Below are 57,128 nucleotides of genomic sequence, written 5' to 3' on the forward strand. Positions count from 1 at the left end.
CTCGGCCGAGTCGGCCGGCGCCGCGTTCAGGGCGCCCAACAGGTCGCCCGGCGCGGAGGCCAGCAGACCCGTCAGGAACCCGGCGTTCGGGTCGGCCGCGTCCACCAGCGGTACGGGCAGGGCCAGCGCGGTGTCGCGCGCGTCGAGGGGCGTCGCTCTCGCGGAGGCCGGCTCCAGGGGCAGGAGTGCGGGCGCGGCCCCGGCCCCGGTCCAAGCCGCGGCCCCCGCGCCCTGGACCGCAGCGGGCGGCGCGGGTCGCGGACCCGGCACCGGCGCACCGGTCACGTGCGTGGCGGTGGTTCCGAGCGCGGCCACCCCCGCCCCGGCCGGCGGTACCGGGCCGGCGCCGCCCGGCGCGCTGCCGGAGCCCGCGTTCGGCGGGGTGCCAATGATGGGTGCCCGGCCCGGCGAGCCGGGCGCCCCGACGGCGTTCCCCGCGGGCAGGGCGGTGCCGCCGGGCGCGTGCGCTCCGGCCGCGGACCGGCCGCGGCCGGCGAGCCGGAACAACCCGCCGCCGCCGCGCCGCGGGGCGATCGGCCGGTAGCCCAGCCGGGAGACGGCGGTGTCGGCCGCGTCGGCGAACAGCTGGGTGTCCGGAACCCGCAGCTCCGGGCCGAAGAGGGTAGACAGCTGCGGCCGCGGCCGTCCCGTCTGCAGGGCGACCACCTCCCGCAGCACGCCCGTCAGCTGGTCCGCCATCTCCTGCGCGGACGAGAACCGCCGCCCCGGGTCCGGGTCGGTGGCCCGGACCAGCAGCCGGTAGAAGGACTCGTACCGCCGGAACACCTCGATGTGCTCCGGATCCGGCAGCGAATCCACGAACACATTGGTGTAGCCCTGGAAGTCGAAGGTCAGCACGGCCAGTGTCCGCGCCACCGTGTAGAGGTCGGAGGCGACCGAGGGGCCCAGCTCCGCGACCTCGGGGGCCTGGTAGCCCACCGTGCCGTAGATGGCCGACTCGGCGTCGTCCATCCGCCGTACCGCGCCCATGTCGATCAGCTTCAGCTGGTCCTGCTGCTGGATCGCGTTGTCGACCTTGAAGTCGCAGTACAGGAGGTTCCTGCTGTGCAGGTGGCCGAGCGCCTCCAGCGCCTCGATGCCGTAGGCGCACGCCTGCTCCACCGGCAGCGGGTCGCGCCGCCCGTCCGGCCGGCGCCGCTCGTTCGCGATCTCCTTCAGCGACTTGCCGCCGACGTACTCCATGACGATGTACCCGTCCAGCGAACCGGTCCGCTGGTCCAGGTGCTCCACGAAGTTGTAGATCCGCACGATGTTGGAGTGCTCGATCTCCGCGAGGAAGCGCCGCTCCGAGATCGCGGCCTCCATCGCGTCCTGGTCACCGGTGTCCAGCAGGCCCTTGAGCACCACCCACCGGTCCGCGACCGCCCGGTCCACCGCCAGGTACACCCAGCCGAGGCCGCCGTGCGCGAGGCAGCCCGCCACCTCGTACTGGCCGCGCACCACATCACCGGAGCGCAGCTTGGGCACGAAGGAGTACGGGTGCCCGCACTTGGTGCAGAACCCTTCCGTCCGGCCCGGACGGTCGCCCCGGGCGCGACCCACCGGGGCCCCGCAGTCCGAGCGCGAGCAGAACCGCTTGCGCTCCGGCACCTCCGGGTTCTCCAGGACCGCGGTCGAAGGATTCGGACGCGGCACCTCCGGCACGTTGACCAGTCCGGCGCCCAGCCGGCTGCGGCCCGAGGCGGCCGAGCCCGAACTGCGCACCGACACCGAACGGGTGGACGTGGTCCCCGACACCGAGCGCGACAGCCGCCCGGACACCGAGCGGTGCGAGGAGGAGGACCGGGAGGAGCGCGCCGAGGCCGATGACCGCGCCGAGCCGTGGGAGCCCTGCGAGCCCATCGAGCCGCGGGTGCCGCCGGAGCCCAGGGAGCCCCGGGCCGCGCTCGTCATCCCCGTCGGCGGCGACACGAGTTCGTCCGCGCCCGCCGCGATCGAACCGATCGGGGCCAGCCCGCACGTGTCGCAGTAGACCTCGCCGCCGCCCATGTCCTCGTACGTTCCGGGGCAGCCGGGACGAACGCACACGGTTCCGATCAGGCTCATGCGTCTTCCTCCCCCGGCCCCGCGGGCCGCTGTTCCTGGTGTCGCCCTTGCTCGGGCCGGTCCTGGGGCGGCGCCAACGACTCCGCCGTCGCCTGTTGATAGCGCAGGACGGCCTGCTCGGCGGCCCGCAGGTCGCAGGGCGCACTCCACAACATCCGCCGGGCGGCGTCGTACCGCTCGATCAGCAGGCGGTCCTCCGCCATTCCGTGGCGGGCCACCTTCGCCTTGTACGCGTCGAGCCGCCCGCGCAGCTCGGCCCGCACGGCCAGGGGCGCCGTCACGGCGGTCAACGATTCACGGGCCCGCCGGAGTTCCTCATCGGCGCGCTCCTCCAGCGATTCCAGCAGGGGTGAGAGCCGGTGCCAGCGGGCCTGGCGCCGGTGCTCGGCCGCCGCCGCGAGCTGTTCTTGGAGCACCGTGGGCGGGCCGCTCACCGCGGGCACCTCGGACGCGGCGATCTTCGCCAGTACCTCGCCGCGCGCGGTCCGCGCCTCCGCCAGGGTCCGGTCGGCCCGTGAGAGCACGTCCCGCAGGGCGATCAGCCGCTGCTCGGCGTCCTGCCGTACGTCCAGCACCGCCTCGATCTCACGGCGTACGTCCTCCAGTGCGAGCGCGGCCCGGTCGTAGCGGCCGGTGTCCGGACGGCCGCCGCCGGGCGCGGAGCTGCCCGTCGCCGGCAGCCAGAAGGCCAGCGGGTCCGCGATCACCCGGGTGCGCAGCTCCGTCAGCTCGGCGGTGATGTCCTCCAGGTCGTCGCCGGAGGGGTGCTCGCCCGGCCGCACGCCCACCGAGTGGGCCAGCGAGCGGGTGCGGTGCAGCTCGGCGGCGAGCAGGTCGATCCGGGCGGGCAGCGCCGACCAGACGGCGTCGGCGGCGACCACCACGTCCAGCGAGCGCGCGTACAGGCCGTTCATCCGGGCCACCAGCTCGGCGAGCGAGAGCCGCTCCGCCAGCGCGACGCCCTCGGCGGCGGCCCCGGCGATCAGCACTCCGGGCCCGCGCAGCCGCTCGGTCAGCTCGATCAGGTCCTCGCGGTTCGGCCAGCGGCGCCGCTCCCGTACCTCCCGGGCGGCGGTCAGGGCCCCGCTGTAGGCGTCGAAGTACGTCCACAGCCGGGTGATGTCCGCGTCGGCGGTCGTCCACCGCTCCTTGGTGGTCCCGCTCAGCGCGGCGCCCTCCAGCAGCCGGCGTCCGGCGTGGTCCTGGAGGGCGAGCAGCGAGGTCTCGACGGCCTCGTGCTCGGCGCCCAACCGGGCCAGGGCGCGGTCGACGTCGTCCCGGTCCATCACTGCAGACCCCACCTCCACCGACTGTGCCTCCGCTTCCGCCGCCGCCTCCGTGTCCGTCCTCGTATCCTGCCCCGCGCCCGGTCCCGTGCCCGAAACCGTCACGGGGCTCAGCCGTCCCGGTACTTGGGTGCGGGGGGCGCCGTCACACCGGGCAGCACGGGCTGCAGGTGCTTGAGGTACGCCTTCATCCACGGGCTGTCACCGCCGCCCGCACGGTAGTTCTCCAGCACCCTGTTGACCCGGCGGACCAGGTCCGGGGCGTCCTTGTTCATCGCCACCCCGTAGAACTCACGGGTGAAGGGTGAACCCACCAGCTGCACCGACGGGTCCTGGGCGGCCTGACCGGCCGCGAGGGCGTTGTCCGTGATGATGCCGTCGACCTCGCCCAGCTGCAGCCGGACCAGGCAGTCCAGCTGGTTGGCGACGGTGACCGGCACCGAGCCGTACGACTGGGCCTTCAGGGCGGCCTCCGCCGTGGAACCGGCCGCGAAACAGATCCGCCGGTCCTTCAGCGAGGTGTCGTACCCGGTGATCGGCGAACCCTTGGGCGCCAGCACCTGCTGCCCGGCCTCGAAGTAGGCCGTCGAGAAGGCGACGTCCTCCAGCCGCTTGCAGTTGATGGTCATGGTCCGTACGACGATGTCGACGCGCCCCTCCTGGAGGGCGGGGATGCGCTGACTGGTGGGGATGGCCCGGTAGATGACCGCGTTCTCGTCGCCCAGGATGTCCTTGGCGATGGCCTTCACCAGATCGATGTCGAAGCCGTCGAGGCGGCTGCCCTCGGCGGTCTGGTTGCGGTAGCCCCAGCGGAAGCTGTTCTGGTCCACTCCGGCGACGAGCTTGCCGGCCGCCTTGATCCGCGCGATGGCCGCCCCGTCCACGTCGGAGGGGCGCAGGCTGGCCTCGGGGTCCTGGCAGGTGTCGGCGAGGGCCCAGGGCGCGGCCGGGGCCGCCGCCATCGAGGCGGGCCTGTGGAGGGGACGGCCGGTGTCGGGCGTCGCATGGGCCAACGGCAGCAGGACGACTGCGGCGGTCGTCGCGCAGGCGATCGCCATCGCGCTCACCCCGCCCCAGCCGCGCAGCCGGCCGGCGGCGCGGCGCAGGCCCGACGCCGCGCCGGCGGTCGCCGCCCGCCCGGCCCGGCCCGCCCGGCTCTCCCGGGCCTCGTGGTTCCGGTGCTTCCCGTGCTTCCCGTGGTTCTCGTGACCTTCGGCGGCCCGCTCCGCTCGTATCCGCATCGCGCTCACCTGTACTCCGAGAGCCGGCGCCCGATGCCGAGCAGGGCTGCTGCCGCACCGACGACCACCAGGGCCGCGGCGCCCGTCACCAGTCCGCCCAGCGCGCCGATCCCGTCCTGGGCGGCCCGGGTGAACTCCCGCTGCTCGTGGGCGACGGCCTGTTCCAGCGAGGCGTCCACCGTGTCGAAGGCGGCGCCGCTGCTCTCCTTGTGCTTCTCGTCCCCCACGACCTGGGGCAGAGCGGCCTCGTAGTCCCCCTTCAAGTCCGCCTCCCGGGCCGCCGTGTGCCGCTGCTTCCACTGCTTCACGCCGTCCTCGGCCCGGCTGACGGGGTCCCGGCCGGCCGCGTCGTCGGCGAGCCGCAGCGCGGTCGCCAGCCCGGCGTCCAACTGCTTCATGTTGTTCGTGAAGTCCACGTCGTACTTGTCGGACTTCTTGTCCTCGGCCAGTACGGCGCCCCGCGCGATCAGGGTCAGGTTCTCACCGGCCCGTGCCTGGAGGGAGGCGATCCGCGCGTCGTTGAGCACCTTCATCGACTCCTGCCCGTCCGCCCGGGCCTCGCTCAACGAGGACCGTGCCACCGTGTGTCCCACGACGAGCCACAGCAGGACCACCACCGACGCGGCCGTCGCGGCCACCAGTCCGTGGTTGAGGACCCGGTTCGTGTGCCGGTAGTTGCGCCGCTGCGCCCAGACCAGGGCGGCGACCGCGAGCAGGCCCAGACCGATCGAGGCCAGCGGCCAGGACCGGGCGTCGTCGTGGTCGGTGTAGAGCCGCTTGGTCTCCGACTCGTACAGCCGCTGGGCGGCGGGCAGCAGCTGGGTGGTCATCTGCTCGTTGGCGTAACGGAGGTAGGCCCCGCCCAGCGGCAGGCCCTGCCGGTTGGTGGCCCGGGCCTGCTCGATCAGGCCGGTGTAGCGCGGGAGCTGCTCGCTCAGCAGGGTGATCTGCCGGCGGGAGTCCTCGTTGCCGCCGGTGTTGGCGGCCGCGCTCACCAGCAGCTTGGAGGCGTTGGCGATGTCCTTCTCGTACCGCTGGCGGACCTCGCGCGGTTCCTGGGCCCCCAGCAGGAACCCGCTGGAGGAGGTCGTGTCGGCGTCCGCCAGGGAGCGGTAGATGCTCGCCGCGTCCGCGCTCAGCGGCTGGCTGCGGCCCACCACGTCGTCGGCTGCCGCGGCCCGGTCGGAGATCTCCCAGACGCTCACGGTGCCGAACAGCATGATCAGGGCGGCCAGTACCGCGCCGATGATCCGCAGCCGGCCCGGCTCGGTGGTCGCCGCCTCGCGCAGCCGCTCCACGCCCTCCGCCCAGGCGGTCCGCCCGGGCGGACCGTCGGGCGGCGCGGCCGTCGGCCCGACCGGCGGCACGGAAGCACCGCCCCCGGGTGCGGGCGCGCGTGATGTGATCGCCACCGTGACCTCCCCCTCGGTCCTGTCGTCCTCCAGCCGACGCTGGGAGGTACCCCCTGCGCAGCAGTATGGCCGTAGTGCCGGTCGACCACAGCACCCGGTGCTGGATCCAGGGCGATCCGTCCCTGAGGGCCCCCTTCGTCGCCCCTTCACCGTCAATACGTCCGTATGGGCGCCACGGTTCCAGACCGGACGGTTTCCGGGGCGGGTTCACCTGAAATGGGTACGGAGTTTTTCATAGGCCTCGGGCGGTGCGCCGAGCGCGTCCAGGCCCAGCAGCCCGGCACCGAGCACCGGCGGCGCCGTGATCACGCGGATCCGGGCGCGCGGGGCCCGTTCGGCGAGGCCCGCCGCGATCCGGTCGTTGAGCTGCGGGTGTCCGGCGGCCAGCACACTGCCACCCAGCACCACCGGTACCTCCTGCTCCAGCAGGCCCAGGCGCCCCAGCGCCACCGATGCCATGGCCACCACCTCGTCCGCCTGCCGGTGCACCAGCGACAGCGCCACCGGGTCCCCGGCGGCCGCCACCGCGAACAGCACCGGTGTCAGCTCGTGCCGCCGCGCGTGCTCCACCCGGCCCAGGTGCATCGCCTCGATCAGCGAGGCCATCGACGGGTGGCCGAAGTGCGCGGGCAGCGCCCGGGCCAGCTCCGTCGGCCCGCCCCGCCCGTCCTCGGCCCGGGCCGCGAACCAGAGCGCCTCCTCGGCCAGTCCGCCCCCACCGCCCCAGTCTCCGGAGATCCGTCCGATCGCGGGGAAGCGGGCGGTCCGCCCGTCCGGGGTCATCCCGACGCAGTTGATGCCCGCCCCGCACACCACCGCGACCCCGCACGGGTCGGCGCCCGTCGGCAGCCCGGAGCGCAGCAGCGCGAAGGTGTCGTTGTGCACCGCCGTCGCGCGGCCCCAACCGCGGCGCTCGATCTCCCGCGCCAGCTCCTGCTCCTCCACCGGGAAGTCGGCGTTGGCCAGGCACGCCGACACCCGCTCGGCCCACGGCCCGGCCGCGGGGCCGGCGCGCAGCCCGGCGTCGGCCATCGCCCCGGCCAGCACGTCGACGGCCGCGGCCACCCCCGTGCGCGGCGGCTGGAAGCCCCCGGCCTGGCCGGAGCACAACACCGAGCCGTCCGGGGCGAGGAGCGCCACGTCCGTCTTGCTGTTGCCCGCGTCCATCGCCAGCACCGAGGGGAGGGTCACGCCCATGGCAGGTGCTCCTTGTTGTGCGCGAGGAGCCGGTCGGTCAGCCCTTCGGCCAGGTCGAACTGTCCGATGAGGGGGTGTGCCAGCAGTGCCTTGAAGACCCGCTCGCGCCCGCCGCGCAGGGCCGCGTCCAGCGCGAGGTCCTCGTACGCGCTCACGTGCGAGATCAGCCCGGAGAACAGCGGGTCCAACCGGGGCACCGCGAGCGGGACGGGGCCGGATCCGTCGACGCGGGCCTGCACCTCGATCACCGCGTCGTCCGGCAGGAAGGGCAGCGTGCCGTTGTTGGACGTGTTGACCACCTGTACGGCCGGCCCGCCGTCGCCCAGCAGGGAGGCGGCCAGGTCCACGGCGGCCTCGGAGTAGAAGGCGCCGCCCCGTTTCGCCAGCAGCGCCGGCTTCTCGTCGAGCGCGGGATCCCCGTACAGGGCGAGCAGTTCGCGTTCCATCGCCGCGACCTCGGCCGCCCGCGAGGGCTTGGTCCCGAGCTCCCGGACCACCTCGTCGTGGGCGTAGAAGTAGCGCAAGTAGTACGAGGGCACGACGCCGAGCCGGTCCAGCACCGCCCGGGGCAGCCGCAGGTCCCCGGCGACGGCCCCGCCGTGCGCGGCGAGCAGGGTCGCCAACAGGTCCTCGCCGTCCGGGCCGCCCCGGCGCACGCCGAGCTCCCAGGTGAGGTGGTTGAGGCCCACGTGGTCCAGGTGGATGTCGGCCGGCGCCAGGTCCAGCAGCGCCGCGAACTTCCGCTGGAGGCCGATGGCGACGTTGCACAGACCGACGGCCTTGTGCCCGGCCCGCAGGAGGGCCCGGGTGACGATCCCCACCGGGTTGGTGAAGTCGATGATCCACGCGTCCGGGTTGGTCCGCCGGACCCGCTCGGCGATGTCGAGGACCACCGGGACCGTGCGCAGCGCCTTGGCGAGCCCGCCCGCGCCCGTGGTCTCCTGACCGACGCAGCCGCACTCCAGCGGCCAGGTCTCGTCCTGCAGCCGGGCGGCCTGCCCGCCGATGCGCAGCTGGAGCAGGACCGCGTCGGCCCCCGAGATGCCCGCGTCGAGGTCGGAGGTGGTGGTGATGCGTCCGGGGTGGCCCTGCCGGGCGAAGATCCGCCAGGCCAGGCCGCCGATCAGCTCCAGCCGTTCGGCGGCCGGGTCGATCAGTACGAGCTCGCTGACGGGCAGGGTGTCGCGCAGCCGCGCGAAGCCGTCGACCAGTTCGGGGGTGTAGGTGGAACCGCCGCCCACCACTGCGAGTTTCATCGTCAGCCTTTCACGCCGGTCAGGGTGACTCCCTCGACGAACGCCTTCTGGGCGAAGAAGAAGAGGACGATCACCGGGGCCATGACCAGTACGGTCGCGGCCATCGTCAGGTTCCAGTTGGTGTGGTGCGCCCCCTTGAAGGACTCCAGTCCGTAGCTGAGGGTCCAGGCGGCCGGGTTGTCGGAGGCGTAGATCTGCGGGCCGAAGTAGTCGTTCCAGGCACAGAAGAACTGGAAGAGCGCGACGGCGGCGATCCCGGGCCGGGCCATCGGCAGGACGACGCGCAGCAGGGTGCGCACCTCGCCGCAGCCGTCGACGCGGGCCGCGTCCAGGTACTCGTCGGGGATGGTCAGCAGGAACTGGCGGAGCAGGAAGATGGAGAAGGCGTCGCCGAAGGCCATCGGGACGATCAGCGGCCACAGGGTGCCCGACAGGTCGAGCTGCTTCGCCCAGAAGAGGTACATGGGGATGACCACCACCTGCGGCGGCAGCATCATCATGGCGATCACGAGGAGCAGCGCGAGTCGCCGCCCGCGGAAGCGGAACTTGGCGAGCGCGTACGCGACGGGCACGGAGGAGACCACGGTCAACAGGGTGCCGAGTCCGGCGTACAGGAGCGTGTTGCGCCACCAGGTCAGGAAGCCCGGGGTGTGCCACACCTTCGCGTAGTTGCCCCATTCCCAGGTGTCGGGCCACAGGTCGCGGGTCAGGGCCTGCCGGTCGCCCATCAGGGAGGTGAGGAGGAGGAAGACGAAGGGGAGGACGAAGAAGAGGGCGGCGGCCACGCCGAGCGAGTGCACCCCGACCCAGTGCAGTACCGCCTTGGAGGATCTCCGTCCGGTGTGCGCGCTGCTCATTCACCTGCTCCGATCAGACCGCCACGGCGCCGCATCAGGAGCGCGGTGAAGGCCATGGAGAGGGCGAACAGGACGAGCGCGACGACGCACGCGGTGCCGTAGTCGAAGCGCTGGAACCCGAGGTTGTAGACGAGCTGGGGCAGCGTCAGGGTGGACTTGTCGGGATAGCCCGGCTCGAACTGTTGGCCCGAGCCGCCGATCACCCCGGCCGCGACCTTCCCCGCCACCAGCGGCTGGGCGTAGTACTGCATGGCCTGGATCACCCCGGTGACCACGGCGAACATGATGATCGGCGAGATGTTGGGCAGGGTGATGTGCCGGAACCGCGCCCACGCGCCGGCCCCGTCCAGCTCCGCGGCCTCGTACTGCTCCTTGGGTACGTCGAGCAGCGCGGCCATGAAGATGACCATCAGGTCGCCGACCCCCCACAGGGCGAGGGCGGTCAGGGCCGGCTTGGACCAGTCGGCGTCGGTGAACCAGCCGGGGGTGGGCAGTCCCACCGCGTCCAGCAGGGTGTTGACGGGGCCGGTGCCGGGGTTGAGCAGGAAGACGAAGGCCAGGGTCGCGGCGACCGGCGGGGCCAGGTAGGGCAGGTAGAACAGGGTCCGGAAGATTCCGACCCCCGTCTTGATCTTCGTGATGAGCAGGCCGATGCCGAGGCCGAAGGCGACCCGGCAGGTCACCATCACCAGGACCAGCCACAGCGTGTTGCGCATGGCCGGCCAGAAGAGCGGATAGTCCGTGAAGACGTAGCTCCAGTTGTCGAGGCCGTTGAAGGCGGGCTGACGGAAGCCGTCGTACCGCGTGAAGGAGAAGTACACGGTGGACAGCAGCGGGTAGAGGAAGAAGACGGCGAAGCCGATCAGCCAGGGGGACAGGAAGGCCGTGGTCCGCAGGGCGGAGCGCCGCCGCTTCGCGCGCAGGGGGTGGGCGCCGGTCATCGGGCTACTTCGCCTTCGCGATGTCCGTGTCGATCTGCTGGTCGGTCTTGGCGAGACCGGCCGGTACGTCGCCGACGTCGCCCTTCTCGACGGCGTACGCGAAGTCCGTGAAGGTCAGCTGGTAGGTGCCGCCGTCGGCCTTGGCCGGGGTGGTGCTGGACTTCGGGTGCCGGGCGATGTCGAGGAAGGTCTTGAACTCCGGGGTCACCTGCAGGTCCGGGGAGTCCAGGGCGCCGAACGTGGACGGGATGTTGTGGATGGCGTTGGCGAAGGCCACCACCGCCCCGGTGTCGGTCGTCATGTACTTGACCAGCTCCCAGGCGGCGTTCTGCTTCTTGCTGCCCGCGGCGATGCCCATGATCGTGCCGGAGAGGTAGCCCTTGCCGTAGTCGTCGGCCTGCTCGTCGGGCACGGGCAGCGGCGCGGTGCCGATCTCGAAGGAGACGCCGGCCTCCTTCGCCATCGGGGCCCGCCACTCGCCGTCGATCTGCATGACCACCCGGCCGGTGTGGAAGGGGTGTTCGGCGCTCCACTCGTCCCCGAAGGTGTTGCGGAACCGCTCCAGCTTCTCGTAGCCGCCGAGCTTCGCCACCAGGTCCTTCTGCGCGGTCAGCATCTTCGCGAAGGCCGGGTCCGCGGCCAGAGCGGACTTGCCGTCGGGGGTGAAATAGGTGGGGCTCCACTGGGCGGCGAGCCGCATGGGGGTGGTCTCGTAGCCGTGGAAGGTGGGCATCAGGCCGACCTGCTCGTACGAGTCGCCCTGGGGTTTGGTGAGTTTCTGCGCGACCTCGGCGAACTGGCTCCAGGTCTTGGGGGGTTCGGTGATGCCGGCGGCCGCGAAGGCGGTCTTGTTGTAGACGAGCCCGTACGCGTCGTGCAGCAGCGGCAGCGTGCACTGGTTGCCTTCGAACTGGGTGTACTCCAGCAGGGTTTTGGGGAAGACCTTCGTCTTGTCCACGCCGGACTTCGCGAGGAAGGGGTTCAGGTCGGCGAAGGCGTGGGAGTTGCAGAACGTGCCCACGCTGTCGGTGGTGAAGGAGGAGACCACGTCGGGGGCCTTGTCCCCGCCCGCCCGCAGCGCCTGGTTGACCTTGTCGTCGGTCATGTTGCCGGTGACCTTGACCTTGATGTTCGGGTGCGCCTTCTCGAACCGGGCGATGTTCTCCTCGATCGCCTTGGTCTCGCTCGGCGCGGACCAGCCGTGCCAGAAGTTGAGGGTGACGTCCGCCTTCGGGTCGTCGGAGGCGGTGTCCGCGCCCTGGCCCGTACAGGCCGTGGCGAGGGCGGATATCGCCGCGAGGACGGCGGTCGCGGTGGTCAGACGTCCGGTTCTGGGCATGGCGGGGCTCGCTCTCTGCAGGAGGAACTTCCGTGGGGGGTGCCGGGTGGGGGTGGCGGTGGCGGTGAGCCGTGCGGGGGTGCCGGGGTGAGGGGTATGCGGTGCGGGGGGTGCCGGGGTGAGGGGTGCGCGGTGCGGGGGAGGGCGCGGACGGCAGGCGGCGGGCGGGTTCAGCCCGAGGTGTCGAACACTTCGTCCCGGGTGGCGGCCAGCGCGCTCTCCAGCGCGCCGTGCAGGACGGGCTGCTCCCGCACCTCGCCGGGGACCAGTCGGGGCCGGGAGGGGGCCAGCTCGGCGAGTTCGGCCTCCAGCAGCGCGCGCAGCGGCTCGCCCCCCGCACTGATCGCCGCCCCGGACAGGACCACGATCTCCGGGTCCAGCACGGCGACGACCGAGGCGAGACCGGTGGCCAGTGCGGTGGCGTACGCCTGGAGGAACGTCAGCTGCGCTCCCTCGGGGGCGGCGGCGGCCCGTGCGAGCAGGGCGACGGCGGCGGCGACCTCCGGTCCGTGCGCGGCCCCGGGGGCGTTGGGTGCCCCGGGGGCGTCCGGCGGCTCCACGCCCAGTTCCGCGGCGAGTCGGGGGAGTCCCTCCACACCGGCCAGCTCCTGGTACCCGCCGGAGTTGGCCCGGGTGACCTGCCGGGCCAGGGGGCGGCCCGGTACCGGCAGGAAGCCCACCTCGCCGGCGCCGCCGGTCCAGCCCCGGTGCAACCGGCCGCCCAGTACCAGTGCGGCGCCGAGACCCTCCTCGTTCCACAGCAGGACGAAGTCCTCGTGGCCGCGGGCGGCCCCGAGCCGCTGCTCGGCGACGGCGGCGAGATTGACGTCGTTCTCGTACTCGACGGGCATCGGCAGCGCCGCCGCCAGCTCCTCCAGGAGGGTGGGGGAGTGCCAGCCGGGGAGGTGGCTGGCGTAGCGCAGGCGGCCGGTCTGGGGGTCGAAGGCGCCCGGCGTGCCGATGACCACCCGGTGCAGGTCGGTGCGGTGCAGTCCGGCGGCCTTGACGGCCCCGCCGAGGGCCTCGGTCACCTGGGCGACGGCCTCCGCGCCCTCGGTGTAGGGGACCTCGTGGGTGGCGACCACCGTGCCGGTGAGGTCGGCGACGGCCGCCAGGACCCGCTCCGGTGTGACGTCGAGGCCGCCGACGTGGGCGGCGCGCGGATTGATCGCGTAGAGCTGGGCGCTCGGGCCGGGGCGTCCGCCGTCCGTGCCGGTGGCCACGACGAGCCCGACCGCTTCGAGGCGGGCGAGCAACTGCGAGGCGGTGGGCTTGGACAGTCCGGTCAGGTGTCCGATGCGGGTCCGGGACAGCGGGCCGTGCGTCAGCAGGAGTTCGAGTGCGGCCCGGTCGTTCATGGCGCGCAACAGGCTGGGCGTTCCGGGCGTGGCGGCGGGCATCGAGCGGCTCTCCCTCACCGAGGCGATCTGTTAGGTAAGTTTCCTATCACCTGTTGAAGTGTGTCAATGCCGCTGCCCCGCAGGCCGTGTCATTTCACGGATGACCTGCGGGGCAGCGGGGCGAGCGGGGCTCGTGCGACGTGTGGCTACGCGGCTACGCGGTCACTTGGTGATCCGCGGGCCGGCCGGCGGCGGGATCGGGGCCGTGGCCAGCGACTGCGGGGAGGCCGGGTTCGCGAGGGCGGACGGCGCGGCGACCGAGGCCGACGGGTCCGCCGGGGCCTCCTCGTCCTCGTCGGGCGCCGGCATGCCGCCGATGATCCGGATGCCCGCGGCGTCGAAGGCCTCCTTGATCCGCCAGCGCAGCTCCCGCTCCACCGCGAACTGCTGGCCGGGCATGGTCTTGGCCGACACCTTCACGGTCATCGAGGCGAGCAGCACCTCGTCCAGGCCCAGCACCTCCACCGGACCCCACAGGCGCTCGTCCCACGGGGACTCCTTGGCCATGGCGTCCGCGACCTCCTTGACCACCTCGCGGATCCGGGACAGGTTCTCCGAAGGCTTGACCTGGACGTCCACGCCCGCGGTCGCCCAGCCCTGGCTGAGGTTGCCGATCCGCTTGATCTCGCCGTTGCGCACGTACCAGATCTCGCCGTTGTCCCCGCGGAGCTTGGTCACGCGCAGTCCGACCTCGATGACCTCGCCCGAGGCCACGCCCGCGTCGATCTTGTCGCCGACGCCGTACTGGTCCTCCATGATCATGAAGACGCCGGACAGGAAGTCCGTCACCAGGTTCCGGGCACCGAAACCGATCGCCACACCGGCCACACCGGCACTCGCGAGCAGCGGGGCCAGGTCGATCTTCAGGGCGGCCAGCACCATCAGTGCGGCCGTACCGAGGATCAGGAACGAGGCCACCGAGCGGAGCACCGAGCCGATCGCCTCCGAACGCTGGCGCCGACGCTCCGCATTGACCAGCAGTCCGCCCAGGGCGGTGCCCTCCACCGCCTCGGCGCTGGTGTTCATCCGGGTTATCAGCTTGGTCAGCGCCTTGCGGACCGCCGAGCGGATCACCGCCGCTATCACGACGATCAGCAGGATCCGCAGGCCGATGCTCAGCCAGGTGGCCCAGTTCTGCTCGATGAAGCTGGCGGCCTCGGTGACGCTCTCCTGCGCCTCCTTGACCGATGCGGGCGCGTCCGGAACGTCGGCTGCCAACGGCAGCAGAGCGGCGGGCCAGGGCACGACGGGAACCTCCAGGTGTAGCGGTCTGCCCGCGGAACCGGGGGGAGCCCCCGGACGGATCCGGGGACATGCGGGACAGACCAACCACACTAACGGGGCAATCCCTTCACCTTGGTGCCGTGTTCGAGGGAGAGACCAGACTCACCTGGGGATGACTGACTGTGGTTGAAAACACCTCGGACCCGTTACGGGCGAGTGGTGGCGTTTCGACCAGCCGTAAGGAGAGACTGGAGAACAGATCGTCCCGGCGCGAGCCACGCGCCGCCGGCGTACAAGGAGGCAGTCCGTGCCGCACGTCCTGGTCCTCAACGCGTCGTACGAGCCCCTCGGCGTCGTACCGCTCCGCCGCGCGCTCGTCCTCGTCCTGGAGAACAAAGCGGTCTCCCTGGAGGAATCCGGCGCCTATCTGCACAGCGCGACAAGGGTCGTCCCCGCGCCCAGCGTGGTACGGCTCAAGCGCTTCGTGCGGGTCCCCTACCGGGGGCCCGTTCCACTCACCCGGCGCGCACTGTTCGCGCGGGACGGCGGTCGCTGCATGTACTGCGGCGCCGTCGCCACCAGCGTCGACCACGTCATTCCGCGCAGCCGGGGCGGACAGCACGTCTGGGACAACGTCGTCGCGGCGTGCCGGCGCTGCAACCACGTCAAGGCCGACCGGCACCTGCTGGAACTCGGCTGGCGGCTGCGCCACCAGCCGGCCCCGCCGTCCGGGCTGGCGTGGCGGATCATCGGCACGGGGCACCGGGATCCTCGGTGGATGCCGTACCTCCAGCCGTACGGGGCCGAGGACGCGCTGGAGCGGATCGGGGTCGCGGCCGGTTAGCTCCGCAGGGCCGCCGGTTCCGTGTCGGGTTGTGCCCGTCGCGGACCTGCGGGCCGGCCTCCCGGGGCTCCGCCCCGGACCCCGCGCCCCAAACTCCCCCGGCTACCGCCGGGAGGTGCCCCCGGGCGGGGCCGGGGCGGCGGGGCTACGGGGTGACCGCGTAGGCCTCCGCCGACCAGAGCGAGCAGCCGTACTTCGTCGCGCGGGTCTCGCACGTGATCCGCAGGAAACGGGTGTCCGGGGCGTCCATCCGGAGCGACTCGCGGCCGCCCCGGGAGGCCTTCACGGTTGCCGCCGGGCGCCAGGTCACCCCGTCCGCGGAGGTCTCCACCCGGTACGCCGACGGGTACGCGTCCTGCCAGTGCAGCTCCAGCCGCCCCACCCGCGCCGGGGCGGGCAGTTCCGCCCGCCACCACGCGCCGTCCACCGCCGGGGACGACCAGCGGGTGGCCGCGGAGCCGTCCACGGCCGCCGAGGCCGGGAAGTCGGGGGTCTCGTTCGCCGAGGACGTCGCCCGCGCGGTCCGCAGCAGATCGGGGCCGCCGGTACGGGGCACCGCACGCACCGTCAGGGTGCGTGACTCCCCGTCGAAGGTCACCGGCACCTGGTAGCTGCCCGCCGGGGTGCCCGCGGCGACCGTGACCTCCAGCGGGATCGACACCTGGCTGCCCCGCGGGGCCACCGCGACCTGCGGGAGGCGGACCTCGATGCCCGCCGGCGGCTTCGCCGACAGCGGGCCGCGGACCTCGCCCGGACCCAGCGCGGACAACGTCGCCGAGACCCGCTGCGCGGCGCCGCCGATCTCGGCGTCGGCCGCGGCCCCGTCCGCCAGCTCGAACCGGGCCCGCGGGCCGTCCCCGAACCACGGCACCACCTGGTGCACCGCGGGCGCGGATCCGGCCCAGGACAGGCGCACCGCGTCCGCCTGCAGCCCCGCCGTCTCCACCTGGGTCCAGCCCGAGGCCGAGGCGTCGGCGACCTTGCGCCAGCCCTCGCCGGGTACGTGCGCCTCCACCGCGGCGCCCCGCGCCCCGGCGGGGAACGGGTCGGTCATCACGGTCACCGCCGACACCGGGCGCGGGGCGTCCAGCCGTACGGTCCAGGCCTCGGCCTCCTTCGTCACCGTGCCGGTCTGACGGGCGGCGCCGGTCCAGGCGTCGGCCTCGGCCACCGCCTTCGTCAGGAACGGGTCCAGGACGGCCTTGTCCACCCGGGCCGATCCCGGCTTCGCCAAGGTCGCCCGGACCTCGGCCAGGGCCCGGGAGGCCTTCCAGGCGGCCGCGCCGTCGCCGCGGGCCTGGGCCTGCAGGACGTCCACCGCCAGCTCGCCCGCCGTCCCGTAGCGCGCCAGGCGCTCCAGCCAGGGACCCGCCTCGCCCGACAGGGCCGGCAGCCGGTCCTTGGCCTCGCGCAGGACCGTGAACGCCTTGCGCAGCTCGGTCCCGGCCGCAGGGTCGCCCGCGGCGCGGGCCTTCCAGAACTGCTCGACGAGCGGCTTCAGGTACGCCGACTCCTCCTGCTTGAGCCCGGACGACGTGGTGTTCCCGGCGAGCGCCGCCATCGCCTGGCGCGCGCTCGGGTCGGCGCCCGTCAGGTCCCGCACCGCCGCCGCCCAGGACTCGCCGGGCCGGTAGCCGCGCGGGTTCCACGCGAAGTCCGCCGCCGTGAAGAGCGGGATCCGCGACAGGGTGCCCTGCGGCATCGCGTTGGCCAGCAGTGCCGCCGAACCGCCCGCGACCGCCGGCTCGCGGCCCGCGTACGGGCCGAGGAAGATCCGGCCCGGATCCCAGTCGTTCACCGGGTAGTTGTCCATGGTGATCAGCGGGTGCCCCAGGGCGGCGCGCGCGCCGGCCAGTTCCTTGCCCGTGATCGTGCGCGGCACCACGCCCACGCCCGTCCAGGCCACCTCCACCCGCGGGTCCAACGCACCCGCCAGGGCCGTCCGGTAGGTGGTGGCGCCCTCCTGGTAGTACTCCGTCGGCAGCAGCGACAGCGCGGGCGCCCCCGGGTAGCGGGCGGCCAGGTGCGCCGCCAGTCCTCCCGCGACCTCGGCGTGCGCCTTCGCGGCGGCCGCCGGGCCCTTCCCGTACCGCTCCCGGTCGGCCTTGCAGCCCCACTCGGAGTAGCTGACGTCCTGGAACTGCACCTGGAAGGCGCGGAAGCCGAGGTCCCACATCGCGTCCAGCTTGCGCGCGAGCGCCGCCCGGTCGGCCTCCGAGGACAGGCACATCGACTGCCCGGGGGTCACCGCCCAGGCCAGGACGACCTGGTTGGCGCGGGCCCGTTCGGCCAGCGCACGGAATTCCGCCTGCTGCTCCTGCGGGTAGTCCTGGCGCCAGCCCGTCGTGCGGTACGGGTCGTCGCCGGGGGCGACGAGCAGCCGGTTCTGCTTGGTGCGGCCCATGAAGTCGAGCTGGGCGAGGCGCTGTTCCTGGGTCCACGGCTGCCCGTAGAAGCCCTCGGTTATCCCGCGCACCGGCGCGGCCGGCCAGTCCCGCACCAGTACGCCGGGCATCTTCCCGCCGCCCGCCGCGAGCAGTTGGCGCAGCGTCTGCGCCGCGTGGAAGAGTCCTTCCGCGCCTATGCCGGCCACCGCGATCGTGTCCCGGCCGGCGTGGCGGCCGGCGGCCAGCCGGTACCCCCCGGCCGGCAGGTCCGACGGGGCGGCCGCGCCCAGCGCCCGCAGCGCTTGCTCCGCGTCCGCGTCCTGGAGCCGTACGACGGTGCCCCGTGCGGGCAGCGGTGCGCCGGGGGCCGACTCGTGGACGGTCCGTACGCCCGCCGCGCGCAGGGCGTCCCGCACCACCTTGACGGCGTACGGGTCGGCGCCGGCCCCCGCGACCAGTACGGCCTCGGTGCCCAGCGGCAGCTCGCGCGCCGGATCGGCGGTCATCGACTGCGGCCGCGGCCACACGGCGGGCCCCTCGGTGGCGGCCCGCGGGGCGTCGGCTCCCGGGTCGAGCACCGGCCCGGCGGCAGCGGACACGGGGGTCGCTCCGGGGCCCGCTCCGGGCGCCGCTCTGTCCGGTGTGGTGGGCGCCGCGAAGGTCCCGGGTGGCGCGGAGGACACGGCACCGCCCAGCAGCGTGCCGATCACCGCCACGGCGGCGGCGGTGTTCCGCCCCTTGCCCCTGAGCCGCACAGAGCCTCCTTGTCCCGAGTCGTCCCCCACTCGTACGAATGAGCCTGAGCCCACCATCCGTGCGGCGGGAGTGTCAATGCGAGTGGGTGATCTGCCCCGGATGCGACAGGAATGCGGTGCCTCCGAGTGGGTATGGACGCGGTGTTCCCCGGCGGCGTCCCACCCTCGCGAACCACCCTTGTGCCCCCATCATCTGACACATCCTCATGCTCTGAGGTCCGCACGTACGAAGGAGCGCCCGCAGATGGACGACCTGGCCCGGCTCGCTGCCCAGTACGGAGTCGCCACCGACTACCGGCCCGCCGCGGACGTCACCGTCCCGGTGCCGGAGACCACCGTCAGGGCGGTCCTCGGGCTGCTGGGGGTGGTCACCGACGACGCGGCGAGCATCCGGGCGGGCGCCGAGTCCGCCGCACAGGAGGCGGCCGAGCGGCTGCTGCCGCCCACGGTGGTGCTCTGGCAGGGGGACCGGGTGGCTCCGGAGCCCGCCCCGCTGCCCCCGGGCAGCCGGGTGCGGGTGCTGGCCGAGGAGACGGGGGAGGCGCTCGCATGGGGCCCCGCGCTGCCGCTGGGCGTCCACCGGCTCATCGCCGAGGCGCCCGACGGGCGCAGCGCCGAGGCCACCTTGGTCGTGGCCCCGCAACGGGCCCCGGCCGCGCCCGGGCGGGCCCACGGGCTGCTCGTCCAGCTCTACTCCTTGCTCTCCGAGCGCTCCTGGGGCATGGGCGACCTCGGCGACCTCGCGGAGCTCGCCCGTTGGGCGGGCCGGACCCACGGCGCCGGGTTCATCCAGGTCAACCCGCTGCACGCGGCCGTGCCCGGGGCCCCGACCGACCCCTCCCCGTACCGGCCGTCCTCGCGGCGCTTCCCGGACCCCGTCCACCTGCGGATCGAGGACGTCCCCGAATACGCCGACTGCCCCGACCGCCGGGCCCTCGACGAGCTCGCCGCCCGTGGTGGGGAACTGCGCCGCCAGGTCCTGGAGAAGGGCGCGCTGATCGACCGAGACGCCGTCTGGGAACTCAAGCGGTCCGCCCTGGAACTGCTGTACGCCGTCCCGCGCACCCCCGAACGCGAAGCCGCCTACCGGGCGTTCTGTGCCGAACAGGGGGCTCCGCTGGACGTGCACGCCACCTGGTGCGCGGGGCACGCGGGGGAGGAGGACCCGAAGGAGCGGGCCGATTTCCACCGCTGGCTGGTCTGGCTGACGGACGGCCAGCTCGCCGCCGCCCAGCGGGCCGCCCGCGGGGCCGGCATGACGGTCGGCATCGTCCACGACCTCGCCGTCGGGGTGCACCCGCAGGGTTCCGACGTCTTCGGGTCGCCCTGCTACGCGCGGCACATCTCGGTCGGGGCCCCGCCGGACGCCTTCAACGCCCGCGGCCAGGACTGGGGGCTGCCGCCGTGGCGCCCGGACGTACTGGCCGCCACCGGCTACGCCCCCTTCCGGTCCCTGCTGCGGGGGGTGTTCCGCTACGCGGGCGCCCTGCGGATCGACCACGTGATGGGTCTGTTCCGGCTCTGGTGGATCCCGGAGGGGACCCCGCCCGCGGAGGGCGCGTACGTCAGCTACGACGGCGAGGCCATGCTGGCGATCCTGGTGCTGGAGGCCCACCGGGCGGGCGCCCTGGTCATCGGTGAGGACCTCGGGACGGTGGAGCCGCGGGTCCGTCAGGAGCTGGCCCGGCGCGGGGTGCTCGGCACCTCGGTGCTCTGGTTCGAGCGGGACTGGGACGGGGCCGGGGCCCCGCTGGCCGCACAGGCCTGGCGGGCCGACTGCCTGGCCACCGTCACCACGCACGACCTGCCGCCCACGGCCGCCAAACTCGCCGGGGGCCATGTGGAACTGCGCGACCGGCTCGGCCTGCTGACCCGCCCGGCCGAGCTGGAGCGCGTCGAAGACGCCGCGGACACCGCCGAGTGGCTGGAGCTGCTGGACGGCCTCGGACTGGACACCAAGGGCGAGGAGGCCGCCGTACGGGCCCTGTACGCCTTCCTGCTGCGCACCCCCGCGCGGCTGGTCGGCGTATGGCTGCCCGATGCGGTGGGGGACCGGCGGCCGCAGAACCTGCCGGGGACCTGGGACCAGTACCCCAATTGGCGGCTGCCGGTCGCCGATGCCGCGGGGCGGCCGCTGACCCTGGAGGAGCTCGTGTCCTCGCCCCGGGCGAACGCCCTGCTGAGCGCGGTGGGGGAGGGCGCACGGCCTCGTACGGCACCCCCGGGCGCGCGCCCCGTTTAGGTGTTCGCTACGTTTGCACCGTGGACAAGAAGAACGCTCTGCGCGCCGGCGCCGTCACGGCCGGAACCGCGCTGATGATGCTGCTGATGACGTCTCCCGCCCTCGCGCTTACCCGCGACGACGGTGACGACCCGGGTCCGGGCCTGAGCATCGGTGAGACGCTCGGCCTGTACGTGGCCCTGCCCCTGGTGATCTTCCTGGGCATCATCGGTCTCGTGATGGTCCTCGACAAGTCGTCGGACCGGAAGCCGAAGCAGGCCTGAGCCGGTCCGGCCCCACGGGGCCGGGACCAGTAGACCTTTCCGGGCGCCGGGGGTCCGCACCGCCGATTCGTTTCGACCGTGCGACGACCCCCGGCGCCTTGTCGTACCCTCAGACGGCGGCCAGGAGCCGGCGGAGCAGGCCGGTGAGCACGGCGACCTCGTCGTCGGTCAGCCCGGTGAGCGCGGCGCGCTGCACTTCCAGACCGGCGCCGACGGCCTCGTCGATGAGCGCGAGGCCGCGGTCGGTGATCGTCACCTGGAGCCCCCGCCGGTCGTGGGGATCGGGCTTGCGGTAGAGCAGCCCGGCCTTCTCCAGCTTGTCCAGACGCCCGGTCATGCCGCCCGTGGTGAGCATCAGGGTGGCCGAGAGCTGCCGGGGCGAAAGCGTGTAGGGCTCGCCCGACCGGCGCAGCGTGGCCACGACGTCGAACTCGCCGCGCGAGATGCCGAAGCGCGCATAGCGCTGCTCCATTGCGTCGCCCATGGCCTTGGCGATCCGGTAGATGCGTCCGAAGACGGCCATGGGGGCCGTCTCCAGGTCGGGGCGCACGGCGAACCACTGGGCCGTGATCGCATCCACTGCGTCCTTGTCGTCACTCATGCGTGCAGTATCCGGCTTCCCCGAGATCGTTCGCAAGAAAGTTGCTTGACGGTAAGTAGCTTAGCGATAAGCTACTTACCAGCAACCAAGTCCGGGGGGGAGGTCATGGCCGTGTTCATGAGGAAGACAGCCGCATCAGGGGAAGCGAAGGTCGCGGGGGAGCGGTCGCGGCTCCCCGGAATCGGCATCGGCTCGATCGGGACCGGTAGGCACGTCCCCTTCTCGCTGGTCTTCTTCCACCACGTCACCGGCCTCTCCCCCACCGTCGTCGGCCTGGTCATGACGGTGACCGGGCCGGTCGGGCCGGCGTTCGTGCCGCTGGCCGGCCCGGCCGCCGCCTGAGCCCCGCCGGTCCACCTGCCGGTCCACCCGCCGGCTTTCCCCGCCGGTCCTCCCGCCCGCTCGCCCGTCAGATCCAGGAGCCACCCGCCATGAAGCGCTTAGCCACCGTCGCCCTGACCGCACTCGCCCCCATCTCCTGGGGCTCCACCTACGCCGTGGCCACCGAGCTGCTGCCGCCCGACCGGCCGCTGTTCACCGGAGTGATGCGGGCCCTGCCCGCCGGACTGCTGCTGACCGCCCTGGCCCGCACCCTGCCCAAGGGTCAGTGGTGGTGGAAGTCCGCCGTCCTCGGCATCCTCAACATCGGCGCCTTCTTCCCGCTCCTGTTCCTCTCCGCCTATCGGCTCCCCGGCGGGGTCGCGGCCGTACTGGGCGCCGCCGGCCCGCTGTTCGTCGTAGGGCTGGCCGCGCTCGTCCTCGGGGAGCGGGCGAGCCTGCGCACCGTGCTCGCCGCCGTCGTCGCGGCGTTCGGCGTGAGCATGGTCGTCCTGACCGCCGAGGCCCGGCTCGACGCGGTCGGCATCGTCGCCGGTGTGATCTCCTCCGCCTCCATGGGTGCCGGCACCGTGATGACCAAGCGCTGGGGCCGCCCCGAGGGCGTGGGCCCGCTGGCGATGACCGGCTGGCAGCTCACCGCGGGCGGACTGTTCATCATTCCGGTCGCCGCCCTCGTCGAGGGCGCCCCGCCCGCGCTCGACGGCAAGGCCTTCCTCGGATACGGCTACATGATGCTGATCAACACCGGGATCGCGTACTGGCTCTGGTTCCGCGGCATCGGAGCCCTCAGTGCCACCTCGGTCACCCTGCTCGGCCCGCTTTCCCCGCTCACCGCCGCCGTCATCGGCTGGGCCGCCCTCGGGCAGGCGCTCTCGCCGATCCAGCTCGTCGGGATGGCGATCGCCTTCGGGGCCACCGTCGCCGGTCAGCTGGCCGCCGCCCGCAAGCCCCGATCGTTCAGTTCTCCTGAAAAGAATGATCAGAACATTTCGATGGACCTGACGGATGAGGCGGTGCGACGGTAGTCCACACACCCCACCAGCCCACCCCGAGGAGCAGACCCACAGTGGCCGTCATGGACCGCGTCCGTACCGTCTCGCAAGCCGAGCCCGGCAGCACCGGAAAGAAGGGTGCCGCCGGGCTCGGCGTACTCCTCGCCCTGCTCGCGACGGTCGTCTGGTCCGGCAGCTTCGTCGCCACCCGGGGCATGGCCGAGACCGTCCCGCCCGTCCAGGCGGTCTTCTGGCGCTGGATCATCGCCCTCCTCGCCGTCGCCCCCTTCGCCGCCCGCCAGGCCTGGCAGCAGCGGGCCCTGATCCGGCGCCACCTCGGCTTCGTCGCCTTCGCCTCACTGTTCGGCGTCACCCTCTACAACACGCTCGTGCACCAGGCCGGACTAACCACCTCCGCCTCCAACATGGGCATGATCATGGCCGCCTCGCCCGTCATCATGGCGCTCTACGCCCGCCTCGGCGGCGAACGGCTCGGCAAGCGGCGGACCTTCGGCATGCTGCTCGCCGCCTTCGGAGTGCTGCTGCTCGTCGGGGACGGCTCGCTCGGCTTCGACTTCGGCGCCGGCGACCTGTGGATGTTCGCCGCCGCCCTCTCCTTCGCCACGTACAGCGCCCTGCTCAAGCGCAAGCCCGCCGAACTCGGCGGAGCGGCCTTCCTGATCACCACCTTCGTGCTCGGCGCGCTGATGCTGGCACCCGCCTACGCCGTCTCCGTATCCGTCCAGGGCGGCTTCGAGGCCACCACCGGGACGGTCGGACCGCTGCTGTACGTCGGGGTGTTCTCCTCTGCCGTCGCCTTCTTCGCCTGGAACAAGGCCGTCTCGATGATCGGGGCGGCCCGCGCGGGAGTCGTCTACTACCTCCAGCCGGTGTGCGTGGCCGGGCTCGGCCTCCTGCTGCTGGACGAGCGGACCGGACCGGCGCAGCTGCTCTGCATGGCGCTCATCCTCGGAGGGGTCGGGCTGGGGAGTGCCCGGCGGTAGGTTCGGGCCCATGACCGAGTGGGACATCAAGAAGCTGCGGATCTTGCGGACCCTCGCCGAACAGGGGACCGTGACCGCCACGGCCGAGGCGCTCCACATGACGCCCTCGGCCGTTTCGCAGCAACTGACGAACCTCGCCCGGCAACTGGGCGTGGTGCTGCTGGAGGCCGAGGGCCGCCGGGTGCGGCTCACGGACGCGGCCCACCTCGTCCTGCGGCACGCGGAAGCGGTGTTCGCACAACTGGAGCGGGCCGACGCGGAACTGGCCGGATACCTCGCCGGGGACACCGGCGAGGTACGGGTGGGAGCGTTCTCCACCGCCGTACCGGCGCTCGTGGTCCCCGCGGTGGCCGCGCTGCGGCGGACCCGTCCCGGGGTGGAGGTCCGGGTCCGGGAGACGGAAGCCGCCGAGGCCTACCAGCTCCTGTCGGCCGGGCACGTGGACCTGGCGCTGTCCCTCACGGCCCACGCACCGACCGCGCGCGATCCCCGGTTCACCCGGGTCGTGCTCCTGGAGGACCCGCTGGACGTGGCCCTCCCGCCGAGCCACCCGCTGGCGGCCGCGCCCGACCTGCGGCTGGCGGACCTGTCCGGCGACCCGTGGATCTACGGGGGCAGCGGACCCTGGTCGGAGATCGCCCGGTCCGCGTGCGAGGCGGCGGGCTTCGTCCCGGAACAGGCGCACTCGGCGTCCGGCTGGACCGCGATCCTGGCCATGGTCGAGGCGGGGATGGGGGTGGCGCTGGTACCCCGGATGGTGTCGAGCCGCGCCTCGGGCGTGGCCGTCCGGGTGCTGTCGCGGGACCGCCCGACGCGGCACGTGCTCGCCGCGGTCCGGCGCGGTGCCGAGTCCGCGCCCGCGCTGTCCCACGTCCTGACCGCCCTGCGCGAGGTGGCGTCGGCCCGGCGGTAGGGGTCCGGGACTCCGCCCCGGACCCCGTACGTGCGCTCCGCGCCCGTGCCCTCAAACGCCGGGCGGGCTGGATCTTCCAGCCTCGCCCAGGGGCCCCTCCCAGCGGTAGCTGGGGGAGTTTGAGGCGCGGGGTCCGGGGCGGAGCCCCAGGCGCGGAGCCGCACCCGCGGGAGGAGTTGCTCCCACGGGTGCGGGCAGAGCCCGGGGGCCCTTACGCCTGAGCGGCAGCGGCGGCGTCGGCGGCCTGGGCCTTCAGGGCGCGCTCGACGCCCGCGCGGGACTCCGAGATCAGACGGCGCAGGGCCGCGTTCGGCTCGGCCGAGGCCAGCCACGCGTCCGTCGCGTCCAGCGTCGCCTGCGAGATCTGGAGCGTCGGGTAGAGGCCCACCGCGATCTGCTGGGCGATCTCGTGGCTGCGGGTCTCCCAGACCTCCTTGACCGCCGAGAAGAACTTCTCGGTGTACGGGGCCAGCAGCTCGCGCTGGTCGGTCTGGATGAAGCCGCCGATCACGGCCTCCTGCACCGCGTTCGGCAGGTCGCCGGACTCCACCACCGAGGCCCACGCCTCGGCCTTGGCCTCCGCCGTCGGGCGCGCCGCCCGGGCGGTCGCCGCGTGGCGCTCGCCGGCCGCCGTGGCGTCCCGCTCCAGCTCCGCGGCGATGGCCGGCTCCCCGGCGACGCCCGTCGCGGCGAGCCGCTCCAGGAAGGCCCAGCGCAGCTCGGTGTCGACGGCCAGGCCCTCGATCTCCGCCGCGCCGTCCAGCAGCGCCGACAGGTAGGTCAGCTGCCCCTCGGTGCGGGCGCTGGCCGCGAAGGCACGCGCCCACGCCAGCTGGTGGTCGCCCGCCGGCTCGGCGCCGCGCAGGTGCTCCAGGGTGGCCTCGGTCCAGGCCGCCAGGCCCTCCTCGCGCCACGCCGGGTCGGCGTACAGGTCGATGGCCAGTTTCACCTGGCGGTGCAGCGACTGCACCACGCCGATGTCGGACTCCTTGCCGATGCCCGAGAGGACCAGCGCGAGGTAGTCGCGGGTGGCGAGCTCGCCGTCACGCGTCATGTCCCAGGCCGAGGCCCAGCACAGGGCGCGCGGCAGGGACTCGGCGAAGTCGCCGATGTGCGCGGTGACGGTGGCCAGGGACTCCTCGTCCAGGCGGACCTTCGCGTACGACAGGTCGTCGTCGTTCAGCAGGAAGACCGCCGGACGGGTGCGGCCGACCAGCTCCGGCACCGTGGTGAGCGCGCCGTCGATGTCCAGCTCGATCCGGTCGGTGCGCACGAGGGCGCCGTCCTGGAGCTCGTACAGGCCCACCGCGATGCGGTGCGGGCGCAGGGTGGACTCGCCCTTGGCGCCGGCGGGCAGCGCAGGCGCCTCCTGGCGGATGCCGAAGGCGGTGATCACACCGTTCGCGTCGGTGGTGACCTCCGGGCGCAGGATGTTGATGCCGGCCGTCTCCAGCCACGCCTTCGACCAGGCGGCCAGGTCGCGGCCCGAGGTTTCCTCCAGGGCGCCCAGCAGGTCCGACAGGCGCGTGTTCCCGAACGCGTGCGCCTTGAAGTACGCCTGTACGCCCTTGAAGAAGGCGTCCGTCCCGACGTAGGCGACGAGCTGCTTGAGCACCGAGGCGCCCTTGGCGTACGTGATGCCGTCGAAGTTGACCATGACGTCGTCGAGGTCACGGATGTCGGCCATGATCGGGTGCGTGGACGGCAGCTGGTCCTGCCGGTACGCCCAGGTCTTCATGGAGTTGGCGAAGGTGGTCCACGCGTGCGGCCACTTCGAGCCCTCCGCGTACGCCTGGCAGGCGATCGACGTGTACGTCGCGAAGGACTCGTTCAGCCACAGGTCGTTCCACCACTCCATGGTGACCAGGTCGCCGAACCACATGTGGGCGAGCTCGTGGAGGATGGTCTCCGCGCGCACCTCGTACGCCGCGTCCGTCACCTTCGAGCGGAAGACGTACTGGTCGCGGATGGTGACCGCGCCCGCGTTCTCCATGGCGCCCGCGTTGAACTCCGGGACGAAGAGCTGGTCGTACTTGGCGAAGGGGTAGTCGTAGGCGAACTTCTCCTGGAACCAGTCGAAGCCCTGCCGGGTGACGTCGAAGATCGCGTCCGCGTCGAGGAACTCGGCGAGCGAGGGGCGGCAGTAGATGCCGAGCGGGACGGACTGGCCGTCCTTGCCCTCGTAGGAGCTGTGCACGGAGTGGTACGGGCCGACGATCAGCGCGGTGATGTACGAGGAGATGCGCGGGGTCGGCTCGAAGCGCCAGACGTTGTCCTTGACGTTCGCGGCCTCCGGCGTCGGCGAGTTCGAGATGACCGTCCAGCCCTCGGGGGCCGTCACGGTGAACTGGAACGTGGCCTTCAGGTCGGGCTGCTCGAAGCTGGCGAAGACCCGCCGCGCGTCCGGAACCTCGAACTGGGTGTAGAGGTAGGCCTGCTGGTCGACCGGGTCGACGAAGCGGTGGAGGCCCTCACCGGTGTTCGTGTACGCGCAGTCCGCGACGACGCGGAGCTCGTTGGCCCCGGCCGCCAGGTGGCGCAGGGCGATCCGGGAGTCGTGGAAGACCGCCGCGACGTCCAGCGACTTGCCGTTGAGGACGACCTCGTGCACGGCCGGTGCGACCAGGTCGATGAAGGTCTCGCCCCCGGCCTCGGCCGACTGGAAGCGCACGGTGGTCACGGACGGGTAGGTGCCACCCTCCTGTGCGCCGCTGAGATCGAGTTCGATCTCGTAGGAGTCGACGGTCAGCAGCTTGGCCCTCTGCTGAGCCTCTTCACGGGTGAGATTCGTGCCAGGCACGCGTTCATCTCCTTCGATGGTGACGTTGCCCGGCCATCCTGCCATCCGGACAGCGCCACTGCCCCGGACTAATCCACGGGCGAAAAAACGCGCGCGGGGGCGGCACCGTGACGGTGCCGCCCCCGCGTCGGACGAGCGGGATCAGCCGCGCAGCTCCTCGGCCACGAGCTCGGCGATCTGCACCGCGTTCAGGGCCGCGCCCTTGCGCAGGTTGTCGCTGGAGAGGAACAGCGCGAGGCCGTTCTCCACGGTCTCGTCGGAGCGGATGCGCCCCACGTAGGAGGCGTCCTTGCCCGCCGCCTGCAGGGGGGTCGGGATCTCCGAGAGCTCGACGCCCGGGGCGTCCTTCAGCAGCTCGTAGGCGCGCTCGACGCTGATCGGGTTCGCGAAGCGGGCGTTGACCTGCAGGGAGTGGCCGGCGAAGACCGGCACGCGCACGCAGGTGCCGGAGACCTTGAGCTCGGGGATCTCCAGGATCTTGCGGGACTCGTTGCGGAGCTTCTGCTCCTCGTCGGTCTCGAAGGAGCCGTCGTCGACCAGGTTGCCCGCGAGCGGGACCACGTTGTAGGCGATCGGGCGCTTGTAGACGGCGGGCTCGGGGAACTCCACCGCGTCGCCGTCGAAGGTCAGCTGGTCGGCGGTCTCGGAGACCGCGCAGGCCTGGCCCTTGAGCTCGGCCACACCGGCCAGACCCGAGCCGGAGACGGCCTGGTAGGTGGTGGCGACCAGCGCGGTCAGGCCGGCCTCGTCGTGCAGCGGGCGCAGCACCGGCATCGCGGCCATGGTGGTGCAGTTCGGGTTCGCGATGATGCCCTTGGGGCGGTTCTTGACCGCGTGCGGGTTGACCTCGGAGACCACGAGGGGGACCTCCGGGTGGCTGCGCCAGGCGGAGGAGTTGTCGATCACGACGGCGCCCTGCGAGGCGACCTTCTCGGCGAGGGCCTTGGAGGTGGCGCCGCCCGCGGAGAAGAGCACGATGTCCAGGCCCGCGTAGTCGGCCGTGGAGGCGTCCTCGATGGCGATCTCCCGGCCCTCCCACTCGATCGTCGAGCCGGCGGACCGGGCCGAGGCGAACAGGCGCAGCTCGTCCACCGGGAACTTGCGCTCGGCGAGGATGCTGCGCATGACTCCGCCGACCTGACCGGTGGCTCCGACGATTCCGACCCTCACGGTGACTCCTTTTGGTACGTACGACGCGGGCGCGCGTGGAGCCATCATGCGTTCGACCCCACGAGCCTTGTCCAATCCATTGTCCGAGGTGCGGACGGTGTCCTGAATGTGAACCCCCGTGGCGAGTTCGTGGCGGGCCTGTTGCGGGGCCCCTGAACACCCGTTTTGCCTGGTCGGAGCCGGTTAGCGTCCAGTCTGTCGTGACCGCTATCCGGACATGACCGACCGCAGAACGAACCATCGATTCGGGGAGATCCACCGTGCGCGCCATCCGCCACCGCCGCCGGTCCATACCGGCGCTCGCCGCCCTCGCGGCCGCCGCCGTCGCCGCGCCCGTCCTGCTGACCGCCGCGCCGGCGGCCGCCCATCCGCGCGAGGGCCGGCTGGCCAAGGAGCTGGTGCCGGAGGTCACCGCCAAGGGCGCCCACCGCCACCTGAAGAAGTTCCAGCAGATCGCCGACGCCAACGGCGGCAACCGCGCCGCCGGTACGCCGGGCCACGCGGCCTCCGCCGCCTACGTGTACGACACGCTGAAGAAGGCCGGGTACCAGGTCTCGTACCAGGACTTCGACATCTACGAGGCGCACACCAAGGTGGAGAGGACCACCGTCCTCGGTCAGGGCTCCCGCGAGCTGGCCACCGCCGCGTTCACCTTCACCCGGTCCACCCCGGCCGGCGGCCTGGCCGCGCCGCTCGCCCTGGCCCGGGTCGACGAGACCCCCGGCTGCACGGCCGACGACTACCCGGCCGGTGCCTTCGCCGGAAAGATCGCCCTGGTCAAGCGGGGCGCGTGCACCTTCGTGGAGAAGCAGCGGGCCGCCGCCGCGGCCGGCGCGGTCGGCGTCATCGTCTACAACCACAGCGGGACGACCCCGGTGCGCGGCGGGTTCTCCTCGCCCGCCGAAGGGATCATCCCGAGCGCCGGCATCACGCTGGCCGACGGCGAGGCGCTGACCGCGGCCGCCGCGCAGGGCGAGGTGAGCGTGCGACTGGAGCTGGACCAGGAGCACGTGAAGAGGACCACCCGCAACGTGATCGCCGAGACCCGGGGCGGGCGGTCCGACCGCGTGGTCACCGTGGGCGCCCACCTGGACTCGGTACCGGAGGGTCCGGGCATCAACGACAACGGCTCCGGTTCGGCCGGGCTGCTGGAAGTGGCCCTGAAGCTCGCGGACGAGGGCGCCAACAAGAAGGGCAAGGGGCCCGCCAACAAGGTCCGCTTCGGCTGGTGGTCGGCGGAGGAGCTGGGCCTGCTGGGCTCGGAGCACTACGTCGCGCAGCTGTCCGAGAAGCAGAAGAAGGACATCGCGCTGTACCTGAACTTCGACATGATCGCCTCGCCGAACCCGGTGCAGTTCGTCTACGACGGGGACGACTCGGACAAGACGGGTGCGGGCGCGGGACCGGCGGGCTCGGCCCAGATCGAGGCGCTGATCAACGGCTTCCTCGACAAGAAGGGCAAGCCGCACGAGGGCAGTGACTTCGACGGCCGCTCCGACTACGGCCCGTTCATCGCGAACGGCATCCCGGCGGGGGGCACCTTCACCGGCGCCGAGGGCATCAAGACCGTCGAGCAGGCGGGGCGCTACGGCGGTACGGCCGGGGTCCCGTACGACCCGAACTACCACGGGAAGGGGGACGACCTGAAGAACCTGGACCTGAAGGTCTTCGACACCAACCTGGACGTGATCGCGCACGCGGTCGGCACCTACGCCGAGTCGCTGCGCTCGCTCGGCAAGTAGCGGATCAGGGGGAACGGCCCGAGGGGGCGGTGCTCGTCAGAGCGCCGCCCCCTCGGGGTTTTCCGTACCGCAGGTTCCTACGGGAGGACCTTCTCGATCTGCACGCTGCCGGTGCCGGCGGCGGTGCCGCGGGCGTTGAGCAGCTGGACCTGGCCGAAGAACTGACGGCCCTCGGGGGCCGCGCTGCTGACCAGGACGTTCGCCGAGACCTGCGCGGTGGCGCCGGTGGCGAGGTTCACCGCGGCGGCCTCGTCGACCTGGACGGAGCCCAGGGCGGACGAGAAGAACACGTCACGGTAGTCGTACGTGGTGGAGCCGGACGGGATCGCGTAGCCGATCACCTTGACGGTGTAGGTGCCCGCGGCCGGGTTCACCAGGCTCACGGCCTCCTCGGAGTCGCCGTCGGCGGCCGAGCCGACCTTGATGCCGTCCTTGTAGACCTCGAGGTCGAGGTCGGCGGCGGTGTCGGACACCTTGCCGATCGCGACGTCGAGGCGCGAGGTGCCCGCGGGGACCGCGATCTCGGTGGACTGGGTCTGACCGGGGGCGATGGTCGGCTTGGCGACCTTCGCGGAACCGAGCGGACCGCCGGCGAGCTTGCCGCCGGAGATGGCCGCGCCGGCGTTCTTGACGCTCCACTGGACCGGGGCGGGGGTGCCCTGCTTCGCCTCGGGCAGGACCTTGACCGCGGGGTCGAAGGTCGCGCCGAGCACGGAGACGTCGAGCTTGAACGGGTTGTCGAGCACCGGCGACGTACGGCGGGCCTCGACCTCGATCTCCCAGACGCCCGGGGTCGGCTCGGGGTACGAGCGGACGTCGGGGCGGCAGGTGTTGGCCGGGTTGTCGTAGTTCGGGTAGCAGTTGGTCGTGGCCGTCGGGTCGACCGGCGTTCCGTGCGGGTGGATCGCGATGAAGCGCGTCTGGGCGCCCGCCGCGAGACCGCCGAGGGCGACCTCGAGGCTCTTGGCACCCGGCGGGACCGTCACGAAGTACGACTTGTGGCTGTTGCGCTGCACCGAGGAGCTGTCGGACAGGGTGAACGACGGCGCGGCCAGGGGGGCGGCGGCCACGACGGTCGTCAGGATCTGCTTGTCGATGCCCTCGGTGGTCTCGTCGTCCAGCTGCAGGATGCCGCTGTGGACGCCGGCCGTCTTGGCGTTGGCCTCGACCTTGATGGTGACGGGCTTGTTCAGCGGCAGGGTGACGTAGTCGTAGCCGCCGATGACCTTGAAGGTCCCGTCGTTGTTGCGCCAGCTCAGGTCGTGCCGCGTGCCGTACTTGACGCCCGTGGTGCGGGTGACGACGACGTTGTAGACCTTCTTCTGGCCGACCTTGAGGCCGCCCTCGCGGTCGTACAGGCCGGTGCCGAAGCCCGGGGTCTTCAGGAACTGGTCGAGCGCGGTGTCGACCGGCGCCTTGACGGTGAACTCGTTGGCCTTCGCGTCGCGCTGGATGGACTCCCACGCGCCGGGGATGTCGATCAGACCCGAACCCTGCGCGTGCGCGGGGACGTTGTCGATCTTCTTGGCGGCCGTGGTGAGCGCGACCCGCAGCGAGGCCGGCGTCAGCTTGATGTTGTGCTGCTTGGCGGCCGAGATCAGCAGGGCGCTGGCGCCCGCGGCCTGCGGCGAGGCCATCGAGGTGCCCTGGAGCATGCCGTAACCGGCCGGCAGGGTGTAGCCGGCCTCCTTCACCGGGGCGCCGGGCAGCCAGGTCTGGATGGTGTTGATGGCCGCGCCGGGGGCGCTGATGGTCGGCGTGAAGCCGCCGTCCTCACGCGGACCGCGCGAGGAGAAGGGGAACATGTTGTACTTCGTGCTCACACCGGAGCCGTAGTTGGCGGCCCAGGTCTCCTTGGAGACCGACGCGCCCACGGAGATGACCTTGTCCGCGAGGGCGGGGTCGCCGATGGTGTTGACGCCCGGGCCCGAGTTGCCGGCCGAGATGACCAGCTGGACGCCGTAGGTGTCGATGAGGTTCTTGTAGAGCTCGGAGCGCGCGTTGTTGCCGTCGTTCAGCGCCGGCAGGCCACCGATGGACATGTTGACGATGTCCACGCCGCGGTTGACGACGAGGTCGATCATGCCCTCGGTCAGCGCGACGTTGGTGCAGCCGCCGGACCACGAGCAGGCGCGCGAGGAGACGAGCTTGGCGCCGGGCGCCTCGCCGTTCATCTGGCCGCCGAAGAGGCTGTTGGCGGCGGTGATGCCGGCGACGTGCGTGCCGTGCTCGGACTCGATGATGCCGACGTTGACGAAGTCGGCCTTCTTGCCGACCCAGTCGCCGCCCAGCGGGTCCATCGGGACGTTCTTGCGGATCTCGATCACGAACGGGATGCGCTCGGCGACGTCGGTCGCCGGGTTGTCCGTGCCGAAGTAGCCGATCTGGTAGCCGTCCTTGTACGGCTTCATCGGCTCGTTGTTCGTGAAGTCGCCGTCCTGGTCGGTGTCGACGCGGACGGTGCCGGCGGCGGCGTCGTAGAGCAGGCCGAACCGGTCGGTGGTGTCCCCGTCGCGGTTGACGTCGCCCTTCATGTCACCGGCGGCGGTGATCGACTCGCTGAAGCGGCTCCACTGGAAGCTGCCCTCCGGGGCCTTCCAGCTCTGGCCGCCCGCGGTGAAGGTGCCGCCGCTGGAGGTGACCGGATTGATCTGCGGGCGCCAGGTGGCGTCGTTGTCGGTGATCGGGTCGGTGGCCGTCACCCAGTCGACGATCTTGCGCTCGCCGGTGGTGGTCTTCTGCAGGGCCGGGTGACCGAGGTCGATGCCCGAGTCCATGATCCCGATGGTCACTCCGCGGCCGTCGGCCTGCGGGTTGTCCTTCACGAAGTCGACCGCACCGGTCTCGAAGGACGGGTTGTACGGGTTCTTCGCGGGGGTGTTCTTGTCCGGCGCCGCGTAGGTCTCGGCGGCGGTCTTCTTCACCGTGCCGGTCTCGCGGTCCGATTCGGGGCGCGGGTCCGGCAGCTGGATCTCGTGCCGCAGGTCGATGCCGTGCACCGAGGACAGCTTGGTGGCCGCCTTCAGCGCGGCCTCGGCCTTGTCGGTGGGCAGGGTGGCGCGCACGTAACCGAGGTTGTCGTACGTCTGGCCCACCGAGGCACCCTGGACCGAGCCGAGCTGGTCCGCCACCTGCTTGGTCTGGCCGGGGGCGGTCGCGACCATGACGGTGACGTTCGCGTCACCCTTGGCCTTGGCCTCCTGAAGCAGTTCGGCGTCGGCCGAACCGAGCTTCTGGTCGGCGGACTTGACCGCGGGCGTGGTGCCCGGGGTGTCCGCGCCGGTCGCCGCGAAGACGGGCCCGGCGCCGGTGGCCGCGAGAGCGGCGACCAGCCCGGCCGCGGCCGCGACGCGCGCGACGCGTCTGGCCCCGGATATGGAACTGGGGGATTCGAGGGTCATCAGCATCCCTGGTAAGTGAAAGATACGGTCCGGATTTCGGTGCCGGATGACCGGTCAGCTTGGCCTAAGCGACAGCTCTTTGGGGAGAGTTGTCATTGACCGAGACCTGCCATGGCGGAACCTCGCCAGCGCGAAGAATGCGCCAGCACGGCCTTACCGGGGCACAGTGGTGCGAACCGCAGGGACTGATCGATCGATTTATCGACTTGGCGGCCATGCGTCAGCACCGGGACGCGGTCGCGTTCCGGTGCAGGTGTGACAGATTTCGCGCGCTCAGCGCTCGCGCGTGCGCGCGTAGTGGCGCGAGGCTTTCGCCCGGTTTCCGCAGGCGGCCATCGAGCACCAGCGCCGCGTGCCGTTGCGCGAGGTGTCGTGGAAGTGCAGGACGCAGGTCTCGGAGGCGCACTTGCGGATCCGGTCGGGCGCGGTGCTCAGCAGGTCCAGGTAGTTCCGGGCGGCCGTCCAGGCGGGCCCCCAGGTCGGATCGTCGAACTCGGCGCGCTCGCCCGGCCCGTCAGCGGTCAGGGTGGCGCGGATGCGGCCGTGCTCCAGCACGGCGTCGACCAGGGTGCGGGCGCTCTCGTCGGTCGGGTCCGCGACCGCGCGGGCCAGGGCCTCGCGGGCGGTCAGGAGGTGGACGAGGGTGGCCGCATCCGCGCGGAAGCGATCGGCCAGGCCGGTGCTCTCCAGCCAGACCGCCAGCCCCTGTACCCGGGTGAGCCCGGCCGCGCCGGCGAAGAGGTCCAGTGGTTCGCCGTCTGCGACCCAGCGGGTGTTGAGCAGGTCGAGGGCGACCGGCTCCCCGGTCAGGGGTCGTGGATCCGCCGCCGTCATGTCGCTGGAGTCCTTCTCGTCGATTGGCTAACCCCTCAAGGTTACGTGAGCGGTTGACGCCCGCGTATCTAACCTTTAATCTTGACGTGAAAGGTTAGATGTGATCGTGGGAAGGATACTCCGATGTCCGGGGCGTACCACTGGGGCGCGCTGGCCGTGCAGGAGCGGGTCGGCGTACGGGACCTCGCCGAGCGCGTCGGCCGCTCGATCGGCACGGGCGTACGGGACGTCGCCGCGGCCTTCTTCGGGCTCCAGCCGCACCTGGTCGTCGGCGCCGCCGACGGCGCGGGGCGGGTGTGGGCCTCCCTGCTCACCAGTGCGCCCGGTTTCGTACGGGCCACCGGGCCGGACCGGGTCGCGGTCGCCGGCGGTCCACCGGCGGGAGATCCGCTCGCCGAGGCGCTGGCCACGGCCGGGACCCGGGTCGGGACCATCGCGCTCGACCCGCGCACCCGGCGCCGGATGCGGTTGAACGGGACCCTGGAGGTGACGCGGGGAGGCTTCGCCGTCGAGGTCGAACAGGTCTTCGGCAACTGCCCGAAGTACCTGCAGGCGCGGCAGCCGCTGGAGCTCGTCCGGCAGGGGCCGGGTGTGGTGCGGCGCGGGGAGGCGCTGACCCCCGGCCAGCAGCGGGCCGTACGCGCCGCCGACACCTTCTTCGTCGCCACCACGGCGGAGGCGGACGGGGTCGACGCCAGTCACCGGGGCGGGCTGCCGGGCTTCGTGGAGGTGCTCTCGCCGGTCGAGCTGGCCTGGCCGGACTACGCCGGCAACGCCATGTTCTTGACGCTGGGGAACCTGACGGCCGACCCGCGGGCGGGGCTGCTCTTCCCGGACTGGGAGAGCGGGGCGGTCCTTCAGCTCAGCGGCCGGGCCCGGACGGAGTTCGGGGCCGACGGGAGCCGCCGCACCCGCTTCCGGGTGGAGTCGGTGGTGGAGGCGCTGCATCCAGGTCGGCTGCTCTGGAGCGCCCCGGAATACTCGCCTCACCTGGGCAGGACCACCAGGTAGGCGGCGGGTTCCCGGTCGTCGGCGGCCGTCAGGGCGGTCCGGATGACCGCGGCCTGCTGCTCGGGCCAGTCGCGGAGCTTGCGCGGGGTGATGTGGATGACGGTCACCCCGAGCCGCTCCAGCGTCTCGCGCTTGCGCACGGACTCCGACCACTGCTCGTCTTCGCCCTGGCGCGGGGCGCGGGTGTCGATCTCCACGGCGACGGACTGCTCGGGCCAGTACGCGTCGACCCCGCCGAGGTGCGGGCCACCGGGCAGGCGCAGGTCGACGTTCCAGGCCGGGTCGGGGAGCTCGCAGCCGCGTACGAGGTGGTACAGCCGGTCCTCGGCGATGGCCCGGCCCTCCGCGAGCAGCGACTCGACCGCATCGACCACGTGCGGCCGGTTCAGCAGCCGGGCCACCGTCAGCTCCCGTACGACGGCGGCCGGTTCGCAGTGCCCGCCGCGAACGGCCTCGCTCAGCAGGCGGCGTACGGTGCCTGCGTCGGAGAGCTGGGTGACGGCGTCGGCGACGGCCCGCGCGACGGGTGCCACCGGCAGTCCGGTCACCTCCTGGGGCCTCGGCGGGGTGTGCGTCCGTACGATCCGCACGTCCCCGGTGGAGCGCAGCCGCCGGGTGCCGGGCACCAGGACGTCGATGTGCGGGAGGGCGAGCAGCGGGGGCGCCGAGCCGAACCGGTACAGGGCGAGCGCCGCCAACCCGGTGATCATGGCCTCGTCGCCGCGTCGCCCCGCGTACAACAGCGCCGCGTGCAGCCGCTCCTCGCTGGTCGCCGGCCCGGAGTGGAGCAGGAACACCCCGGGCAGGATCTGCTGCCAGGGCCGCTCGGCCGCGTCGGAAGCGGTGACGCCGTGCTCGCGCAGCTGGGCGAGGGTCAGCACGCGGGGGCGGCTACCGGTGAGGTGGGCGAGGGGGAGGGGCGCGTTGTGGTTCATGACGCGGTGATTCCCGCGGGCCGCGGCCCTGCTAACCCCTGTTACGCGCTCGTCGACAAATCCGGACAAGCCAGGGCTAAAGTACGGGCGTTCGACTGCCGATGGAGTGCGCCCGTATGGGGGACCCGGCCCGGCGCCGTTTCCCGGGCTCTGCCCGGACCCGGTCCTCAAACGCCGGACGGGCTGAATGCTCAGCCTCGCCGGCGTTTGAGGCGCGGGGTCTGGGGCGGAGCCCCAGCAGCGGAGCCGCGGGATTACTGGCCCGCCGCCTCGTCGCAGCGCTGCGCGGCAAGGGCCCGGGCCAGGTCGTCGCGCGACTCCAGCACCAGGCGGCGCAGGGCCGGCGGAGCCGAAGGGTGGGAGGACAGCCAGGCGTCCGTCGCCGAGACGGTGGACTCCGAGTCCTGGAGCGACGGGTACAGCCCCTTCACCACGTCCATGCCGATCTGGATCGACCGGTCCGCCCACAGCCGTTCGATCACCTCGAAGTAGCGCCCCGCGTGGCCCGCCAGCAGGCCCCGCTGCGAAGGCTGCTGCATGCCCGCGATCGTTGCCTCGACCAGCGCGTTGGACAGCGCGTCCGATTCGACCACCGCCGCCCACGCCTGGTCCTTCACCGCCTGCGAGGGCCGCGCCGCCAGGCACCGCACCTGGTGCCGCTTGCCCGAAGCCGTGTCGTCGCGCGCCAGTTCGGCGGCGAGCACGGCCTCGTCCACCGCCCCGTGCGCGGCCAGCGGCAGCAGGAAGTCCCAGCGCAGCTCCTGGTCCACCTCCAGCCCGTCGATCCGCGCCGAGCCCTCCAACAGCCCCAGCAGCAGCTGGAAGTCGTCCTCCGTCGCCGCGCTCGCGGCGAAGAAACGGGCCCACGTCAGCTGGTGTTCCGACCCCGGCGCCGCGACCCGCAGCTCGTGCAACGCGCCCGCCGCGAGCTCCCGCCCGCCCTGCTCGCGCCAGGCGGGCGCCGCGTAGTGGGTGACCGAGGTCAGGGCCTGCGCGTGCAGCATCTGCAGGACGCCGACGTCGCTCTCGCGGCCCGCGTGCGCGAGGACCAGCGAGACGAAGTCGCGCGCCGGCAGCAGGCCGTCGCGCGTCAGGTTCCACAGCGCCGACCAGCTCAGCGCCCGGGCGAGGGGGTCCGTGAGGTCACCGAGGTGCGCCCGCAGCGTGGCCATCGAGCCCTCGTCGAAGCGGATCTTGCAGTAGGTGAGGTCCTCGTCGTTGACCAGGACCAGGTCGGGCCGCTCCGCGCCCGCCAGTTCCGTGACGACCGTCCGCACTCCCGACACGTCCGCGTCGGCCCGCGCGTAGCGCACCAGCGCCCCGTCGGAATCCAGCCGGTACAGGCCCACCGCGACCCGGTGCGGGCGCAGCTCGTCACCTTCCTGCACGACCGCCAGTTCCGTCACCCGGCCGCCCGCGTCGTAGGCGATCACCGGGGTCAGCGCGTTCACGCCGGCGGTCTGCAGCCAGGCCCGCGACCACTGCGCCATGTCCCGCCCGGAGACCTCCGCGAGCACCGACAGCAGGTCGTCGAGCGTGGTGTTCCCGTACGCGTTGGCCTTGAAGTAGCGCCGGGCGCCCTCCAGGAAGGCCTCCCGCCCCACGTAGGCGACCAGCTGCTTGAGCACCGCCGCGCCCTTGGCGTAAGTGATGCCGTCGAAGTTCAGCTTGGCGTCCTCCAGGTCACGGATGTCGGCCGTGATCGGGTGCGTGGACGGCAGCTGGTCGGCCCGGTAGGCCCACGCCTTGCGGTTGTTGGCGAAGGTGACCCACGCCTGGTCGAAGCGGGTGGCCTCCACCAGTGCGAAGGAGCCCATGAAGTCCGCGAAGGACTCCTTCAGCCACAGGTCGTCCCACCACTTCATGGTGACCAGGTCGCCGAACCACATGTGCGCCATCTCGTGCAGGATCGTGTTCGAGCGGCGCTCGTAGGAGGCCTTCGTGACCTTGCCGCGGAAGATGTACTCCTCGCGGAAGGTCACCATCCCCGGGTTCTCCATCGCGCCCAGGTTGTACTCGGGCACGAAGGCCTGGTCGTACTTTCCGAAGGGGTACGGGTAGTCGAAGATCTCGTGGAAGAGGTCGAAGCCCTGCTTGGTGATCAGGAAGACGTCATCGGCGTCGAAGTGCTTCGCCAGTCCCTTGCGGCACATCGCGCCCAGCGGGACGGTCAGGTCCCCGCGCGTGTAGGAGTCCGTCACGTAGTGGTAGGGGCCCGCGACCACGCACGTGATGTACGTGGAGATCGGCGCGGTCTCCGCGAACCGCCAGACGCCCGCTTCGCGGGACTCCTCCGCACCGTTGCTCCACACCTGCCAGCCCTCGGGAGCCGTCACTTCGAAGCGGTACGGGGCCTTCAGGTCGGGCTGTTCGAAGTTCGCGTACACCCGCCGCGCGTCGGCCGGCTCGTACTGGGTGTAGAGGTAGACCTCGCCGTCCTCCGGGTCCACGAAACGGTGCAGGCCCTCGCCGGTCCGGCTGTACGCGCAGTTGGCGTCCACCACGAGGACGTTCTCGGCGGCCAGGCCGTCGAGGGAGATCCGGGCGCCGTCGAAGACGGCGGCCACGTCCAGCGCGCGCCCGTTCAGGGTCACGGCGTTCACCGAGGGCGCGATCAGGTCCGCGAAGGTGGAAGTGCCGGTGCCCGCCGCCCGGAAGCGGATCGTGGTCACCGAGCGGAAGGTCCGCGGACCCTCGGCCGGTTCGGCCTCGTCCACCGCGGACCGGATGTCGAGGACCACCTCGTACCCGTCGACGGACAGCAGCTCGGCCCGCTCGCGGGCCTCGTCGCGGGACAGATTCTCTCCGGGCACGTGCACTCCTTCGTGCGTGGTCGCGTTCTTGCGTCGAATCCTCGCACGAGGGAATGCGCGCCACCCGGTACTGGTTGGTGACGGGGGACCTGAGCCCAGTGATGCCCTTGTGCGACCCATGCAGATACCGAGGAGAGACATGACCGACACCCAGGAGCGCGAGAAGACCCCGGTCGACTTCTGGTTCGACCCGCTGTGCCCTTGGGCCTGGATGACGTCCCGTTGGATGGTCGAGGTCGAGAAGGTCCGCGACGTCGAGGTCCGCTGGCACGTGATGAGCCTGGCGGTGCTCAACGAGAACAAGCTCGACGAGCTGCCCGAGGTCTACCGCGAGCTGCTCGGCCCCAAGGGCTGGGCCCCGGTGCGCGTGGTGATAGCCGCCCAGCAGAAGCACGGTGAGGAGGTCACCGGCAAGCTCTACACCGCGCTCGGCACCCGCATACACAACGACGAGAAGGGCCCGACCCGCGAGGTGATCGCCGAGGCGCTGGCCGAGGTCGGCCTGCCGGCCGAGCTGCTCGCGTACGCCGACTCGGACGAGTACGACGAGGTGCTGCGGGCCTCGCACAACGACGGGATCGACCGGGTGGGCCAGGAGGTCGGCACCCCGGTGATCTCCGTTCCGGGTGCCGAGGGCGACGTCGCCTTCTTCGGTCCGGTCGTCACCCCGACCCCGCGCGGCGACGCGGCCGCCCGGCTCTGGGACGGCACCCTGCTCGTCGCCTCGACCCCGGGCTTCTACGAGATCAAGCGCACCCGTACCAAGGGTCCTTCCTTCGAGTAGGACCGGCCGCCGCACCACACAGAAGACCCCCGTGAGTCACGTCCTCACGGGGGTCTTCCGTTCGACACGCCCGCCGGTGAAGGTTGAGAAGACGATCACGAGGCGGACGGGTTCGTGGTGCTGCGATCAGCCCTTGGCGGGGATCAGCAGCGGGGTGTTCGCCTTGGCGTCGGCGTAGCGCTTGGACACGTCCTGCCAGTTGACGACGTTCCACATCGCCTCGATGAAGTCCACCTTCTGGTTCTTGTACTGAAGGTAGAAGGCGTGCTCCCAGGCGTCGAAGACCAGGATCGGCGTGCTGGCGACGCCCACGTTGCCCTGGTGGTCGTAGACCTGCTCGACGACCAGGCGGCCGCTGACGGGCTCGTACGCGAGCACGCCCCAGCCGGAGCCCTGGGTGGCGGAGGACGCGAAGGTCAGCTGCTTCTTGAACTTCGCGAAGGAGCCGAAGGACTCGGTGATCGCGTCGGCCAGGTCGCCCAGACCGTCGGCCGCGGTGGGCTCGCCGCCGCCCTCGCCGGTCTTCGGGCTCGCCATGTTGTGCCAGTAGATGCTGTGCAGGATGTGGCCGGAGAGGTGGAACGCGAGGTTCTTCTCCAGGCCGTTGAGGGCGCCCCAGTTCTCCTTGTCGCGCGCCTCCGCCAGCTGCTCCAGCGTGTTGTTGGCGCCCGTGACGTAGGCCGCGTGGTGCTTGTCGTGGTGCAGTTCGATGATCTGCGGGTTGATCACCGGCTCCAGCGCCGCGTAGTCGTACGGAAGCTCAGGAAGCGTGTAGATGGCCATGCGTGTTTTCCGGTCCCCTCGGCGTGCCAATCGCTAATTGCAATTAATGCGCAACTGCACGCTAGCAGCATCTATTCCTCTGCTCACGTAAGGGTTACCTCTCTTGTCGGGACCTCCGGAACGCCGGAGGCCGGGCCCATGCGATCGCATGAGCCCGGCCCCTGACGTGCCGTTCGGTGCGGGTGTTACGCCGCTGCGCCTGCCGCCGATGTCCGGCGCTGCAGGACGTATCCGGTCACCGCGAGGGCGACGGTGAGCCCGCCGGTGAAGACCACCTGGACGCGCGTGTCCTCGCCCAGGGCCATCAGCACCAGCACCGCGGCCACCCCAGCCAGCGCCACCCAGGTTAGGTAGGGGAAGCCCCACATCTTCACGACCAGCTTCTCGGGGGCCTCGCGCTCCAGCCGGCGGCGCAGCACGAACTGCGAGACGGCGATGAAGCCCCAGACGATCAGGATGACCCCGCCCACCATGTTCAGCAGCCAGGCGAACAGGGTGTCCGGGTACCAGTAGGACAGCAGCACCGTGACGAAGCCGAAGCCGCAGGAGGCGAGGACCGCCCGGCGCGGCACCCCGCCGTCGACCTTGCCCAGCGCCTTGGGGCCCTGGCCGCGGGAGACGAGGGAGTAGGCCATCCGCGAGGAGCCGTAGATGTTGGCGTTCATCGCGGACATGAGGGCGATCAGGATGACCACGTTCATGATCTCGCCGGCCGCCGGGATGCCCAGGCGGTCCAGGGTCGCGGCGTAGGGGCCGTCCGCCGTGACGGCCGGGTCGTTCCACGGCAGGAGGGTGACGATGACCAGCATGGAGCCCACGTAGACGATCGCGATCCGCCACATGGTGGTCCGCACGGCCGTGGCCACGCCCTTGACCGGGTCCTCGGACTCGGCGGCCGCGATGGTCACCGTCTCCAACCCGCCGTACGCGACGACGGAGGCCAGCAGGCCGACCAGCAGGCCGTCCACGCCGTGGGGCAGCAGGCCGCCGTCGTGCAGCAGGTTGGCGGAGCCGGGGGCGTCGGTGCCGGGCAGCAGGCCGAGCACGGCCAGCACGCCCAGGCCCAGGAAGAGCGCGATCGCGCCGATCTTGAGGGCGGCGAACCAGAACTCGAACTCGCCGAAGTTCGAGACGGCGGCGAGGTTGGAGCCGCAGAACACCGCCATGAAGACCAGCACCCACATCCAGGAGGGGGTGCCCGGGAACCAGCCGGTCACGATGTGCGCCGCGCCGATGGCCTCGATGGCCACGCCCACGCAGAGCAGGATCCAGAACATCCAGCCGGCGGTGAATCCGGCCCAGGGCCCGATCGCCCGCTCGGCGTGCACGGAGAAGGACCCCGAGGCGGGGTTGGCGGCGGACATCTCGCCGAGCATCCGCATCACGAACATCACGAGCAGCCCGGACGCCGCGTAAGCGAGCACGATCGAGGGACCTGCGGCGGCGATGCCGGCTCCGGAGCCGACGAAGAGTCCGGCGCCGATGACACCGCCGAGGGCGATCATCGAGAGGTGGCGCTGCTTGAGTCCGTTGCCGAGGGGCGAACCGGCGCCGGTCTGCGGCGCTTCGGGGGGTGTCAGGGTGCTCTGGCTCATTTGCGCCAGTCTGCCGAGCGTCCGATCGCCGGACATTCTGCGTCCGATATTCGGACGACGGCTTCACGGTTCGTGATCACGCCCGTACGCTCACGGCGACGTCGCAGCCACCGGATGCGGCGGACGCACCGGATCGAGGGGGCAGTTGATGGGCCGGACCGTGACAGGACTTCGTAGCACCGGCCGGGGCGTACTCGTCACCGGCGCTTCCCGGGGGATCGGCCGGGCGATCGCGGCCGCCTTCGCCCAGCGGGGCGACCGGGTCGCCGTGCACTGCTCGGCCCGGCGCGCGGACGCCGAGGAGACCCTCGCCTCGCTGGAAGGGGAGGGGCATGCGCTGGTCGCCGCGGACCTCGGTGACCCGGCCGGCGTCGAGACCCTGGCGGCCGAGGCGGAGGAGGCGCTCGGCGGCGTGGACGTCCTGGTCAACAACGCCGCCGTCATGGTCGCCCACCCGCTGCCGGACACCTCGTACGAGGGCTGGCAGGAGGCCTGGCGGCGGACCGTCGACGTGAACCTCCTCGGCTCCGCCAACCTGAGCTACTGCGTCGCGCGCCGCATGATCGAGTCGGGCCGCGAGGGACGCATCGTCAACATCGGCTCGCGCGGCGCCTTCCGGGGCGAGCCCGACCACCCGGCCTACGGCGCGACCAAGGCCGCGGTCCACGCCCTGGGCCAGTCCCTCGCCGTGTCCCTCGCCCCGCACGGCATCGCCGTCGCCTCCGTGGCCCCCGGCTTCGTCGCCACCGAGCGGGTCGCAGGGCGACTGGAGGGGCCCGAGGGCGCCGGCATCCGGGCGCAGAGCCCCTTCGGCCGCGTCGCGGACCCGGAGGAGATCGCCTCCGCCGTGCTCTACCTGGCCTCCCCCGAGGCGGTCTGGAGCTCGGGCACGGTCCTCGACGTCAACGGGGCCTCCTACCTGCGCACCTGAGAACGGCAGGACCCCCGCGCCGTCGGCACGGGGGTCCTGTTCGTCCGGTTCTGCGTCAGGCCCTGCGGTCCCGCAGCTCGCGGATCCCCGCCACGGCGAGGACCAGTGCGGCCGCCCCCGAGGACCACAGCAGCTGGGGCCGTGCGGAATCGTCGAACAGCATCAGGACCAGCACCGCCGCCATTCCGAGCAGCGCCGCCCAGGTCGCGTACGGGAACAGCCACATCGGCAGGGTCAGCCGCTCGGGCATGTCCCGCTCGATCCGGCGGCGCAGCTTCAGCTGCGAGACGGCGATCAGCGCCCACACGAACAGCAGCACCGCGCCGACCGCGTTGAGCATGTAGAGGAAGATCGTGTCCGGCCACAGCAGGTTGAGCACCACCGACACGAAGCCGAAGGCCACCGAGGCGAACACCGCCCGGCGCGGCACCCCGCCGCCCGAGACCTTCAGCAGCGCCTGCGGCGCCTCACGGCGTTCGGCCAGCGAGAACACCATGCGCGAGGACCCGTACAGGTTCGCGTTCAGCGCCGACAGCAGGGCCACGAACACCACGATGTTCATGATCTGGCCGGCCCCCGGGATGCCGATGGAGTCGAGGACGGCGACGTACGGGCTCTCGCCCGGCTTCAGCGCGTTCCACGGCAGCAGGGTCACGATGACCACCATCGAGCCGACGTAGAAGAAGAGGATGCGCCACACCGCGCTGCGCACCGCCCGGGACACCGACCGCGCCGGGTCGTCCGATTCGGCGGCGGCGATGGTGACGACCTCCAGGCCGCCGAAGGCGAAGATGACGGCGAGCATGCCCGCGACCACTCCGCCGAAGCCCTCGGGGAAGAAGCCGCCCTGGCCGGTGAGGTTGGCCGTGCCGACCGGTTCCGTGTCCGGGAGCAGGCCGAAGACCGCGAGGGTGCCGAGGATCAGGAAGAGCACGATCGCGCCGACCTTCAGCGCGGCGAACCAGAACTCGAACTCGCCGAAGTTCTTCACGGCGGCCAGGTTGCTCACGGTGAAGACCACCATGAACAGCAGCACCCAGACCCACTGGTCGACCGAGGGCAGCCAGCCGTTCGCGATCTTCGCCGCACCGGTGGCCTCCACGGCCAGCACCACGACCAGCAGGAACCAGTACAGCCAGCCCGCCGAGAAGCCGGCCCAGCGCCCGAGCGCCCGCTCCGCGTAGACGGAGAACGAGCCCGAGGCGGGCATCGCGGCCGACATCTCGCCCAGCGCCCGCATCACCAGCATTGCGAGCAGGCCCGCGAGTAGATAGGAGCAGATGATCGCGGGACCGGCGATGCCGATGCCGGCGCCGGAGCCGACGAAGAGCCCGGCGCCGATGACGCCGCCGAGGCCCAGCATGGTCAGGTGGCGCTGCTTGAGGCTGTGGCTGAGGGGTTCCGCGGGCAGATCGCCCGTGGAGGAAGGTGCTTCTTCCAGGCGCTCACGCATGAAGGGTGCTCGTACTCTCGTTCGGGCCCAGTGGCGGTGGGAGCCCCGCGTCGGAATTGGCGGGATCCTACAGTCTCGCTGAGCGGCGGTCTTTCGTGCAAAACGGACGTGCTGTCCGATGTTCCTCGTGACCAGGATCACGCTGGCTCAGGCGTGGGGCATCGGCTTTGTGAAATCCCCACCAAAGCAGGGAGCGCGGCTTTGTCCCGGGCGGCGGTGGGGCGGCGGCGCGGCGCGCACTACCGTCGGTGATCGTCCCGCCACCCCTAACCCGTGGAGCCTCCCGATGAGCACTGCCTGCGTCTCCCTCCGGCCCGGCGCCGTCCTCGCCGACCTGCTGCCCGCGAGCCGCGTCCGCGACATCGCGCTCGTCGTCGGCGGCGCCGCGCTCACCGGGCTGGCCGCCCAGATCGCGGTTCCCGTTCCCGGCTCCCCGGTCCCCGTCACCGGCCAGACCTTCGCCGCGCTGCTCGTCGGCACCGCCTTCGGGGCACGCCGCGGCTTCCTCTCGCTCGCGCTGTACGCCCTCGTCGGCATGGCCGGCGTGCCGTGGTTCGCGGGCGGGACCTCCGGCGCGGGCGGCGCTTCCTTCGGCTACGTGCTCGGCATGCTGCTCGCCGCCACCGTCGTCGGCGCCCTCGCGCGCCGGGGCGGTGACCGCTCGGTGCTGCGCACGGCCGGCCTGATGGTGCTGGGTTCGGCCGTGATCTACGCGGTGGGCGTGCCGTACCTGATGGCCGCCACCGGGATGTCCCTCGGCACGGCCGTCGCGAAGGGCGTGGTCCCGTTCCTGATCGGCGACGCCCTCAAGGCCGCGCTGGCCATGGGCGCCCTGCCGGCCGCCTGGAAGCTGGTCGGCCGCCGCGGCTGAGCGGCCCCCGCCACGCACCGGAGCCCGGCCCGCCTCCACGAGGCGGGCCGGGCTCCGGCGTACGTGCACGTGTGATCAGCCCTGCAGGGCCTTCTTGCGGCGGACGTCCAGGACCACGCCGACGAGCACGACCACACCGGCGACCAGGGTCGACAGGGTGACGACCTCGCGGTTGGCGTCGTCCACGAACATGTAGCCGATCACGAACATGATCAGTGCGGCGGTGGCCCAGGTCAGCCACGGGAACAGCCACATCTTCACGGTCAGCTTCTCCGGGGCCTCGCGGACCAGGATCCCGCGCATCCGCAGCTGGGTGAAGCAGATCACCAGCCACACGAAGAGCGCGATGGCACCCGAGGAGTTGAGGAGGAAGTTGAAGACCGTGTCCTTGAAGGCGTAGTTGAAGTAGACGGCGACGAAGCCGAAGACCGTGGAGCCCAGGATCGCGGCGACCGGCACACCGTTCTTGTTGACCTTGGCGAACGCCTTGGGGGCGTCGCCGCGCTCACCGAGCGAGAAGGCCATGCGGGAGGCGGTGTAGAGGCCCGAGTTCAGGCAGGACAGCACGGCGGTCAGGACGATGACCTCCATGATCGTGCCGGCGTGCGCGATGCCGATCGAGTCCAGGGCGGCGACGTACGAGCCCTTCTCGGTGATCGACTTGTCGTTCCACGGGAGCAGGGTCAGCACGATGAAGATCGAGCCGAGGTAGAAGACGCCGATCCGCCAGATGACGGAGTTGGTGGCCTGGGTGACCGCCTTGCGGGGGTTCTCCGACTCGCCGGCCGCCAGGGTGACGATCTCGCTGCCCATGAAGGAGAAGACGACCATCAGCACACCGGTGAGGACGGCGCCGTAGCCGTTGGGGAAGAAGCCGCCGGCGTCGGTCAGGTGGGCGAAGCCCGCACCCGGGTTGTCGGAGCCCGGCAGGAGGCCGAAGACGGCGAGCATGCCGACGATCACGAAGGCGCCGATGGCGACGACCTTGATGCCCGCGAACCAGAACTCGAACTCACCGTAGGAAGCGACCGAGCCGAGGTTGGTGGCGGTCAGCACCGCCATCACGATCAGTGCCCAGGCCCACTGCGGGACGGCCGGGATCCAGCTCTCCAGGATGGCGGCACCGGCGGTGGCCTCCACGGCGAGCACGACGACCCAGAAGAACCAGTAGAGCCAGCCGATGGAGAAGCCGGCCCAGCGGCCGAGCGCGCGGTCGGCGTAGGCCGAGAAGGAGCCCGAGTTCGGGCTGGCAGCGGCCATCTCGCCGAGCATCCGCATCACGAAGACCACCATGGCGCCGACGAGGGCGTAGGAGATCAGGATGGCGGGACCGGCCTTGGCGATGCCGCCACCGGAACCGACGAAGAGGCCGGCGCCGATGACGCCGCCAATGGCGATCATGGACAGGTGGCGGTTCTTGAGACCGGCCTTCAGACCGTCGGAGGGCTGGCCGTCACCGGGGTTCCCGGTGGGGCCGCCTTCCTTCTGAAGGGTCGTCGTGGAGCTCATGGACGGATCCTTAGGTTCTCGGGTTGCGAGCCCCGGCATTCAAACCTGAGATGAACGCGAGACGGAAGACCCCAATCCGGATCGTTGCCTTGGTGTGAACGTCCAGGAGGTGCCGCCGCCCTGTCCCATCTGCGTTCTTTGGGTTTACTTGAGCTTTAGAAGTGACTTACGCGACACCCGCTGCGGGCTGTCGGGCCTCCTCGTGCCACACTCGTCCCATGCGCGTGTACCTCGGATCCGACCATGCCGGCTTTGAGCTCAAGAACCACCTGGTGGACTGGCTCAAGAACAACGGCCACGAGCCCGTCGACTGTGGGCCCCACATCTACGACGCGGTGGACGACTACCCGCCGTTCTGCCTCCGCGCCGCGGAGAAGACCGCCGCCGACGCCGGCAGCCTCGGCATCGTGATCGGCGGCTCCGGCAACGGAGAGCAGATCGCCGCCAACAAGGTCAAGGGCGTCCGCGCCATCCTGGCCTGGAGCGTCCAGACCGCCCAGCTCGGCCGTGAGCACAACAACGCCAACGTCATCTCCGTCGGCGGCCGGATGCACACGCAGGACGAGGCCGTCAGCTTCATCGAGGCGTTCCTGGCGACCCCGTACTCCGACGAGGAGCGCCACACCCGCCGCATCGACATGCTCTCCGCCTACGAGACTACCGGCGAGCTCCCCCCGATCCCGGCCCACCACCCGCAGGGCTGATCCCGCTTCCGGCCGTACCGCCCCCTCCCGGGGGCGGTACGGCCGGTTTCTCTTTCCGAGGAGCTCCGCCGTGCCCGAGGGGCATACGATCCACCGCCTCGCCCAGGACCACGCCGAACGGTTCGCCGGCCGGCCGGTCCGCATCAGCAGCCCCCAGGGCCGCTTCGAGCAGAGCGCGGCCGTGCTCGACGGGCGCGTACTGGACGGCGCCGAGGCGCACGGCAAGCACCTCTTCCTGGAGCTGGGCGACGCCTGGATCCACATCCACCTCGGCCTCTTCGGCAAGCTCGGCTTCGGCCCCGCCCCGGCCCCGCCCGCCACGGACACCGTCCGGCTGCGCCTGATGAACGAGGACCACTACGCCGACCTGCGCGGCCCCACCGCCTGCGCACTGATCGGCGAGGGCGAGAAGAAGGCGATACACGACCGGCTCGGCCCGGACCCGCTGCGCGCCGACGACGACCCCGAACGGGCCTGGGTCCGGATCTCCCGCTCCCGCACCACCGTCGCCGCCCTCCTTATGGACCAGAAGATCGTCGCGGGCATCGGCAACGTCTACCGCGCCGAGGTCCTCTTCCGGCACGGCGTCGACCCCTACCGCCCGGGCCGGGACCTCACCCGCGGCGAATGGGACGCCATGTGGGCCGACCTGGTCGCGCTGATGCGCGAGGGCGTGCGCAACAACCGCATCGACACCGTCCGCGACGAGCACCTGCCCGAGGCCATGGGCCGGCCGCCGCGCGTCGACGACCACGGCGGCGAGGTGTACGTCTACCGGCGGGCGAACATGCCCTGCCACATCTGCGGCGGCGAGATCCGCACCGCCGACCTCGCCGCCCGCAACCTCTTCTGGTGCCCCGGCTGCCAGCCCCGCTGACGCGGTCGCCGGGTCACCAGGTCACCAGGTCACCAGGTCGCCGGGTCACCGGGCCGCCAGGTCGCCGCCGGGCCGCCGGGCCGCCCGGGCGTTCGGTCGCGCCGCTTCTAGAAGCCGTGCGGCAGCCAGGGCGCCACGTCGCCCGCGAAGGCGCGCGAGGCCTCCGCGAGGGCTCCCGGGCGCAGCTCCCGTACCCGGCCCGCCGCGGCCAGCGAGGTGAGGGTGATCCCGCCCAGATATGCGGAACCCAGCTCCCGGACCGACAGCTCCAGGTCCGCCGGCTCCGCGGTGCGGGTGCACCGGGCGGCGCCCTCGGCGTCCGCGACCAGCCGCCACCGCCCCTCGTTCCACGGACAGAACGCGTCCTCGACCTCCACGACCACGTCCACCGCGGACCGGTACGAGCGCGCCTCCAGGGCCGCCGGCAGGTCCACCAGGCGCACGTGGAGGGAGTCGCGCGTGGTCGGCTTCGACCGCCTGATGTCGCTGACCAAGTGCAGCAGCGGGTCGTCCACCGGGCGCTTGGCGGCCCGTACGGTCCACGTCAGGTCGATGGAGAACAGGTAGCGCCACAGCGCGGCCGTCGCCGCCGGATCCAGTGCATCGAGGGCCTCGACCTGGACCGTCCCGTCCGAACCCGACGAGTTCCAGTCCGGTTTGACCCGGTAGCGGGCGTACCCGGCGACCTCGCCGTCCGCCCGTTCCGCCACCACGCACATCAGCGGGGAGGCGCCTCCCCGCTCCCCGGGCGGGTCCGTGACGGCCATCCGTTCCCAGCCGGGCTGCCGGGCCGGCGCCCCGGGCCGCCGGGTCACCAGGTCGGCGTACACCCGCTCGCAGGCGGCCAGCGACTTCTCCGGGTCGGCGAGCCGCAGCCGCACCCCGTCCGTCCCGGGCGGCACCTCGAGCCGCACGCGCGTCGTGTCGATCTCCAGGGACATGGCGTAGGTCGCGAGGCCGTACCCGAAGCGCCCGTAGATCGCCGGGTCGGAGGCCGTCAGTATGGCGAGCGGCTCACCGGCCGCCCGGACGTCGTCCAGCTGGCGCCGCATCAGAGAGCCGAGGATGCCGCGACGGCGGTGCGTCGGCGCGACTCCCACGAAGGACACCGCGGCCGCGGGCACCAGTGCGCCACCCTGCACCGAGAGGTGGAAGCTGAAGGCCGCCGCCGAGCCGACGCACGTCTCGCCCTGCCAGACCCCGAGCGCACGGTCCGGCTCCGTCAGGGCCCGGAACAGTGTCCGGCCCTCCGGAGGCTCGGCCACGCCGCCGAAGGCCAGCTCCAGGTGATCGAACCAGACATCCCACTCGTCTTGTTGCAAAACGCGCATCTCAAGATCCATGCCGTCATCCTCACCCGGACACTCCGTCGCAGTCGAAGAGTTTTCGGGCGTCCCGAGCCCCAGGTCCGGGGGTACCCCTGCGCATCCACAGTCAGGATGGATAGGGTCCCGAAGCAATGGCCGGAGCACGAGTGGAACCCCTCATGGCCCGGATGCGCATGCTGTTGCACCGGGGCCGCACAGCCCTGCGCAAATCAGCCGTCGACTACTTCCGGGGCGACGCCTCCGACTGGCTCGCCTTCGGCGGACTGCTGCTCACCGTCCCCGCGATCGCCTGCGGCACGCTGATGCTGCCCGTCTGGTTCTCGCCGTCGGCGCTCGTCCTGCCGATCGTGGCCGGCGGCCTGCTCCTGCGCCCCGCCAGCCTCCTCGCCCTGTACGCCGCCTCCGCGACCGCACTGATCGTCGAGGCCCTCGTGCTCGGCCCCTACACCCAGGGACCGGCCAGGGTCACCCCCGGCACCGTGCTGGTGGTCGCGGCCTGCGGGTTCTTCGGCCTGGTCATCGCCCAGTTCCGCAGCCGCGTCGGCGTGCCCTGGAGACGCGGCGGCACCATGCTCTTCGACCTGCGCGAACGCATCCGGGTGCAGAGCAAACTACCCGCCCTGCCGCGCGGCTGGCACCGCGAGATGGCGCTGCGCCCGGCCGGCGGCCAGTCCTTCTCGGGCGACTTCGTGGTCGCGGCCCGCACCAACGGCGGCCGGACCCTGGAGATCGTCCTGACCGACGTCTCCGGCAAGGGCATGGAAGCCGGCTCCCGGGCCCTGCTCCTCTCCGGGGCCTTCGGCGGACTGCTCGGCGCGCTGCCCGCCCACGGCTTCCTGCCCGCCGCCAACGGCTACCTGCTCCGCCAGGACTGGGACGAGGGCTTCGCCACCTCCATCCACCTCGTCCTGGACCTGGAGACCGGCGACTACGAGCTCCTCTCGGCCGGCCACCTCCCCGCCCTCCAGCTCTCGGCGGGCACCGGCCGCTGGCAGGAGAAGTCCGGCGAGGGCCCGCTCCTCGGCGTCTACGACGGCGCCGAATTCATCCCCGCCCGCGGCAACCTGCGCCCCGGCGACGTCCTGATGCTCTTCACCGACGGCCTCGTCGAGACCTCCGACCGGGAGATCAGCGAGGGCATGGACCGCCTCACCGGCGAGGCCGACCGCTACGTCGCCGCCGGATGGGACGGCGCGGCCTGGCACTTGATCGAGAAGGTCGCCAAGGACGTCAACGACGACCGCGCGCTGCTGCTCATCCGCCGCTCCGCCTGACCACGGGGTGGGGTTTGCCCCACCGCCGGTCCGCCGGGCGGCGTCATGGCCGCCGGCCCACCATGATCCGTAGCGTCGGAGCCACGAGCAGGACGGCGGCGAGAGGCGGCACACCATGGGGCTCCGACGGAGCAAGCGACAGCAGGGGCAGTACGGGCAGCAGGGGCAGTACGAGCAGCACGGGCAGCACCCGCGGGCCGCACGGGAGGCGGACGACACCGCGGCCGCCGTCGAGCTGCGCGGCGTACGGCGGGCCTACGGACGCGGGGGCTCCGCCGTACACGCGCTGCGCGGGATCGACCTCAGCCTGCCGCGCGGCACCTTCACCGCCGTCATGGGACCTTCCGGCTCCGGCAAATCGACCTTCCTGCAGTGCGCCGCCGGACTCGACCTGCCCACCGAGGGATCCGTCCGGCTCGGCGGAACCGAGATCACCGCGATGAACGAGAACGAGCTCACCGAACTCCGCCGCAGCCGCCTCGGCTTCGTCTTCCAGGCCTTCAACCTGCTGCCGTCCCTTACCGTCGAGCAGAACGTACTGCTCCCGATGCGGCTCGCCGGCGGCCGCTCGGCGCACGAGGGCCGGGCCCGTGCCGCCGAGCTGCTCGCCCGCGTCGGCCTCGAGGGCAAGGGCGGCCGCCGCCCGGCCGAGCTGTCCGGCGGCCAGCAGCAGCGCGTGGCCATCGCCCGGGCCCTCGTCACCCGGCCCGACGTGGTCTTCGCCGACGAACCCACCGGTGCACTCGACACCACCACCGCGGCGGAGGTCCTCGGGCTGCTCCGGGACGCCGTCGACTCCTTGCGCGCCACCGTCGTCATGGTCACCCACGACCCGGCCGCCGCCGCCCACGCCGACCAGGTGCTCTTCCTCGCCGACGGCCTGATCGCGGACCGGCTGCCGCGCAGCTCCGCGGCGGCCGTCGCCGCCCGGATGGCCGCACTCACCGCCCCGGCCCGGGCGTACACGGGAGCAGCCGCCTGATCCGCAGATCCCGCAGATCCTCGACGGTTGCCGTGTTGCCGTGTTGCCGGGTCGCAGGGTCACCGCTTCCAGGGACCGACCCCCAGCTGCCCGGTGTTCCCGAGGCCAACGGGCCGGGTCAGGCGCAGGCCCAGCCGCGGCGCGCCCGGCTTCGGCGTCACCTCCAGCACCCAGCCCTCCACCGGTGGCACGGTCACGTCGGTGATCAGGTCGCGCCACAGCAGTGCCATCGACGCGGTCTGCCCAGGCGCCAGCGTCACGCGCTCCGGTGGCGCGTCCACGGCCGGCACCTCGGAGGTGATGGGCGCCGAGCCGTGCCCGATCGTCACCTCCAGCAGCTGGTCCTGCTTGTCGAGCAGCCGCACCTGCGGATAGCCCTCCAGCACGTACTCGTCCGTACCGCAGTTGACCAGCCGGTAGCCCGCCAGCCGCAGCCCCATCACGGCGTCCCCGGACCCCTCGACGAGCCGGACTCCGCCCTCGGGGCACGCCTCGGGGGCCGGTTCGGGCGCGGCCGGACTCGCGGGCGCAGTCGGAGTCGCAGTCGGCGTCGGAGTCGGCGGAGTCGGGGTCCGGCTCGGACCCGGGGGCTGTCCCGGCGCCCGGGTCGGCCCGGGCGCGGCCTTCGGCGCCGGCGGCGTCTCACACCCCGCAGCCCCGGCCAGCACCCCCGCCGCCACCGCGCCCCCGACGACGCCCCGTACCCACCGTCTCGTGATCATCCGCCGAGCCTACGACGGCCGGCCGCAGGACCGCGGCGGGGTCGCGGCGGGGTCGGGGCGGGGCCGGGCGGGGCCGGGGCGGGCCACTCGCCCTGGATTGGCCCGCCCGCACGGCACCCGCCCGGGCCTAACGTGCCCCCATGGACCGCACGCTCGCCGCCGATCTTGCCCGGCTCCCCGAACTCCTCGACGCCACCCGCGGCGCCGCCGCCGACGCGCTCGCCGCCCTGGACGCGCGCCCCGTCGTACCGCCCGCCGGAAAGCCGTACGACCCCGAGCCCCTCCCGGAGGGCGCCACCGGCACGGACGCCGCGCTCGCCGCCTTCCGCGACCGCTGGGAGCCGCGGCTGTCGGCCTCCGCGGGACCGCGCTACCTCGGCTTCGTCACGGGCGGCGCCACTCCCGCCGCCCTCGCCGGGGACTGGCTCACCGCCGTCCACGACCAGAACTCCAACTCCGGCCTCGACGGCGGCGGACAGGACCTCGAACGCGAGACCGTCGGCTGGCTCCGCGACCTCTTCGGCCTGACCGCCGCCCACTCCGGCACCTTCGTCTCCGGCGCCACCATGTCCAACACCACCGGCCTCGCCGTCGCCCGCGAATGGCTCGGCGAACGCCTCGGCGTGTCCCCGGCCGAGGACGGTGCGGCGGCCCTCGGCCCCGTCCGCGTGCTCTCCGGCGCCCCGCACTCCTCGATCGCCAAGGCCCTCTCGGTGCTGGGCCTCGGCCGCAACTCCCTGGTCCAGGTGCCCACCCTGCCCGGCCGCGAGGCCGTCGACCCCGCCGCCCTGGACCGGGCGCTGGCCGACACCCCCGGACCGGCCGTGGTCGTCGCCAACGCGGGCACCGTCAACACCGTCGACTTCGACGACCTCCGGGCGATCGAAGCCCTGCGCGAGCGCCACGACTTCTGGCTGCACACCGACGCCGCCTTCGGGGCCTTCGCCGCCCTCTCCCCGGAGCACGCGCACCTCGTCGACGGCCTCGACGCCTCCGACTCCGTCTGCGTGGACCTGCACAAATGGCTCAACGTCCCCTACGACAGCGCCGTCCAGTTCACCCGCCGGCGCGACCTGCAGGCCCGCGTCTTCCAGAACTCCGCCGCCTACCTCGGTCCCCTCGGCGACCACCCCGACCTCGTCCACCTCACCCCCGAGAACTCCCACCGGCTGCGCGCCCTCGCCGCCTGGTTCACGCTCCGCGCGTACGGCCGCCAGGGCCACCGGGAGATCGTCGAACGCGACATCGCCTGCGCCCGCGCGCTGGGCGCCGCCCTGGAGGCGGACCCCGCCTTCACCCTCCTCGCCCCGGTCCGCCTGAACGTCGTCTGCTTCACCCTCGCCGAAGCCCCCACCCCGGAGCGCCTCACCGCCCTGCGGGAGGCGGCGGCCGCCGAGGTGTTCGTCACTCCCACCGTCTACGGGGGAACCGCCGCCCTGCGTGCCGCGTTCTCCAACTGGCGTACCACGCAAGCGGACGTACGCCGGGCAGCGGAGGCCCTCGGCGCAGCGGCAAGGGAGATCGCATGACCAACAGCCCCCTGACTCTGATCGAGGTCGAGTCCCTGGCGCGCAGCGCGCACGAGGGCCAGACCGACAAGGCCGGCCGGCCGTACGCCGAACACCTCGCGGCCGTGGCCGAGGGCGTGCGGCTGCGCGGCGGCACCGCCGAACAGCAGGCGGCGGCCTGGCTCCACGACGCCATCGAGGACGAGGCCCTCAGCCTTACCTGGCTGGACGCGGCGGCCCTCCCGCAGACGGTGAAGGACATGGTCCTCGCGGTCACCAAACGCCCGGACGAACCGGTCGAGCAGTACGCGGCCCGCATCCTGGCCACCCCGGGCGCGCTGCTCATCAAGGAGGCCGACCTCGCGCACAACGCGGACCCCGTACGCCTCTCCGTGCTGGACGGCCCCACGCGCGAGCGACTGTCCGCAAAGTATGCGAATATCCGTTCCCTCCTCGGCCTCACCACCTCGTGACCCGTGCCCCGCGCCCGAAATATTCCTGTCGCACGTGTGGTTGGCGGAAACGGAACCACGGCTGTTCGGTACGGGGCGTATAGCCGGGGCCCGTTGGTGGGAGGATGGTCCATGTGGGGGTGTGCCTGGCCGTGCGCCCCGGGCCGACCAGGGGACGACCGAAGGTGTGATCAGTAGTGGCCATTTCGCTGTCAGTGGTGGTTCTGTTGGCGGTCATTCTGGTGGTGCTGATCCGCGGCAACCACATCAAAACGGGCCCCGCCATCGTCGCGGCGCTCTTCGGCTTCTTCCTCGCGTCCAGCTCGATCGCGGACGACGTTAACCGTTTCCTCAACTCCCTCGCGACGATGATCGCGAACATCAAGCTCTGACCCCGGGCCCGCTCCAGCCCCGGGGGCGTGGCGGACGCCGCGCTCACCTCACCCGAGCCTCGGCGACCCCGCACCTTGGGGACGGGTCAGCCGGAGCCCTCGGCGACCCGCCGCCAATACCGCTCCGCGAGGACCGGTAGCAGCAGGAAGAACAGCGCGGCTGCGCCCGACAGCGCGGCCAGCATGGCCAACGGGCCACCCCACAGGTCTCCCTCGTTGGCGACGATCCGCGGATCCTCCGCCCGGTACCGGACCGTCAGCTGGGTGCCGGCCGGGTTCTTGCCGCCGCTGCTGCCCGTCGGCAGGTTCGTCACCACGGTCCGCCCGCCGGCCTCGAACTCGACCCGGCACCTGCCCAGCACGCACGAGCCGCCCGATCGCAACGTCGCCCGAGCCTGCTCGCCGTCGCGGAGCGAGCGCAGGTGCTGGGCTGCCGGAAGCATCACCAGTACCGACAGGGCGGCCAGCAGCAGCGCGATCACCAGCGGTACCACCAGAGTCCCGCGCGGCCCCACGCGGCGCGATGCGCTGTCCAATTCCCGTCCCCCCCCGTTCCCCGTGGAACAGACTGTCAGAGCAGCCGACTTGGCATCACGGAGCGGTGTCGGCACACCCCTGCCCACCCTGGCTGCCCGAGGTCGGCAACAAAGGCGCAGGCCCCGAACCTCAGGGGAAGCTCTGAATGCGGCTGCAGGCCCGCCGGAACCGTCACCTCCGGGAGACCATGCGGGCGATGCGTGTCCGGAAGGCGGGGCGGGAGGCGGCATGGCAAGGGCGTACCGGCGAACGGGAGCGGGCAACGGCGATGACGTACTGGACCTGTACGAGTACGCCTACCTCGCCGGCGGCGAGCGGCGGGTCGTGGAGAGCGCGATCATCTCGCTCGTCGAACACGGGACGCTGTCCCTGCGGGCCGCTCGGCTGCGCACCATCGGCGCAGAGCTCCCGCAGCATCCGGTCGAACGCGCGGTGATCGCAGCCTGCCCGCGGAGCAAGCGCGTCCGGGAGGTGTTCGAGGCGCTCGGGCACTGCGACGAGGTCGACGAACTCGCCCGCCGGCTCGTCCTCCTCGGCCTCGTGGGCAACTGGCGACGACGGACCACCCGGGCGGGGCGCCGCCGCTTGGCGGCCGCAGTGGCCGAGGGAAGCCTTCCCCCGTACGTACTGGAAGGCCCCGCACGCCTCGACCCGGGCCCCGTCCAGTACGGACTGTTCGAGGCCGCCCCCGACGGCCTCGGACGCACCCTGCGCCGCATGGGCAAGGCCCTCGACAACGAGTCCGATCACCACGCGCACGCGCACGCGGAGGGCGGCTTCAGCTGTGGCGGGGGCGGGGGCGGAGACTGAGGGAACGCGCGGCGCGGCACCGGACCCGTCACCGTTGTGCGGCACCTGCGCAGGGCGGGCCGACGAGGGTCCGGTGGTACCGGGTGTAGGACTCGAAGACCTCGGCGACCTGGAAGCCGAGCCTGGTCAAGACGGCGCCGCTCTTGTCGTTTCCGTGGGTGACGCCCGCGAACACGTCGGTGGCGCCCAGCGCAGTGGCCCCGTAGTCGATCAGCGCGCGGCAGGCCGCCGTGGCGTACCCGTGTCCCGTTGCCTCGTGGTCGAGCCAGTACCCGAATCCGTACGCGGGCGGGTTGGCGGCCACGAGGTCGACACGGCCGATGAGGGAACCCCTGAGCAGGATGCCGCAG

General features: G+C 72.3%; 47 protein-coding genes (2 of these 47 cut by a window edge). 20 read left to right on the top strand and 27 right to left on the bottom strand.

Annotated elements, in window-relative coordinates; translation table 11 throughout:
- The 11 genes from ACIQK6_RS17650 to ACIQK6_RS17700 all read right to left on the bottom strand — a co-directional run.
- A protein-coding gene (locus ACIQK6_RS17650) for a tetratricopeptide repeat protein (protein ID WP_402695139.1) crosses the window boundary here: on the bottom strand, nucleotides 1-2,058 show its 5' portion. The gene continues 768 nt to the left of window position 1, outside the view; only the first 2,058 of its 2,826 coding nucleotides appear in the window; the start codon lies at nucleotides 2,056-2,058; the stop codon falls past the left edge of the window.
- 5 nt (nucleotides 2,059-2,063) lie between these two features.
- Nucleotides 2,064-3,353, bottom strand: coding sequence for a hypothetical protein (locus tag ACIQK6_RS17655; RefSeq protein ID WP_329107940.1), 1,290 nt, complete (start codon nucleotides 3,351-3,353; stop codon nucleotides 2,064-2,066).
- Between the two features lie 110 nt (nucleotides 3,354-3,463).
- Entirely contained in the window at nucleotides 3,464-4,411 is a 948-nt protein-coding gene (locus ACIQK6_RS17660; protein WP_329107942.1) for a glutamate ABC transporter substrate-binding protein, read from the bottom strand.
- Nucleotides 4,412-4,599: 188 nt separating this feature from the next.
- On the bottom strand, nucleotides 4,600-6,006 hold the full coding sequence (locus ACIQK6_RS17665; RefSeq protein ID WP_402695053.1) for a hypothetical protein: 1,407 nt from the start codon (nucleotides 6,004-6,006) through the stop codon (nucleotides 4,600-4,602).
- 207 nt (nucleotides 6,007-6,213) lie between these two features.
- Entirely contained in the window at nucleotides 6,214-7,203 is a 990-nt protein-coding gene (locus ACIQK6_RS17670; RefSeq protein ID WP_329101988.1) for a BadF/BadG/BcrA/BcrD ATPase family protein, read from the bottom strand.
- Nucleotides 7,194-8,459, bottom strand: coding sequence for a 6-phospho-beta-glucosidase (locus tag ACIQK6_RS17675; RefSeq protein WP_402695054.1), 1,266 nt, complete (start codon nucleotides 8,457-8,459; stop codon nucleotides 7,194-7,196). Before ACIQK6_RS17675 ends, ACIQK6_RS17670 begins: the two co-directional genes overlap by 10 nt.
- Nucleotides 8,460-8,461: 2 nt before the next feature.
- The gene (locus ACIQK6_RS17680) at nucleotides 8,462-9,316 is read right to left on the bottom strand and encodes a carbohydrate ABC transporter permease (protein WP_402695055.1); all 855 of its coding nucleotides are present in this window, start codon (nucleotides 9,314-9,316) and stop codon (nucleotides 8,462-8,464) included.
- A complete protein-coding gene (locus ACIQK6_RS17685) occupies nucleotides 9,313-10,257 on the bottom strand; it encodes a carbohydrate ABC transporter permease (RefSeq protein ID WP_402695056.1) in 945 nt (314 codons plus the stop codon). The genes ACIQK6_RS17680 and ACIQK6_RS17685 overlap by 4 nt, the downstream gene beginning before the upstream one ends.
- Before the next feature lie 4 nt (nucleotides 10,258-10,261).
- Nucleotides 10,262-11,596: an ABC transporter substrate-binding protein gene (locus ACIQK6_RS17690; RefSeq protein ID WP_329101996.1), complete on the bottom strand. Its 1,335-nt coding sequence runs from the start codon at nucleotides 11,594-11,596 to the stop codon at nucleotides 10,262-10,264.
- 170 nt (nucleotides 11,597-11,766) lie between these two features.
- On the bottom strand, nucleotides 11,767-12,996 hold the full coding sequence (locus tag ACIQK6_RS17695; protein ID WP_402695057.1) for an ROK family protein: 1,230 nt from the start codon (nucleotides 12,994-12,996) through the stop codon (nucleotides 11,767-11,769).
- 162 nt (nucleotides 12,997-13,158) lie between these two features.
- Nucleotides 13,159-14,241, bottom strand: coding sequence for a mechanosensitive ion channel family protein (locus tag ACIQK6_RS17700; protein WP_329102000.1), 1,083 nt, complete (start codon nucleotides 14,239-14,241; stop codon nucleotides 13,159-13,161).
- Nucleotides 14,242-14,527: 286 nt separating this feature from the next.
- Here ACIQK6_RS17700 and ACIQK6_RS17705 point away from each other — a divergent pair, with 286 nt between their 5' ends.
- Nucleotides 14,528-15,064, top strand: coding sequence for an HNH endonuclease (locus ACIQK6_RS17705; RefSeq protein ID WP_327385376.1), 537 nt, complete (start codon nucleotides 14,528-14,530; stop codon nucleotides 15,062-15,064).
- Between the two features lie 145 nt (nucleotides 15,065-15,209).
- On the opposite strand, the gene ACIQK6_RS17710 is transcribed toward ACIQK6_RS17705, so the two are convergent.
- Nucleotides 15,210-18,206 carry a beta-N-acetylglucosaminidase domain-containing protein gene (locus ACIQK6_RS17710; protein ID WP_402695058.1) on the bottom strand — a complete coding sequence of 999 codons (2,997 nt, stop codon included), beginning with the start codon at nucleotides 18,204-18,206 and terminating at the stop codon, nucleotides 15,210-15,212.
- 244 nt (nucleotides 18,207-18,450) lie between these two features.
- On the opposite strand from ACIQK6_RS17710, the gene ACIQK6_RS17715 reads away from it, so the two are divergent.
- A complete protein-coding gene (locus ACIQK6_RS17715; RefSeq protein WP_329102003.1) occupies nucleotides 18,451-20,448 on the top strand; it encodes a 4-alpha-glucanotransferase in 1,998 nt (665 codons plus the stop codon).
- 20 nt (nucleotides 20,449-20,468) lie between these two features.
- On the top strand, nucleotides 20,469-20,711 hold the full coding sequence (locus ACIQK6_RS17720; RefSeq protein WP_329102005.1) for a hypothetical protein: 243 nt from the start codon (nucleotides 20,469-20,471) through the stop codon (nucleotides 20,709-20,711).
- A 109-nt stretch (nucleotides 20,712-20,820) separates the two neighbouring features.
- Here the strand turns inward: ACIQK6_RS17720 and ACIQK6_RS17725 are convergent, their stop codons facing one another.
- A complete protein-coding gene (locus tag ACIQK6_RS17725; protein WP_329102007.1) occupies nucleotides 20,821-21,312 on the bottom strand; it encodes a MarR family transcriptional regulator in 492 nt (163 codons plus the stop codon).
- Between the two features lie 117 nt (nucleotides 21,313-21,429).
- On the opposite strand from ACIQK6_RS17725, the gene ACIQK6_RS17730 reads away from it, so the two are divergent.
- The 4 genes from ACIQK6_RS17730 (at nucleotide 21,430) to ACIQK6_RS17745 (ending at nucleotide 24,560) form a co-directional block, all read left to right on the top strand.
- A complete protein-coding gene (locus ACIQK6_RS17730; RefSeq protein WP_329102009.1) occupies nucleotides 21,430-21,654 on the top strand; it encodes a hypothetical protein in 225 nt (74 codons plus the stop codon).
- Nucleotides 21,655-21,743: 89 nt separating this feature from the next.
- On the top strand, nucleotides 21,744-22,676 hold the full coding sequence (locus tag ACIQK6_RS17735; protein WP_329102010.1) for an EamA family transporter: 933 nt from the start codon (nucleotides 21,744-21,746) through the stop codon (nucleotides 22,674-22,676).
- A 41-nt stretch (nucleotides 22,677-22,717) separates the two neighbouring features.
- On the top strand, nucleotides 22,718-23,647 hold the full coding sequence (locus ACIQK6_RS17740; protein ID WP_402695059.1) for a DMT family transporter: 930 nt from the start codon (nucleotides 22,718-22,720) through the stop codon (nucleotides 23,645-23,647).
- 10 nt (nucleotides 23,648-23,657) lie between these two features.
- A complete protein-coding gene (locus ACIQK6_RS17745; protein ID WP_329102015.1) occupies nucleotides 23,658-24,560 on the top strand; it encodes a LysR family transcriptional regulator in 903 nt (300 codons plus the stop codon).
- 211 nt (nucleotides 24,561-24,771) lie between these two features.
- Here the strand turns inward: ACIQK6_RS17745 and pepN (ACIQK6_RS17750) are convergent, their stop codons facing one another.
- Nucleotides 24,772-27,360 (bottom strand): aminopeptidase N, encoded by a 2,589-nt coding sequence (gene pepN / locus ACIQK6_RS17750; protein ID WP_329102017.1) that lies wholly within the window; start codon nucleotides 27,358-27,360, stop codon nucleotides 24,772-24,774.
- 141 nt (nucleotides 27,361-27,501) lie between these two features.
- Entirely contained in the window at nucleotides 27,502-28,530 is a 1,029-nt protein-coding gene (locus ACIQK6_RS17755) for an aspartate-semialdehyde dehydrogenase (RefSeq protein ID WP_329102019.1), read from the bottom strand.
- 260 nt (nucleotides 28,531-28,790) lie between these two features.
- Here ACIQK6_RS17755 and ACIQK6_RS17760 point away from each other — a divergent pair, with 260 nt between their 5' ends.
- On the top strand, nucleotides 28,791-30,272 hold the full coding sequence (locus ACIQK6_RS17760) for a M28 family metallopeptidase (RefSeq protein WP_329102021.1): 1,482 nt from the start codon (nucleotides 28,791-28,793) through the stop codon (nucleotides 30,270-30,272).
- Nucleotides 30,273-30,349: 77 nt separating this feature from the next.
- Here ACIQK6_RS17760 and ACIQK6_RS17765 read toward each other — a convergent pair whose 3' ends face one another.
- Nucleotides 30,350-33,673, bottom strand: coding sequence for a S8 family serine peptidase (locus tag ACIQK6_RS17765; RefSeq protein ID WP_329102023.1), 3,324 nt, complete (start codon nucleotides 33,671-33,673; stop codon nucleotides 30,350-30,352).
- Nucleotides 33,674-33,946: 273 nt separating this feature from the next.
- Entirely contained in the window at nucleotides 33,947-34,507 is a 561-nt protein-coding gene (locus ACIQK6_RS17770) for a CGNR zinc finger domain-containing protein (protein WP_329102024.1), read from the bottom strand.
- A gap of 123 nt (nucleotides 34,508-34,630) precedes the next feature.
- On the opposite strand from ACIQK6_RS17770, the gene ACIQK6_RS17775 reads away from it, so the two are divergent.
- On the top strand, nucleotides 34,631-35,518 hold the full coding sequence (locus ACIQK6_RS17775; RefSeq protein ID WP_329102026.1) for a pyridoxamine 5'-phosphate oxidase family protein: 888 nt from the start codon (nucleotides 34,631-34,633) through the stop codon (nucleotides 35,516-35,518).
- Here the strand turns inward: ACIQK6_RS17775 and ACIQK6_RS17780 are convergent.
- Both ACIQK6_RS17780 and pepN (ACIQK6_RS17785) read right to left on the bottom strand, forming a co-directional pair.
- On the bottom strand, nucleotides 35,494-36,453 hold the full coding sequence (locus tag ACIQK6_RS17780) for a hypothetical protein (protein ID WP_329102028.1): 960 nt from the start codon (nucleotides 36,451-36,453) through the stop codon (nucleotides 35,494-35,496). The two genes, ACIQK6_RS17775 and ACIQK6_RS17780, sit on opposite strands and share 25 nt — an antisense overlap.
- Before the next feature lie 254 nt (nucleotides 36,454-36,707).
- The gene (gene pepN / locus ACIQK6_RS17785) at nucleotides 36,708-39,266 is read right to left on the bottom strand and encodes an aminopeptidase N (protein ID WP_329102031.1); all 2,559 of its coding nucleotides are present in this window, start codon (nucleotides 39,264-39,266) and stop codon (nucleotides 36,708-36,710) included.
- 139 nt (nucleotides 39,267-39,405) lie between these two features.
- Here pepN (ACIQK6_RS17785) and ACIQK6_RS17790 point away from each other — a divergent pair, with 139 nt between their 5' ends.
- Complete coding sequence (locus tag ACIQK6_RS17790; protein ID WP_329102034.1) at nucleotides 39,406-40,050, top strand: DsbA family protein; 645 nt, start codon at nucleotides 39,406-39,408, stop codon at nucleotides 40,048-40,050.
- Nucleotides 40,051-40,176: 126 nt separating this feature from the next.
- Here ACIQK6_RS17790 and ACIQK6_RS17795 read toward each other — a convergent pair whose 3' ends face one another.
- A complete protein-coding gene (locus tag ACIQK6_RS17795; protein WP_030016698.1) occupies nucleotides 40,177-40,833 on the bottom strand; it encodes a superoxide dismutase in 657 nt (218 codons plus the stop codon).
- Nucleotides 40,834-41,018: 185 nt separating this feature from the next.
- Nucleotides 41,019-42,428, bottom strand: coding sequence for an amino acid permease (locus ACIQK6_RS17800; RefSeq protein ID WP_329102037.1), 1,410 nt, complete (start codon nucleotides 42,426-42,428; stop codon nucleotides 41,019-41,021).
- A gap of 148 nt (nucleotides 42,429-42,576) precedes the next feature.
- Here ACIQK6_RS17800 and ACIQK6_RS17805 point away from each other — a divergent pair, with 148 nt between their 5' ends.
- The gene (locus ACIQK6_RS17805) at nucleotides 42,577-43,359 is read left to right on the top strand and encodes an SDR family NAD(P)-dependent oxidoreductase (protein WP_402695060.1); all 783 of its coding nucleotides are present in this window, start codon (nucleotides 42,577-42,579) and stop codon (nucleotides 43,357-43,359) included.
- 55 nt (nucleotides 43,360-43,414) lie between these two features.
- Here ACIQK6_RS17805 and ACIQK6_RS17810 read toward each other — a convergent pair whose 3' ends face one another.
- Nucleotides 43,415-44,812, bottom strand: coding sequence for an amino acid permease (locus ACIQK6_RS17810; RefSeq protein WP_402695061.1), 1,398 nt, complete (start codon nucleotides 44,810-44,812; stop codon nucleotides 43,415-43,417).
- Between the two features lie 286 nt (nucleotides 44,813-45,098).
- On the opposite strand from ACIQK6_RS17810, the gene ACIQK6_RS17815 reads away from it, so the two are divergent.
- Complete coding sequence (locus tag ACIQK6_RS17815; RefSeq protein ID WP_402695062.1) at nucleotides 45,099-45,683, top strand: biotin transporter BioY; 585 nt, start codon at nucleotides 45,099-45,101, stop codon at nucleotides 45,681-45,683.
- 75 nt (nucleotides 45,684-45,758) lie between these two features.
- Here the strand turns inward: ACIQK6_RS17815 and ACIQK6_RS17820 are convergent, their stop codons facing one another.
- Nucleotides 45,759-47,192 (bottom strand): amino acid permease, encoded by a 1,434-nt coding sequence (locus tag ACIQK6_RS17820; protein ID WP_329102046.1) that lies wholly within the window; start codon nucleotides 47,190-47,192, stop codon nucleotides 45,759-45,761.
- A gap of 218 nt (nucleotides 47,193-47,410) precedes the next feature.
- On the opposite strand from ACIQK6_RS17820, the gene ACIQK6_RS17825 reads away from it, so the two are divergent.
- Complete coding sequence (locus tag ACIQK6_RS17825; protein WP_030010996.1) at nucleotides 47,411-47,896, top strand: ribose-5-phosphate isomerase; 486 nt, start codon at nucleotides 47,411-47,413, stop codon at nucleotides 47,894-47,896.
- A gap of 70 nt (nucleotides 47,897-47,966) precedes the next feature.
- Entirely contained in the window at nucleotides 47,967-48,773 is an 807-nt protein-coding gene (locus tag ACIQK6_RS17830; RefSeq protein WP_329102049.1) for a DNA-formamidopyrimidine glycosylase family protein, read from the top strand.
- A gap of 107 nt (nucleotides 48,774-48,880) precedes the next feature.
- Here the strand turns inward: ACIQK6_RS17830 and ACIQK6_RS17835 are convergent, their stop codons facing one another.
- Complete coding sequence (locus tag ACIQK6_RS17835; RefSeq protein WP_329102051.1) at nucleotides 48,881-50,116, bottom strand: GNAT family N-acetyltransferase; 1,236 nt, start codon at nucleotides 50,114-50,116, stop codon at nucleotides 48,881-48,883.
- 116 nt (nucleotides 50,117-50,232) lie between these two features.
- On the opposite strand from ACIQK6_RS17835, the gene ACIQK6_RS17840 reads away from it, so the two are divergent.
- Nucleotides 50,233-51,375: a PP2C family protein-serine/threonine phosphatase gene (locus ACIQK6_RS17840; RefSeq protein ID WP_402695063.1), complete on the top strand. Its 1,143-nt coding sequence runs from the start codon at nucleotides 50,233-50,235 to the stop codon at nucleotides 51,373-51,375.
- 115 nt (nucleotides 51,376-51,490) lie between these two features.
- Entirely contained in the window at nucleotides 51,491-52,357 is an 867-nt protein-coding gene (locus ACIQK6_RS17845) for an ABC transporter ATP-binding protein (protein ID WP_329102054.1), read from the top strand.
- A 59-nt stretch (nucleotides 52,358-52,416) separates the two neighbouring features.
- On the opposite strand, the gene ACIQK6_RS17850 is transcribed toward ACIQK6_RS17845, so the two are convergent.
- Complete coding sequence (locus tag ACIQK6_RS17850) at nucleotides 52,417-53,079, bottom strand: DUF4232 domain-containing protein (protein WP_329102056.1); 663 nt, start codon at nucleotides 53,077-53,079, stop codon at nucleotides 52,417-52,419.
- 140 nt (nucleotides 53,080-53,219) lie between these two features.
- Between ACIQK6_RS17850 and ACIQK6_RS17855 the strand changes: the two genes are divergently transcribed.
- The 3 genes from ACIQK6_RS17855 (at nucleotide 53,220) to ACIQK6_RS17865 (ending at nucleotide 55,431) form a co-directional block, all read left to right on the top strand.
- Complete coding sequence (locus ACIQK6_RS17855) at nucleotides 53,220-54,608, top strand: pyridoxal-dependent decarboxylase (RefSeq protein ID WP_329102059.1); 1,389 nt, start codon at nucleotides 53,220-53,222, stop codon at nucleotides 54,606-54,608.
- Nucleotides 54,605-55,060, top strand: coding sequence for an HD domain-containing protein (locus ACIQK6_RS17860; protein ID WP_329102061.1), 456 nt, complete (start codon nucleotides 54,605-54,607; stop codon nucleotides 55,058-55,060). Before ACIQK6_RS17855 ends, ACIQK6_RS17860 begins: the two co-directional genes overlap by 4 nt.
- Nucleotides 55,061-55,236: 176 nt before the next feature.
- Nucleotides 55,237-55,431, top strand: coding sequence for a membrane protein (locus tag ACIQK6_RS17865; protein WP_030008564.1), 195 nt, complete (start codon nucleotides 55,237-55,239; stop codon nucleotides 55,429-55,431).
- 86 nt (nucleotides 55,432-55,517) lie between these two features.
- On the opposite strand, the gene ACIQK6_RS17870 is transcribed toward ACIQK6_RS17865, so the two are convergent.
- Complete coding sequence (locus ACIQK6_RS17870) at nucleotides 55,518-55,967, bottom strand: DUF3592 domain-containing protein (RefSeq protein WP_329102063.1); 450 nt, start codon at nucleotides 55,965-55,967, stop codon at nucleotides 55,518-55,520.
- Between the two features lie 229 nt (nucleotides 55,968-56,196).
- Here ACIQK6_RS17870 and ACIQK6_RS17875 point away from each other — a divergent pair, with 229 nt between their 5' ends.
- Complete coding sequence (locus ACIQK6_RS17875) at nucleotides 56,197-56,778, top strand: TIGR04222 domain-containing membrane protein (RefSeq protein ID WP_329102065.1); 582 nt, start codon at nucleotides 56,197-56,199, stop codon at nucleotides 56,776-56,778.
- Between the two features lie 28 nt (nucleotides 56,779-56,806).
- Here ACIQK6_RS17875 and ACIQK6_RS17880 read toward each other — a convergent pair whose 3' ends face one another.
- Nucleotides 56,807-57,128 carry the 3' portion of a GNAT family N-acetyltransferase gene (locus ACIQK6_RS17880; protein WP_329102066.1) on the bottom strand. It continues 224 nt past the right edge of the window, so 322 of the gene's 546 nt are visible here — the last part of the coding sequence; its start codon lies beyond the right edge, outside the window — the gene reads right to left on this strand; its stop codon occupies nucleotides 56,807-56,809.

Source organism: Streptomyces sp. NPDC091682 (assembly GCF_044756625.1).
GTDB lineage: Bacteria > Actinomycetota > Actinomycetes > Streptomycetales > Streptomycetaceae > Streptomyces.

Bases quoted from the DNA above. Each gene is read 5' to 3' on its own strand.
- ACIQK6_RS17655 (WP_329107940.1), bottom strand. From the start codon at position 3,353: ATGGACCGGGACGACGTCGACCGCGCCCTGGCCCGGTTGGGCGCCGAG.
- ACIQK6_RS17660 (WP_329107942.1), bottom strand. From the start codon at position 4,411: ATGGCGATCGCCTGCGCGACGACCGCCGCAGTCGTCCTGCTGCCGTTG.
- ACIQK6_RS17670 (WP_329101988.1), bottom strand. From the start codon at position 7,203: ATGGGCGTGACCCTCCCCTCGGTGCTGGCGATGGACGCGGGCAACAGC.
- ACIQK6_RS17675 (WP_402695054.1), bottom strand. From the start codon at position 8,459: ATGAAACTCGCAGTGGTGGGCGGCGGTTCCACCTACACCCCCGAACTG.
- ACIQK6_RS17680 (WP_402695055.1), bottom strand. From the start codon at position 9,316: ATGAGCAGCGCGCACACCGGACGGAGATCCTCCAAGGCGGTACTGCAC.
- ACIQK6_RS17685 (WP_402695056.1), bottom strand. From the start codon at position 10,257: ATGACCGGCGCCCACCCCCTGCGCGCGAAGCGGCGGCGCTCCGCCCTG.
- ACIQK6_RS17690 (WP_329101996.1), bottom strand. From the start codon at position 11,596: ATGCCCAGAACCGGACGTCTGACCACCGCGACCGCCGTCCTCGCGGCG.
- ACIQK6_RS17695 (WP_402695057.1), bottom strand. From the start codon at position 12,996: ATGCCCGCCGCCACGCCCGGAACGCCCAGCCTGTTGCGCGCCATGAAC.
- ACIQK6_RS17715 (WP_329102003.1), top strand. From the start codon at position 18,451: ATGGACGACCTGGCCCGGCTCGCTGCCCAGTACGGAGTCGCCACCGAC.
- ACIQK6_RS17725 (WP_329102007.1), bottom strand. From the start codon at position 21,312: ATGAGTGACGACAAGGACGCAGTGGATGCGATCACGGCCCAGTGGTTC.
- ACIQK6_RS17730 (WP_329102009.1), top strand. From the start codon at position 21,430: ATGAGGAAGACAGCCGCATCAGGGGAAGCGAAGGTCGCGGGGGAGCGG.
- ACIQK6_RS17735 (WP_329102010.1), top strand. From the start codon at position 21,744: ATGAAGCGCTTAGCCACCGTCGCCCTGACCGCACTCGCCCCCATCTCC.
- ACIQK6_RS17745 (WP_329102015.1), top strand. From the start codon at position 23,658: ATGACCGAGTGGGACATCAAGAAGCTGCGGATCTTGCGGACCCTCGCC.
- ACIQK6_RS17765 (WP_329102023.1), bottom strand. From the start codon at position 33,673: ATGACCCTCGAATCCCCCAGTTCCATATCCGGGGCCAGACGCGTCGCG.
- ACIQK6_RS17770 (WP_329102024.1), bottom strand. From the start codon at position 34,507: ATGACGGCGGCGGATCCACGACCCCTGACCGGGGAGCCGGTCGCCCTC.
- ACIQK6_RS17775 (WP_329102026.1), top strand. From the start codon at position 34,631: ATGTCCGGGGCGTACCACTGGGGCGCGCTGGCCGTGCAGGAGCGGGTC.
- ACIQK6_RS17780 (WP_329102028.1), bottom strand. From the start codon at position 36,453: ATGAACCACAACGCGCCCCTCCCCCTCGCCCACCTCACCGGTAGCCGC.
- ACIQK6_RS17790 (WP_329102034.1), top strand. From the start codon at position 39,406: ATGACCGACACCCAGGAGCGCGAGAAGACCCCGGTCGACTTCTGGTTC.
- ACIQK6_RS17795 (WP_030016698.1), bottom strand. From the start codon at position 40,833: ATGGCCATCTACACGCTTCCTGAGCTTCCGTACGACTACGCGGCGCTG.
- ACIQK6_RS17800 (WP_329102037.1), bottom strand. From the start codon at position 42,428: ATGAGCCAGAGCACCCTGACACCCCCCGAAGCGCCGCAGACCGGCGCC.
- ACIQK6_RS17805 (WP_402695060.1), top strand. From the start codon at position 42,577: ATGGGCCGGACCGTGACAGGACTTCGTAGCACCGGCCGGGGCGTACTC.
- ACIQK6_RS17810 (WP_402695061.1), bottom strand. From the start codon at position 44,812: ATGCGTGAGCGCCTGGAAGAAGCACCTTCCTCCACGGGCGATCTGCCC.
- ACIQK6_RS17815 (WP_402695062.1), top strand. From the start codon at position 45,099: ATGAGCACTGCCTGCGTCTCCCTCCGGCCCGGCGCCGTCCTCGCCGAC.
- ACIQK6_RS17820 (WP_329102046.1), bottom strand. From the start codon at position 47,192: ATGAGCTCCACGACGACCCTTCAGAAGGAAGGCGGCCCCACCGGGAAC.
- ACIQK6_RS17825 (WP_030010996.1), top strand. From the start codon at position 47,411: ATGCGCGTGTACCTCGGATCCGACCATGCCGGCTTTGAGCTCAAGAAC.
- ACIQK6_RS17835 (WP_329102051.1), bottom strand. From the start codon at position 50,116: ATGGATCTTGAGATGCGCGTTTTGCAACAAGACGAGTGGGATGTCTGG.
- ACIQK6_RS17840 (WP_402695063.1), top strand. From the start codon at position 50,233: ATGGCCGGAGCACGAGTGGAACCCCTCATGGCCCGGATGCGCATGCTG.
- ACIQK6_RS17845 (WP_329102054.1), top strand. From the start codon at position 51,491: ATGGGGCTCCGACGGAGCAAGCGACAGCAGGGGCAGTACGGGCAGCAG.
- ACIQK6_RS17850 (WP_329102056.1), bottom strand. From the start codon at position 53,079: ATGATCACGAGACGGTGGGTACGGGGCGTCGTCGGGGGCGCGGTGGCG.
- ACIQK6_RS17855 (WP_329102059.1), top strand. From the start codon at position 53,220: ATGGACCGCACGCTCGCCGCCGATCTTGCCCGGCTCCCCGAACTCCTC.
- ACIQK6_RS17860 (WP_329102061.1), top strand. From the start codon at position 54,605: ATGACCAACAGCCCCCTGACTCTGATCGAGGTCGAGTCCCTGGCGCGC.
- ACIQK6_RS17875 (WP_329102065.1), top strand. From the start codon at position 56,197: ATGGCAAGGGCGTACCGGCGAACGGGAGCGGGCAACGGCGATGACGTA.